48 protein-coding genes and 1 pseudogene (2 of these 49 running past the window's edge) are annotated in these 57671 nt (G+C 69.0%); 31 read left to right on the forward strand and 18 right to left on the reverse strand.

Features of this window, described 5'->3' with window-relative positions; all coding sequences use genetic code 11:
- The 3 genes from WT24_RS24925 to WT24_RS24935 all read left to right on the forward strand — a co-directional run.
- Positions 1-143 carry the 3' end of a LysE family translocator gene (locus tag WT24_RS24925; protein WP_060036149.1) on the forward strand. It extends 514 nt beyond the left edge of the window, so the window shows 143 of its 657 coding nt (coding positions 515-657); its start codon lies beyond the left edge, outside the window; it ends in the stop codon at positions 141-143.
- A 240-nt stretch (positions 144-383) separates the two neighbouring features.
- Positions 384-815, forward strand: a complete 432-nt coding sequence (locus WT24_RS24930) for a YqaA family protein (RefSeq protein WP_060036150.1) — start codon at positions 384-386, stop codon at positions 813-815.
- A gap of 147 nt (positions 816-962) precedes the next feature.
- Positions 963-2945, forward strand: coding sequence for a methyl-accepting chemotaxis protein (locus WT24_RS24935; protein ID WP_060036151.1), 1983 nt, complete (start codon positions 963-965; stop codon positions 2943-2945).
- A 40-nt stretch (positions 2946-2985) separates the two neighbouring features.
- Here the strand turns inward: WT24_RS24935 and WT24_RS24940 are convergent, their stop codons facing one another.
- Positions 2986-4638, reverse strand: a complete 1653-nt coding sequence (locus tag WT24_RS24940; protein WP_060036152.1) for an acyl-CoA synthetase — start codon at positions 4636-4638, stop codon at positions 2986-2988.
- A gap of 168 nt (positions 4639-4806) precedes the next feature.
- Between WT24_RS24940 and WT24_RS24945 the strand changes: the two genes are divergently transcribed.
- From WT24_RS24945 to WT24_RS24975, 7 genes are all read left to right on the forward strand, one after another.
- Complete coding sequence (locus WT24_RS24945) at positions 4807-5550, forward strand: Crp/Fnr family transcriptional regulator (RefSeq protein WP_060036153.1); 744 nt, start codon at positions 4807-4809, stop codon at positions 5548-5550.
- A 185-nt stretch (positions 5551-5735) separates the two neighbouring features.
- On the forward strand, positions 5736-8984 hold the full coding sequence (locus tag WT24_RS24950; RefSeq protein ID WP_060036154.1) for an efflux RND transporter permease subunit: 3249 nt from the start codon (positions 5736-5738) through the stop codon (positions 8982-8984).
- Positions 8985-9020: 36 nt separating this feature from the next.
- Positions 9021-10253, forward strand: coding sequence for an efflux RND transporter periplasmic adaptor subunit (locus tag WT24_RS24955; RefSeq protein WP_060036155.1), 1233 nt, complete (start codon positions 9021-9023; stop codon positions 10251-10253).
- Positions 10254-10258: 5 nt separating this feature from the next.
- Positions 10259-11770 carry an efflux transporter outer membrane subunit gene (locus WT24_RS24960; RefSeq protein WP_059505485.1) on the forward strand — a complete coding sequence of 504 codons (1512 nt, stop codon included), beginning with the start codon at positions 10259-10261 and terminating at the stop codon, positions 11768-11770.
- A 33-nt stretch (positions 11771-11803) separates the two neighbouring features.
- Positions 11804-12499 (forward strand): heavy metal response regulator transcription factor, encoded by a 696-nt coding sequence (locus tag WT24_RS24965; RefSeq protein WP_059831532.1) that lies wholly within the window; start codon positions 11804-11806, stop codon positions 12497-12499.
- Complete coding sequence (locus tag WT24_RS24970) at positions 12496-13998, forward strand: heavy metal sensor histidine kinase (RefSeq protein ID WP_060036156.1); 1503 nt, start codon at positions 12496-12498, stop codon at positions 13996-13998. The genes WT24_RS24965 and WT24_RS24970 overlap by 4 nt, the downstream gene beginning before the upstream one ends.
- 99 nt (positions 13999-14097) lie before the next feature.
- Positions 14098-14685 (forward strand): LysE family translocator, encoded by a 588-nt coding sequence (locus WT24_RS24975; protein WP_059505116.1) that lies wholly within the window; start codon positions 14098-14100, stop codon positions 14683-14685.
- A 16-nt stretch (positions 14686-14701) separates the two neighbouring features.
- Here the strand turns inward: WT24_RS24975 and WT24_RS24980 are convergent, their stop codons facing one another.
- Positions 14702-15547 (reverse strand): AraC family transcriptional regulator, encoded by an 846-nt coding sequence (locus WT24_RS24980; protein ID WP_059789432.1) that lies wholly within the window; start codon positions 15545-15547, stop codon positions 14702-14704.
- Positions 15548-15909: 362 nt separating this feature from the next.
- On the opposite strand from WT24_RS24980, the gene WT24_RS24985 reads away from it, so the two are divergent.
- Entirely contained in the window at positions 15910-16704 is a 795-nt protein-coding gene (locus tag WT24_RS24985; RefSeq protein ID WP_060036157.1) for an SDR family NAD(P)-dependent oxidoreductase, read from the forward strand.
- Positions 16705-16749: 45 nt separating this feature from the next.
- Here the strand turns inward: WT24_RS24985 and WT24_RS24990 are convergent, their stop codons facing one another.
- From WT24_RS24990 to WT24_RS25010, 5 genes are all read right to left on the reverse strand, one after another.
- On the reverse strand, positions 16750-17124 hold the full coding sequence (locus WT24_RS24990) for a hypothetical protein (RefSeq protein WP_060036158.1): 375 nt from the start codon (positions 17122-17124) through the stop codon (positions 16750-16752).
- A 220-nt stretch (positions 17125-17344) separates the two neighbouring features.
- Positions 17345-18415, reverse strand: coding sequence for an AI-2E family transporter (locus tag WT24_RS24995; RefSeq protein WP_059505111.1), 1071 nt, complete (start codon positions 18413-18415; stop codon positions 17345-17347).
- A 136-nt stretch (positions 18416-18551) separates the two neighbouring features.
- Positions 18552-19661, reverse strand: a complete 1110-nt coding sequence (locus WT24_RS25000; protein ID WP_059505109.1) for an NADH:flavin oxidoreductase/NADH oxidase — start codon at positions 19659-19661, stop codon at positions 18552-18554.
- A gap of 142 nt (positions 19662-19803) precedes the next feature.
- Positions 19804-20490, reverse strand: coding sequence for a type 1 glutamine amidotransferase domain-containing protein (locus WT24_RS25005; protein ID WP_059505107.1), 687 nt, complete (start codon positions 20488-20490; stop codon positions 19804-19806).
- 351 nt (positions 20491-20841) lie between these two features.
- Positions 20842-21861 carry a substrate-binding domain-containing protein gene (locus WT24_RS25010; protein WP_060036159.1) on the reverse strand — a complete coding sequence of 340 codons (1020 nt, stop codon included), beginning with the start codon at positions 21859-21861 and terminating at the stop codon, positions 20842-20844.
- Between the two features lie 196 nt (positions 21862-22057).
- Between WT24_RS25010 and WT24_RS25015 the strand changes: the two genes are divergently transcribed.
- Together WT24_RS25015 and WT24_RS25020 are read left to right on the forward strand one after the other, a co-directional pair.
- Entirely contained in the window at positions 22058-23641 is a 1584-nt protein-coding gene (locus WT24_RS25015) for a glycoside hydrolase family 68 protein (RefSeq protein WP_060036160.1), read from the forward strand.
- 192 nt (positions 23642-23833) lie between these two features.
- Positions 23834-25471: a glycoside hydrolase family 32 protein gene (locus tag WT24_RS25020; RefSeq protein ID WP_060036161.1), complete on the forward strand. Its 1638-nt coding sequence runs from the start codon at positions 23834-23836 to the stop codon at positions 25469-25471.
- 66 nt (positions 25472-25537) lie between these two features.
- On the opposite strand, the pseudogene WT24_RS25025 reads toward WT24_RS25020, so the two are convergent.
- Positions 25538-25789 (reverse strand): annotated as a pseudogene (locus WT24_RS25025) (SDR family oxidoreductase); the annotation flags it as partial.
- A gap of 129 nt (positions 25790-25918) precedes the next feature.
- Here WT24_RS25025 and WT24_RS25030 point away from each other — a divergent pair.
- The 3 genes from WT24_RS25030 to WT24_RS25040 all read left to right on the forward strand — a co-directional run bounded on the left by WT24_RS25030 (position 25919) and on the right by WT24_RS25040 (position 28367).
- A complete protein-coding gene (locus WT24_RS25030) occupies positions 25919-27403 on the forward strand; it encodes a PLP-dependent aminotransferase family protein (RefSeq protein WP_060036162.1) in 1485 nt (494 codons plus the stop codon).
- 96 nt (positions 27404-27499) lie between these two features.
- Positions 27500-27937: a carboxymuconolactone decarboxylase family protein gene (locus WT24_RS25035; protein ID WP_006479143.1), complete on the forward strand. Its 438-nt coding sequence runs from the start codon at positions 27500-27502 to the stop codon at positions 27935-27937.
- A 10-nt stretch (positions 27938-27947) separates the two neighbouring features.
- Positions 27948-28367, forward strand: a complete 420-nt coding sequence (locus WT24_RS25040; RefSeq protein WP_060036163.1) for a cupin domain-containing protein — start codon at positions 27948-27950, stop codon at positions 28365-28367.
- 103 nt (positions 28368-28470) lie between these two features.
- Here WT24_RS25040 and WT24_RS25045 read toward each other — a convergent pair whose 3' ends face one another.
- Positions 28471-29691, reverse strand: a complete 1221-nt coding sequence (locus WT24_RS25045; protein WP_059505096.1) for a porin — start codon at positions 29689-29691, stop codon at positions 28471-28473.
- A 480-nt stretch (positions 29692-30171) separates the two neighbouring features.
- Positions 30172-31239 carry a phytoene/squalene synthase family protein gene (locus WT24_RS25050; protein WP_060036164.1) on the reverse strand — a complete coding sequence of 356 codons (1068 nt, stop codon included), beginning with the start codon at positions 31237-31239 and terminating at the stop codon, positions 30172-30174.
- Positions 31240-31582: 343 nt separating this feature from the next.
- On the opposite strand from WT24_RS25050, the gene WT24_RS25055 reads away from it, so the two are divergent.
- On the forward strand, positions 31583-32728 hold the full coding sequence (locus WT24_RS25055; RefSeq protein WP_060036165.1) for a glycerophosphodiester phosphodiesterase: 1146 nt from the start codon (positions 31583-31585) through the stop codon (positions 32726-32728).
- A gap of 70 nt (positions 32729-32798) precedes the next feature.
- Here WT24_RS25055 and WT24_RS25060 read toward each other — a convergent pair whose 3' ends face one another.
- Positions 32799-34424 (reverse strand): rhodanese-related sulfurtransferase, encoded by a 1626-nt coding sequence (locus WT24_RS25060; RefSeq protein WP_060036166.1) that lies wholly within the window; start codon positions 34422-34424, stop codon positions 32799-32801.
- 105 nt (positions 34425-34529) lie between these two features.
- Complete coding sequence (locus tag WT24_RS25065) at positions 34530-35096, reverse strand: cysteine dioxygenase (protein WP_059789422.1); 567 nt, start codon at positions 35094-35096, stop codon at positions 34530-34532.
- Positions 35097-35113: 17 nt separating this feature from the next.
- Here WT24_RS25065 and WT24_RS25070 point away from each other — a divergent pair, with 17 nt between their 5' ends.
- On the forward strand, positions 35114-36088 hold the full coding sequence (locus WT24_RS25070) for a LysR family transcriptional regulator (RefSeq protein WP_179949391.1): 975 nt from the start codon (positions 35114-35116) through the stop codon (positions 36086-36088).
- A 61-nt stretch (positions 36089-36149) separates the two neighbouring features.
- On the opposite strand, the gene WT24_RS25075 is transcribed toward WT24_RS25070, so the two are convergent.
- Complete coding sequence (locus WT24_RS25075; RefSeq protein WP_060036168.1) at positions 36150-37490, reverse strand: acyl-CoA dehydrogenase family protein; 1341 nt, start codon at positions 37488-37490, stop codon at positions 36150-36152.
- Positions 37491-37736: 246 nt separating this feature from the next.
- Here WT24_RS25075 and WT24_RS25080 point away from each other — a divergent pair, with 246 nt between their 5' ends.
- The 8 genes from WT24_RS25080 (at position 37737) to WT24_RS25115 (ending at position 45831) form a co-directional block, all read left to right on the forward strand.
- On the forward strand, positions 37737-38822 hold the full coding sequence (locus tag WT24_RS25080; protein WP_060036169.1) for an LLM class flavin-dependent oxidoreductase: 1086 nt from the start codon (positions 37737-37739) through the stop codon (positions 38820-38822).
- Positions 38823-38841: 19 nt separating this feature from the next.
- On the forward strand, positions 38842-39681 hold the full coding sequence (locus tag WT24_RS25085; protein WP_060036170.1) for a class II aldolase/adducin family protein: 840 nt from the start codon (positions 38842-38844) through the stop codon (positions 39679-39681).
- A gap of 31 nt (positions 39682-39712) precedes the next feature.
- On the forward strand, positions 39713-40747 hold the full coding sequence (locus WT24_RS25090) for an ABC transporter substrate-binding protein (protein WP_060036171.1): 1035 nt from the start codon (positions 39713-39715) through the stop codon (positions 40745-40747).
- Between the two features lie 4 nt (positions 40748-40751).
- Positions 40752-41849: an ABC transporter permease gene (locus WT24_RS25095; RefSeq protein WP_060036172.1), complete on the forward strand. Its 1098-nt coding sequence runs from the start codon at positions 40752-40754 to the stop codon at positions 41847-41849.
- Positions 41843-42658 carry an ABC transporter ATP-binding protein gene (locus tag WT24_RS25100; protein ID WP_060036173.1) on the forward strand — a complete coding sequence of 272 codons (816 nt, stop codon included), beginning with the start codon at positions 41843-41845 and terminating at the stop codon, positions 42656-42658. Before WT24_RS25095 ends, WT24_RS25100 begins: the two co-directional genes overlap by 7 nt.
- Positions 42659-42708: 50 nt before the next feature.
- Positions 42709-43890 (forward strand): cytochrome c, encoded by a 1182-nt coding sequence (locus WT24_RS25105; RefSeq protein WP_060036174.1) that lies wholly within the window; start codon positions 42709-42711, stop codon positions 43888-43890.
- A 33-nt stretch (positions 43891-43923) separates the two neighbouring features.
- The gene (locus tag WT24_RS25110) at positions 43924-44877 is read left to right on the forward strand and encodes an ABC transporter substrate-binding protein (protein ID WP_060036175.1); all 954 of its coding nucleotides are present in this window, start codon (positions 43924-43926) and stop codon (positions 44875-44877) included.
- 87 nt (positions 44878-44964) lie between these two features.
- Entirely contained in the window at positions 44965-45831 is an 867-nt protein-coding gene (locus tag WT24_RS25115; RefSeq protein WP_060036176.1) for an MOSC domain-containing protein, read from the forward strand.
- Between the two features lie 81 nt (positions 45832-45912).
- Here the strand turns inward: WT24_RS25115 and WT24_RS25120 are convergent, their stop codons facing one another.
- The 3 genes from WT24_RS25120 to WT24_RS25130 form a co-directional block, all read right to left on the reverse strand.
- Entirely contained in the window at positions 45913-47334 is a 1422-nt protein-coding gene (locus WT24_RS25120) for a sensor histidine kinase (protein ID WP_059505479.1), read from the reverse strand.
- 187 nt (positions 47335-47521) lie between these two features.
- Complete coding sequence (locus tag WT24_RS25125) at positions 47522-48202, reverse strand: response regulator (protein WP_059505068.1); 681 nt, start codon at positions 48200-48202, stop codon at positions 47522-47524.
- A 130-nt stretch (positions 48203-48332) separates the two neighbouring features.
- The gene (locus tag WT24_RS25130) at positions 48333-49568 is read right to left on the reverse strand and encodes a multidrug effflux MFS transporter (RefSeq protein ID WP_060036177.1); all 1236 of its coding nucleotides are present in this window, start codon (positions 49566-49568) and stop codon (positions 48333-48335) included.
- 100 nt (positions 49569-49668) lie between these two features.
- Here WT24_RS25130 and WT24_RS25135 point away from each other — a divergent pair, with 100 nt between their 5' ends.
- The 4 genes from WT24_RS25135 to WT24_RS25150 all read left to right on the forward strand — a co-directional run bounded on the left by WT24_RS25135 (position 49669) and on the right by WT24_RS25150 (position 55368).
- Positions 49669-51150 (forward strand): PLP-dependent aminotransferase family protein, encoded by a 1482-nt coding sequence (locus WT24_RS25135; RefSeq protein WP_060036178.1) that lies wholly within the window; start codon positions 49669-49671, stop codon positions 51148-51150.
- Positions 51151-51334: 184 nt separating this feature from the next.
- Positions 51335-52435, forward strand: coding sequence for an ABC transporter substrate-binding protein (locus WT24_RS25140; protein WP_060036179.1), 1101 nt, complete (start codon positions 51335-51337; stop codon positions 52433-52435).
- Positions 52436-52535: 100 nt separating this feature from the next.
- The gene (locus WT24_RS25145; protein WP_059789412.1) at positions 52536-54308 is read left to right on the forward strand and encodes an iron ABC transporter permease; all 1773 of its coding nucleotides are present in this window, start codon (positions 52536-52538) and stop codon (positions 54306-54308) included.
- Positions 54301-55368, forward strand: a complete 1068-nt coding sequence (locus WT24_RS25150) for an ABC transporter ATP-binding protein (protein ID WP_059505058.1) — start codon at positions 54301-54303, stop codon at positions 55366-55368. The genes WT24_RS25145 and WT24_RS25150 overlap by 8 nt, the downstream gene beginning before the upstream one ends.
- A 37-nt stretch (positions 55369-55405) precedes the next feature.
- Here the strand turns inward: WT24_RS25150 and WT24_RS34995 are convergent, their stop codons facing one another.
- Entirely contained in the window at positions 55406-55645 is a 240-nt protein-coding gene (locus tag WT24_RS34995; RefSeq protein ID WP_179949390.1) for a hypothetical protein, read from the reverse strand.
- On the opposite strand from WT24_RS34995, the gene WT24_RS25155 reads away from it, so the two are divergent.
- Positions 55527-56618 carry a porin gene (locus tag WT24_RS25155; protein WP_059505056.1) on the forward strand — a complete coding sequence of 364 codons (1092 nt, stop codon included), beginning with the start codon at positions 55527-55529 and terminating at the stop codon, positions 56616-56618. The two genes, WT24_RS34995 and WT24_RS25155, sit on opposite strands and share 119 nt — an antisense overlap.
- A gap of 136 nt (positions 56619-56754) precedes the next feature.
- On the opposite strand, the gene WT24_RS25160 is transcribed toward WT24_RS25155, so the two are convergent.
- A protein-coding gene (locus WT24_RS25160) for a zinc-binding alcohol dehydrogenase family protein (RefSeq protein WP_060036180.1) crosses the window boundary here: on the reverse strand, positions 56755-57671 show its 3' portion. Its footprint extends 46 nt past the window's final position; only the last 917 of its 963 coding nucleotides appear in the window; the start codon falls outside the window, past its right edge; its stop codon occupies positions 56755-56757.

Below are 57671 nucleotides of genomic sequence, written 5' to 3' on the forward strand. Positions count from 1 at the left end.
TCGCAGGCGGCGTCGCGTCGATGGCGCTGTTCTCGCACCGGCTGAGCCGCGCGTTGCAGCGGCCGGCGCGCATGCGTGCGATAAACCGCGTGACGGGCGGGTTGCTCGTCGGGATGGGCGCGATCATGGTCGGCTGGAATTGAACGGCCGCGCGGACGGTCGAGCGCGTGAGCATGGCAGCGCGCCCGAACGGCTACGCCGTTGAAATCCGACATGGCGCTCTCGTCTCAACAGTTCGCCGGCACGCTCGACGACGAACCGGCCGACGAGTGACGATCTCGCGCTTGCCGTTCGGCACGACCGATGCCCGATGACGCCGCGAGCCGGCGATCCCGTGGCCGCGTGGCCCGGGCTCGCCGCCGCGCGGCCGGTACAATCGCGCGATGTCCGAATTGCTCACCTACGGCGGCCTGTTCGCCGTGTCGATGGTCGCCGCGACCCTGTTCCCGCTGCAATCCGAAGCCGTGCTCGCCGGCCTGCTGCTGGCCGGGCGCGAGCCCGTGTGGGCGCTGGTGCTCGTCGCGAGCGTCGGCAATGTCGCGGGGTCGGCGATCAACTGGGCGCTCGGCCGAGGGATCGAGCATTTTCGCGAGCGCCGCTGGTTGCCGGTCAAGCCGTCCGCGCTCGCGCGCGCCGAGCGCTGGTATGCGCGCTACGGCCGCTGGTCGCTGCTGCTCAGCTGGGCGCCGGTGATCGGCGATCCGCTGACGATGATCGCCGGCGTGCTGCGCGAGCCGCTGCCCACATTTCTCGCGATCGTGACGATCGCAAAAGTCGGCCGCTATCTGGCCGTCGCGTGGCTCGTGACGCACTGAAGCCGTCCGTCATCCGGTTCCGCAGGTCGAGCCGGCGCATGCCGTCGTCGTGCGCGCGCCGCTAAAGAATTCGCCGAAACTGCCGATCACCTTACAACAAGCGGTGACGCGTGCGTTCCGCCCCTCTCTCCCCACTCAGGATCCCGTATGAGATTGACCCAATTGGGCCGGGTGAGCGTCGGTACGCGTCTTGCCGCGCTGGCGTGCGCGCTCGTTGCACTGCTGTTCACCGTTTTCGCATGGGCGCTCGCCCATTTTGCCGGCCAGCAACTCGCCGACGAGGCGCACGCACGGATCGCCGACAAGGAGCAGTCGATCGGCGCGATGGTCGAGCTGTTCGACAAGGCGCTGTCGGCCGAAGCGACGCGCGCGATGACGCTGTTCGCGAGCTTCCTGCCGGCCGACTTCGCGCTCGATCCGGCACGCACCGTCGACATCGGCGGCGTCGCCGCGCCGACGCTGTCCGCCGGCGGCCAGCCGCTCGACCTCGACTATTCGATTCCCGACCAGTTTCTGAAGAAAAGCGGCGCGATCGCGACGATCTTCGCGCGCGACGGCGACGACTTCGTGCGCATCACGACGTCGCTGAAGAAGCAGGACGGCGCGCGCGCGGTCGGCACGAAGCTCGACCGCGCCGGCCCCGCGTACGCGCCGCTCGTCGCCGGGCGCAGCTACACCGGCCTCGCGAAGCTGTTCGGCCGGCCGTACATCACGCAGTACAGGCCGGTGACCAACGCGTCCGGCCGCGTGATCGGCGCGCTGTTCGTCGGCCTCGACATCGGCGCCGAGCTCAAGCTCGTCGAGGACGGCATCCGCTCGCTGAAAATCGGCGACAACGGCTACTACTTCGTGCTCGATGCATCGCAGGGCCCGTCGCGCGGCGCGTTCGTCGTGCATCCCGATGCGGCGGGCCAACCGGCCGACGGCACGCGCGCGCCCTACGCGCAGATGCTCGCGGCCGGCCAGGGCCGGCTCGCGTACACGTCGATCGACCCGGCCGCGCACGACCGCGGGCCGACCGCGAAAGTCGTGTCGTTCACGACGATTCCGCAGTGGCAATGGCTCGTCGGCGGCATCGCGCTCGACGACGAACTGCTCGCCACCATGCGCGCCACCCGCAATCGCTTCCTGATGATCGGCGCCGTGCTCGTCGCGGCATTCGCGACGCTGTTCGTCATCGTCGTGCGACGCGTCGTGAGCCGGCCGCTGGAAGCCGCCGCACGCGCGTCCGAACGCTATGCGGCGGGCGACCTCAGCGTGCGTATCCGCGACGGCGCGAACGCGCACGACGGCGCGGGCAACGACGAGATCGGCCGGCTCGTGCAGGCCGTCGACGGGATCGGCGACGGCCTCGCGCGAATCGTCGCGCAGGTGCGCAACAGCGCGGCCGACATCGCGCACGGCACGGTCGGCATCGCGGCCGGCAGCGGCGACATCGCCGCGCGAATCGCGACGCAGGCGAGCAGCGTCGAACAGACGGCCGCGAGCATGGAGCAGATCACCGCCGCCGTGCAGCAGAGCGCCGAGCATGCGGCGCAAGCCAACGCGCTGGTCGCGGACGCATCGGCCGCCGCGACGAACGGCGACGCCGCGGTGCAGCGCGTGGTCGCGACGATGGACGACATCGGCCGCGCGACGCGCCGGATCGCCGAGATCACCGGCGCGATCGAAGGCATCGCGTTCCAGACCAACATCCTCGCGCTGAACGCGGCCGTCGAGGCCGCCCGCGCGGGCGAACACGGCAAGGGCTTCGCAGTGGTCGCGGCCGAGGTGCGCGCGCTCGCGCAACGCAGCGCGGCCGCGGTCAAGGAGATCGACACGCTGAGCACCGAATCGTCGACGACGGTCGAACAGGGTTACCGGATCGCGGACGCCGCGCGCGGCACGATGCGCGACATCGTCGCGCGGGTCGACCAGGTCCGCACGCTGATCGGCGAGATCAGCGCCGCGTCGCGCGAGCAATCGACCGGCATCGAGCAGGTGAATCTGGCCGTCACCCAGATCGGCGACGCGACGCAGCAGAATGCAAGGCTGATCTCGGATGCCGAGCGCGCGGCCGTCGCGTTGCGCGACCAGGCCGCGCAACTGTCGGAAGCGGTGAGCGTGTTCCGGCTGGAGCGCGGCGCGTAATCTCGCGATCGTCGACGCGCGGCGGCGGAAAGCCCGCCGCCTACTTCTTGTCGCCGGCCAGATCGATCGCCTTGTCCGAGCCGACCGCATGGCGCAACTGGAACTTCTGGATCTTGCCGGTCGACGTCTTCGGCAGCTCGCCGAAGCGCACGGCCTTCGGCACCTTGAAGCCCGCGAGCAGTTGCCGGCAGTGCGCGACGATCTCCTCCTCGGTCGCGCTCGCGCCTTCGCGCAGCTCGACGAACGCGCACGGCACCTCGCCCCATTTCGGGTCGGGCATTGCGACGACGGCCGCCACGGCGACGGCCGGATGGCGGTACAGCGCGTCCTCGACCTCGATGCTCGAGATGTTCTCGCCGCCCGAGATGATGATGTCCTTCTTGCGATCCTTGATCCGGATATAGCCATCCGGCATCAGCACCGCGAGATCGCCGGTATGGAACCAGCCGCCGTGAAACGCCTCGTCGGTAGCCTTCGGGTTCTTCAGATAGCCCTTCATGCAGATGTTGCCGCGGAACATGATCTCGCCGAGCGTTTCGCCATCGGCCGGCACCGGCGTCATCGTGTCGGGATCGAGCACCGTCGCGCCCGCTTCGAGGTGATAGCGCACGCCCTGGCGCGCATTGAGCCGCGCGCGTTCCTCGTCGGATGCTGCGTCCCAGTGCGACTGCTTCGCGCAGACGGTCGCCGGGCCGTAGACCTCGGTCAGCCCGTACACGTGCAGCAGGTCGAAGCCGATCTCCTTCATCTTCGCGATCACGGCCGGCGCGGGCGCCGCGCCCGCGACCATCGCGTGCACCGTATGCTCGATCCCGTCGCGGAGCTCAGCCGGCGCGTTCGCGATCGCGCTCTGCACGATCGGCGCGCCGCAGTAATGCGTGACGCGCTCGCGGCGGATCAGGTCGAACACCGTCTTCGCGTCGAACTTGCGCAGGCACACGTTCACGCCCGCGCGCGCCGCGACGGCCCACGGGAAACACCAGCCGTTGCAGTGGAACATCGGCAGCGTCCACAGATACACCGCGTGCTTCGGCATGTCCCATTCGAGGATGTTGCTGATCGCCGCGAGATACGCGCCGCGATGGTGGTAGACGACGCCCTTCGGGTCGCCCGTCGTGCCCGACGTGTAGTTCAGCGCGATCGCCTCCCATTCGTCGGCGGGCGGCGTCCATGCGTAGCCGGGGTCGCCGCCGGCCACGAACGCCTCGTAGTCGGTCGCACCCGCGAAACGGTCGGGATCCGCCGGCATCGCGTCGGCCACGCTGACGATCTTCAGGCCCGGCACCTCGAGCGCCGCGCGATGCGCGACCTCCGCATATTCGGTGTCGACGATCAGCACCTTCGCCTCGCCGTGACGCAGCATGAACAGCACCGACGACACGTCGAGCCGCGTATTGATCGTGTTCAGCACGGCGCCGGCCATCGGCACGCCGAAGTGCGCCTCGACCATCGCCGGGATGTTCGGCAGCAGCGCCGCGACCGTGTCGCCGCGTGCGACGCCGGCCTGCGCGAGCGCGCTCGCCAGTTGCCTGGCCCGCGTATGGGTTTCGCCCCACGTGCGCCGCACGTCGCCGTGCACGATCGCCGTGCGCTCGCCGTAGACCTCGGCCGCACGGACCAGGAAATCGATCGGCGTGAGCGGGACGTAGTTGGCGTCGCGGCGGCCGAGCCCGGCCTCGAACATCTGCGTCATGATCCTGTCTCCCGTGTTCTGTCGACCGGGGCGCATGCACCCCGGCGCGTTTTGATGTGGTTCAATTGCCGACAGCCTAACGGGCGCTATTGTGAGCCGTCTGTCGTCGAAACGACAGAGTGCCGCTCGAGCGCTGCGCGTTATCCCTATCCTCGCAAACCCGCACCCATGCACGACCACCCCGACGCGGCCGCCGACCCGGCCGACACGCTTCCCGAACCGGGCCCGCTGCCGCCGCTGGCGACGCTGTTCGGCCAGTGCGCATGGTTCCGCACGCTGGCGCCCGAGCACCAGGCCCTCGTGCTGGCCCAGTCGCACGTCGAGCAGTGCGAAGCCGGCGACGTGATCGCGCACCGGCTCGCGCCGTCCGAATACTGGATCGGCGTCCATCGGGGGCTGCTGAAGCTCGCGATCTTCAACGCGTCGGGACGCGGCTGCACGTTTTCCGGCGTGCCGTCGGGCGGCTGGTTCGGCGAAGGCAGCGTGATCAAGCGCGAGCGGCGCAAGTACGAGGTCGTCGCGATCCAGCGCTCGACCGTGCTGTTCGTGCCGGTCGACACGTTCCATGCACTGCTCGACACGAGCCTGCCGTTCACGCGCTTCGTGATTCATCAGTTGAACAACCGGATGGGCGAATTCATTGCGTCGATCCAGAACAGCCGGCTGCTCGATGTCGACGCACGGGTCGCGCAGGCGCTCGCGCAGCTCTTCAACCCCGCGCTGTACCCGGATACCGGCCCGTCGCTGTCGATCTCGCAGGAGGAACTGGGGATGCTCGTCGGCGTGTCGCGCCAGCGGATCAACCAGGCGCTGCAGCAACTCGAGAAGCTCGGCGCGTTGCGGCTCGCGTACAACCAGATCGACGTCGTCGATCTCGACGCGCTGGCGCGCTTCGGCATGGAGCAGCTGTGAGCGCCGCCCGATGCGCGAAACCGCCGCCATCGCGCCGCGGCATTTCGTCCGCGGAATCGGCCGACGGCCGGCGCGCCCCAACCTGACAATTCAGCCAGTTTCGCGACAGTAACCCGTGCCGGGCCGACGCCTATCATTCGGGTTCCCTTCACCGCCGCCCGATCACCGCCTGTTCCGCCGCCTCCATGTGGATCGTCAATCTCGCGCTCAGGCGCCCCTACACGTTCATCGTCATGGCCATCATGATCGTGCTGGCCACCCCGCTTGCGCTGATGCGCACACCGGTCGACGTGCTGCCCGCGATCAACATCCCGGTGATCAGCGTGATCTGGAATTACACCGGCTTCTCCGCGACGGAGATGACGAACCGCATCACGTCCGTACATGAACGGATCCTGACGACGACCGTCAACAACATCCAGCACGTCGAATCGACGTCGCTGCCCGGCATCGCGGTCGTGAAGGTGTTCCTGCAACCGGGTGCGAACGTGCAGACGGCGATCGCGCAGACGGTCTCGTCCGCGCAGGCGATCGTGCGGCAGATGCCCCAGGGCGCGACGCCGCCGCTCGTGATCACCTATTCCGCGTCGAGCATTCCGGTGATCCAGCTCGGGCTGTCGAGCAAGACGCTCAGCGAACAGTCGCTCGCCGACATCGCGCTCAACTTCCTGCGCCCGCAACTGATCACTGTGCCGGGCGTGCAGATTCCGTTCCCGTACGGCGGGCGCACACGCGTGGTCGCGATCGACCTCGATCCGCAGGCGCTGCTCGCGAAGGGCCTCACGCCCGCCGACATCGTCAACGCGGTCAACGCGCAGAATCTCGTGCTGCCGACCGGCACCGCGAAGATGGGCCAGACCGAGTACCGGATCGACACGAACGCGTCGGCCGATACGATCGCCGACATCAACGACCTGCCGGTCCAGACCGTCAACGGCGCGACGACCTACTTGCGCGAGGTGGCGTCGGTACGCGACGGCTTCGCGCCGCAGACCAACGTCGTGCGCCAGAACGGCCAGCGCGGCGTGCTCATCTCGATCCTGAAAAGCGGCGACGCATCGACGCTCAAGGTCGTGTCGGACCTGAAGGCGCTGCTGCCGAAGGTGATCCCGACGCTGCCCGAGGGGCTCGCGATCACGCCGCTGTTCGACCAGTCGGTGTTCGTCGACGCGGCCGTCCAGGGCGTGATCCACGAGGCGCTGATCGCCGCCGTGCTGACCGCGATGATGATCCTGCTGTTCCTCGGCAACTGGCGCAGCACGCTGATCATCGCGATCTCGATCCCGCTGTCGATCTTCACGTCGCTGATCGCGCTGTCCGCGCTCGGCGAGACCATCAACATCATGACGCTCGGCGGGCTCGCGCTCGCGGTCGGCATTCTCGTCGACGATGCAACCGTCACGATCGAGAACATCGAGCGGCATCTGCATCTCGGTACGCGCCGGGCCGCCCCTAGCGTGCCGGGCAGCCCCCTCGGGGGGCAGCGACCGGAGGGAGCGTGGGGGTCGTCGTTCGGCACCAACCTTCACGACGCGATCCTCGAGGGCGCCGGCGAGATCGCGGTGCCCGCGCTCGTGTCGACGCTGTGCATCTGCATCGTGTTCGTGCCGATGTTCTTCCTGACCGGCGTCGCGCGCTTCCTGTTCGTGCCGCTCGCCGAAGCCGTGGTGTTCGCGATGCTGGCGTCGTACGTGCTGTCGCGCACGCTGGTGCCGACGCTCGCGATGCTGCTGTTCCGCCCGCAGCAGGCGAGCACCGGCTCCGGCCATTCCACGTCGCGCTTCGCACGCATTCATCACGCGTTCAACGCAGCGTTCGAACGGCTGCGCGCGTGGTACATCGTGCTGCTCAGCATCCTGCTCGTGCGCCGCCGCTTTTACGCGCTGTGCTTCCTCGGCTTCTGCGTGGCGTCGACGGGCCTCGTGTTCGTGCTCGGCCGCGACTTCTTCCCGAACGCCGATTCCGGCAACATCCGTCTGCACCTGCGCGCGCCGACCGGCTACCGGATCGAGGAAACCGCGCGCCTCGCCGATCAGGTCGAGCGCGTGATCCGCGCCACCGTGCCGCCCGACGAGCTCGGCGCGATCGTCGACAATCTCGGACTACCGGTGAGCGGCATCAACCTGTCGTACAGCAACGCCGGCACGATCGGCACGCTCGACGGCGAGCTGCTGATCGCGCTGAAGCCCGGCCACCGCGCGACCGGCCACTACGTGCAGACGCTGCGCACGCTGCTGCCGCAACGCTTCCCGGGCGTCGAGTTCTTCTTCCAGCCGTCGGACATCATCACGCAGATCCTCAACTTCGGGCAGCCGGCGGCGATCGACGTGCAAGTACTCGGCAACGATCTCGCGAGTAACATGACCATTGCGAGCAGCCTGATGAAAAAGATCAGGCAAATCCCCGGCGCCGTCGACGTGCACGTGCTGCAACGCAACGACGAGCCGACCCTGCTGGCCGACATGGACCGTACGCGCATGCAGCAGCTCAATCTCTCCGCCCAGAACGTCGCGCAGAACATGCTGATCTCGCTGTCGGGGAGTTCGCAGACCACGCCGTCCTTCTGGATCAACCCGCGCACCGGCGTCCAGTACCCGCTGCAGATCCAGACCCCGCAATACAACCTCTCGTCGGTCGACGACCTGCTCGGCACGCCGATCTCGGCCAGCGGCCGCACGGGCATGCCGCTGCAACTGCTCGGCAATCTGGTGCAGGTGCGCAGTGCCGCGAACCCGGCCGTGATCACGCACTTCAACATCCGCCCGGCGATCGACGTGTACGTGAGCGTCGAGGGCCGCGATCTCGGCGCGGTCGCGGGCGAGATCGACCGCATCGTCGCGGACGCGCGCGCGACGCTGCCGCGCGGCACCAGCCTCGCGATGCGCGGCCAGATCGAGACGATGCGCACGTCGTATCTCGGCCTCGGCGCAGGCGTCGCGATGGCGATCGTGCTCGTCTACCTGCTGATCGTCGTCAATTTCCAGTCGTGGCTCGACCCGCTGATCATCGTCAGCGCGATGCCGGCCGCGCTCGCCGGCATCGCATGGATGCTGTTCGTCACGGGCACGCACCTGAGCGTGCCCGCGTTGACGGGCGCGATCATGACGGTCGGCGTCGCGACCGCGAACAGCATTCTCGTCGTGTCGTTCGCGCGGCAACGCCTCGCGGACGGCGCGCCGCCGCTCACGGCCGCGCTGGAGGCGGGCGCGACACGGATCCGGCCGGTGCTGATGACGGCGCTCGCGATGATCATCGGGATGGTGCCGATGGCGCTCGGCCTCGGCGAAGGCGCCGAGCAGAACGCGCCGCTCGGCCGCGCGGTGATCGGCGGGCTGCTGTTCGCGACCGTTTCGACCTTGCTGTTCGTGCCGCTCGTGTTCGGCGGCGTGCATACGCGGCTGGCCCGGCGGCGCGCGCGCCAGGCCGGACACTGACTTTCGCCCCATTACCCGGTTGAATTGGTTGAATTCATGGAAGAGAAACATCACAGCGCCGTCGGCATTCAAGTGGACGAACACGGCATGCACCTGCCGGCGCGCGCGTCGGTGTCGCGACGCGCGCGCATCGTCGCGATCGTGATCGGCGTGCTGCTGGCCGCCGGCGCCGCGCGCACGCTCATCGTCAACGGTCTGAACCGCAACCGGCTCGACGCGGTCGCCGCGCAGAACACGCGCCAGTACGTGAGCGTCGCGCATCCGGTCGACGCGGCCACCGGCGGCAAGCTGACGCTGCCCGGCACGCTGCGCGGCTTCGTCGAGGCGCCGATCTATGCGCGCGCGAGCGGCTACGTGCTGCGCTGGCATGCCGACATCGGCGCGCACGTGAAGCAGGGGCAAACGCTCGCCGAACTCGACACACCGGAACTGAACCAGGAACTGGCGCAGGCCACCGCGCAACGCCAGCAGGCGCAAGCCGCGCTCGCGCTCGCGAAGACGTCGTTCGACCGCGCGCAGCAGTTGCGCCAGCGCGATGCCGTGTCGCAACAGGAGCTCGACGACCGGCAAGGCGCGTTCAACCAGGGCGCCGCGAACCTCGCCGCGGCCGATGCGAACATGCGCCGCCTCACCGAGCTGAAGGGCTTCCAGCGGATCGTCGCGCCGATCGACGGGATCGTCACGCAGCGCAACGTCGACGTCGGCGATCTCGTCAATTCCGGCAACGCGGGCCGCTCGCTGTTTTCGGTCGTGCAGGCCGACCGGCTGCGGCTGTACGTACAGGTGCCGCAGGCGTATGCGCAGCAGGTGAAGGTCGGCCAGCACGTGAGCGTCGCGCAGGCCGAGCTGCCTGGGCGAACGTTCGACGGCACGATCACGCGCACGTCCGAGGCGATCGATGTCGCGACGCGCTCGCTGCAGATCGAGATCACGCTGCCGAACCCGGACGGGCGGCTGCTGCCCGGCGCGTACGTGCAGGCGACGCTGCCGATGACGCCGGTCGGCCGCCTGCAGGTGCCGGCCAATACGCTGTTGTTCCGCGCCGAAGGCCCGACGGTCGCGACCGTCGATGCGAACGGCCATGTGCATCTGAAAGCCGTGACCATCGCGCGCACGATCGGGCAGACGCTCGAAGTCGACGGCCCGCTGACACCGAGCGACCGCCTCGTCGAAAACCCGAGCGACGCGCTCGCGAACGGCGACACGGTCGTCGTGCAGGCGGCGCCGGCCGAGAAGCCGGCATCCGCGGTTGGCGGAGCGAAGTCGTGAGCGCGATGCGCGCGCGCCTGTGCCCGGCCGCGATCGGCGCCGTCGCGATCATCGCGGCGGCCGCCCTCGCCGGCTGCACGGTCGGCCCGGATTACCGGCGCCCGGCCGTCGACACGCCGGCCGCGTGGCGACTCGACCCGGCCGACGCGTACTGGCACCCGGCCGCACCGGCCCGCGCGCCGCTCGATCCGGCCTGGTGGACCGCGTTCGGCGACGCGCAGCTCGACGCGCTGGAAACCGATGCGCTGCGCAACAACCAGAACCTGAAGGCGGTGGCCGCGCGCTACGACCAGGCGAAGGCGACGCTCGCATCGGTCGCGTCCGCGCAATATCCGGCCGTCGGCCTGAACGCGAGCGGCCAGCGCTTCAAGATCTCCGCCGACCGGCCGCAGACCAACTACGCGACGAAGAGCATGTCGACCGTGCAGAACGAGATCCAGGTCGGCGCGGCGGTCAGCTACGAACTCGACCTGTTCGGCCGCGTGCGACGCGGCGTCGAAGCCGCGCAGGCCAGCTCCGAGCAGGCGCGCGACGATTTCGCGAACGCGCGTCTCGTGCTGAGTGCCGATCTCGCGTCGAGCTATTTCGCGCTGCGCGAACTCGACACCGAGATCGACGTCGTCAAGCGCTCGATCGAGTTGCAGCAGAAGGCGCTCGACTACGTGAGCGCGCGCCACGACCTCGGCGCGGTGTCGGGCCTCGATCTGTTGCAGCAGCGCGCGCAGCTCGACGCGACGCGCACGCAGGCACAGCTGCTGATCCAGCAGCGCGCGCAGGTCGAAACCGCGATCGCGACGCTGGTCGGCACGCCGGCCCCCGCCTTCTCGCTGCCGCCGCGCGTGGTACCGATCAACGCGCCCGCGCTGCCGACCGGCATGCCGAGCGACCTGCTGCAACGGCGCCCCGATGTCGCGTCGGCCGAGCGCGCGATGGCCGCCGCGAACGCGCAGATCGGCGTCGCGCGCGCCGCGTATTTCCCGCGCATCGCGCTGTCGCCGGACATCGGCTGGGACGCGACGCGCTTCGCGGGCCTGTTCACCGTGCCGGCGCTGCTGTGGTCGGTCGGCGGGTCGCTCAGCCAGCCGCTGTTCGAAGGCGGCAAGCTGAAGGCAGGCGTCGATTTCGCGCAGGCCGGCTACGTGGCCGCGCAGGCCAGCTACCGGCAGACCGTGCTCACCGCGTTCCAGGAGGTGCAAAATGCGGTCACCGGCCTGTCGGTGCTGGCGCAGGCGGCGCAGCAGGCATCCGCGGCCGTCGACGACGCGCGCAAGCTCGTCTCGCTCGCGCAGGACCGTTACGCGGGCGGCCTGACGCCGTTCATCGACGTGCTGACGGCCCAGCAGCAATTGCTGACGAGCGAGCGCCAGGCCGTGCAGATCCAGGGCCAGCGCGCGGCGCTCGTCGTGTTTCTCGCGAAGGCGCTCGGCGGCGGCTGGGACGGCGGTGCGGCGAACGACCCCGCACCGTCCGACGTCGCGTCGGCGGCCCCGCAGCGCAGCGCGGGCGTCGGCCCTTGACCCGCCCTTAACCCGGTTACGCGGACAACGAACATGAAAGTACTGATCGTCGAAGACGAACCGAAAGTCGTCGAATACCTGAAGAGCGGCCTGACCGAGGAAGGCTGGGTCGTCGACACCGCGCTCGACGGCGAGGACGGCGCGTGGAAGGCCGTCGAATTCGATTACGACGTGGTCGTGCTCGACGTGATGCTGCCGAAGCTCGACGGCTTCGGCGTGCTGCGTGCGTTGCGCGCGCAGAAGCAGACGCCCGTGATCATGCTGACCGCGCGCGATCGCGTCGACGACCGCGTGCGGGGCTTGCGCGGCGGCGCCGACGACTACCTGACCAAGCCCTTCTCGTTTCTCGAACTGATCGAACGGCTGCGTGCGCTGACGCGCCGCGCGCGCGTGCAGGAATCGACGCTGATCTCGATCGGCGACCTGCGCGTCGACCTGATCGGCCGCCGCGCGACCCGCGACGGCGCGCGGCTCGATCTGACCGCTCAGGAATTCCAGTTGCTCGGCGTGCTCGCGCGGCGCAGCGGCGAGGTGCTGTCGAAAACGACCATCGCCGAACTCGTGTGGGACGTGAACTTCGACAGCAACGCGAACGTCGTCGAGACGGCGATCAAGCGCCTGCGCGCGAAACTCGACGGCCCGTTCGCGGACAAGCTGCTGCACACGATCCGCGGCATGGGCTACGTACTCGAGGCGCGCGAGGAAGGCGACGCGGAGAAGCACGCATGAAACGCTCGATCGCCCTGCGCCTGTCGGCGATGTTCGGCATCGTGTCGCTACTCGTGTTCACGCTGGTCGGCTGCGGGCTGTTCGTGATGATGGAGCGCCAACTGCTCGCCGAGCTGCGCGCGACGATCGACACGCGCGCGAAGGTCGCGCAGATGATCGTGTCGCACGCGACCACGGCCGCGCGCGGCCGCCTGATGCAGGAAAAGCTCGCCGACCTCGAACCGCCCGACGGATCGACACGCTATCAGGTCGACAGCCCCGATGCCGATTTCCGCTTCGGCCATCCGGTCGACGGTGTGCCCGACGGCAAACCGTTCGGCGCGTTCCAACAGTACGCCCTCAACAACAGCAGCTACAACGTGATGACGAAGACCGTCGCGATCGCGGGCAGCGGCGAGCGTCCGGACGTGAAGCTGATCGTCGCGTCGTCGTGCGAGCGCACCCAGCGGATGCTGCGCCGTTTCGTGTGGACGCTGGCCGCGCTGATCGCGACGGCCACCGTCATCACGCTGATGCTGAGCCGCGCGGTCGCGCGCTTCGGGCTCGCGCCGCTCGACCGGCTGTCGCAGGACGCCGCAAGCGTGAGCGCGACGAACCGCCGCCAGCGGCTGCACACCGACGCGCTGCCGACCGAGCTGCGCGATCTCGCGACGTCGTTCAACGGCGCGCTCGAACGCATCCAGCAAACCTACGCGCGGCTCGAAGCGTTCAACGCGGACGTCGCGCACGAGCTGCGCACGCCGATCAGCATCCTGATCGGCCAGACCCAGGTCGCGCTGACGAGCCGCGACCGCTCGGTCGAGCGGATGCGCCAGACGCTGCAGTCGAACCTCGAGGAATTCGAGCGGCTGCGCGTGATCATCAACGATATGCTGTTCCTGTCGCGCAGCGACCGCGGCGAACGCGCGACCGACCTGAAGGACGTGTCGCTCGCCGACGAGGTGCGGCGCATGCTCGACTTCCTCGAAATCCCGCTCGACGAGGCGCAATTGCGCGCCGAACTGCACGGCGACGCGCGCGCGGCCGTCGATCCGTCGCTGTTCCGCCGCGCGATGACGAACCTGCTGATCAACGCGATCCAGCATTCGGCGCCCGGCGCGACGCTGAACGTGACGATCGCGCGCCGCGACACGCTCGTCGAGATGGCCGTGTCGAACCCCGGCGAGCCGATCGACCCGGTGCGGCGCTCGCACGTGTTCGAGCGCTTCTACCGGCTCGAGGAAGCGCGCGCGAACAGCAAGGAAAACCACGGGCTCGGGCTGTCGATCGTCAAGGCCGTGGCCGAGATGCACGGCGGCAGCGTGTTCGTCTCGTGCTCGGGCGGCGTCAACACGTTCGGCTTCTCGGTGTCGACGCAACCCTGGTCGGGCGGGCCGCTGCGTCCGGCCGACGCCGTCGGCCCGACCGGTTCCACCGGTCCCGCCGATTCGGCCGATTCGGCCGATTCGGCCGATCCGCACGGCCCGCGGCCGGCGCACGCGCCGCGCGCGTTGCACTGACGGCGGCCGCGCGCCGCCGAGGGCAGTTTTCTTCAATACGGGCCGACGCGGCGCCCGTAGTCTCGATGCGACTTTCGACATTTCGCATGGAGACACCTGATGAGCATCCTGGTTTCGATGGCCGCGTTCGCGCTCGCCTCGTCGATCACCCCCGGTCCCGTCAACATCGTCGCGCTCAGCGCGGGCGCACGCCACGGCCTCGGCGCGAGCCTGCGCTACGCGGCCGGCGCGACGCTCGGCTTCGTCGCGCTGTTCCTGCTGATCGGCCTCGGCCTGCACGCGGCGCTCGCGCGCTGGCCGATGCTCACGACGGCCACGCAGTGGTCGGGCATCGCGTTCCTGCTGTACATGGCGCTGCGGCTCGCGCTCGACGACGGCCGGCTGTCGGCCGATCCGGACGTGGCCGGCCCGTCGGCCGCGGCAGGCGCGGCGATGCAGTGGCTCAATCCGAAGGCATGGCTCGCGTGCGTGGCCGCGATGGGTGCGTATGCGGCCGACGGCGATCGCGCGCAGATCTGGCAATTCGCCGCGCTGTATCTGGTGATCTGCTTCGCATCGATCGCATGCTGGGGCTATGCGGGCGCGTCGCTGCGGCACCGGCTCGCGAACGCGCGACGCATGCGTACGTTCAACCGGCTGATGGCGCTGCTGCTCGCGGGCAGTGCGCTGTTTCTGCTCGACGTGTAGCTGGCCGCGGCGGCATTCAGCGCATGGCGCCGCGGTACTGCCCGGGCGTCGCGGCCGCGATCCGCCGGAATGCGCGCTGGAAATGCGCCTGGTCCGCAAAGCCGGCGTCGAGCGCGACTTCGGCGATCGGCCGGCCGCGGCGCAGTTGGGTGCGGCCGTACTGCACGCGTCGGTCAATCAGGAACGCGTGCGGTGTCATCCCGTAACGCGCATTGAACGCGCGGATCAGGTACGACGGCGACAGGTCGGCCGCCGCGCAGATCGCATCGAGCGTGACGGCCTCGCGGCAATGGCCGGCGATGTAGTCGGCCGCGCGCGCGAGCTTCGCGTTGTCGTCGCCCGGCCGCGGATCGGGCGGTTCGCGATCGAGCGCGCCGTGCAGCGCCGTGAAGAATTCGACCGCCGCACTCTCCTTGCCGAGCGCGTCGATGCCGGGCGACACGAGCGTGCGGTAGAAGCCGCCAAATTGCGCGAACAGATCGCCGCGCTCAGTCAACTTCGGCGAAAAACCCTGAAAATCGCGATTCGGATTGCGACCCAGCGAGTGCTGCAGCCGCGCGAGCCACGGCACGTCGACATAGACCATCCGGTACGCCCACGCGTCGGGGCCGTACGGGTTGCATGCGTGCACCTGCTCGGGATCGATGATCACGAGCACGCCGCGCCCGACGTGTGCGTGCGTCGCGCCGTTCACGTACGTGCTCGTGCCGCCGACGATCGCGCCCACCGAAAACGTGTCGTGCGTGTGCTTCGCGTAGCAGATCGCGCGCCCGTCGTCGACGGTGCGCGCCTCGATGAACGGCAGCGCGGTATCGCGCCAGAACGGCGACGGTACGGCGGATCGGTTGGCAATGCGGCTCACGCGGCGGGTTCCCGGGTCGGACGACGAACGCTCACCGTACAAGACTGTGCAGCGCCGCGCAACCGCCCCGTCGGCTTCGACGTTCGGCGCGATTGCACGCGCGAAAACGATCGTGGGCGCCATCCTGCCCCGCCGAAGCTTCGACACAAGATGCGGAGCATGTCGCGCTTACGCGGTAACGGCCTCCGCCCCCGCTTGCAGGCATGCCGCCTGCTCGGGCGCTCGAGCCGAGAGGATCGGCTTCGCATCGACGCCGCGGACACGCTCGCGAGATGGCCGATCGACCGGAATTTGCCTAAGCTTTGAATTCCGTCCGCCGCGGCACGCGCGGCGGTTCCCGTTCACTCTTCCCCATCACGCTCATGCAGATCGATCTGAAAGGCAAGACCGCGGTCGTCACCGCCTCCACCGCCGGCATCGGATTCGCGATCGCCGAAGGGCTCGCGCGCGCCGGCGCGCACGTCGTCGTCAACGGCCGCAGCGATGCGTCGGTGCAGTCCGCGCTCGAGCAACTGCGCGACGCCGTGCCCGGCGCAAGCTTCGACGGCGTCGCCGCCGACCTGTCCGACGCGGCCGGCGTCGCGCGCGTCACACAGCACACGCCGGATGCCGACATTCTCGTCAACAATGCGGGCATCTACGGCCTGAAGGCGTTCTTCGACATCGACGACGCCGAATGGGAGCATTATTTCCAGATCAACGTGATGTCCGGCGTGCGGCTCGCGCGGCATTACCTGAAAGGAATGATCGAACGCAATGCCGGGCGCATCGTGTTCATTTCGTCGGAATCGGGCCTGAACATCCCCGTCGACATGATTCATTACGGGTTCACGAAAACCGCGCAGTTGTCGATCGCTCGCGGCCTCGCGAAGCTCGCGGCCGGGACCCGCGTGACCGTCAATTCGGTGCTGCCGGGGCCGACGATGTCGGAAGGCGTGCGCACGATGCTGAAGGCGCAGGCCGACGAAACGGGCCGCAGCATCGACGACGTTGCAGTGGAATTCGTGCGCAGCGAGCGCGCGAGTTCGATCATCCAGCGGCCGGCGACGACGGAGGAAGTCGCGAACCTGGTCGTGTACGTCTGCTCGCCGCAGGCCTCGGCGACAACCGGCGCGGCGTTGCGTGTCGACGGCGGCGTGGTCGACACGATAGCCTGACGGCAGCATCATGCGCTCGCCCTCGCGCGGCGCGCGGCCGCCGCACTATCGCGACGCGCTCTTGCCCGCCTGCAGCGCGCCCTTGCGATCGGCATCCATGCAGGTATCGAAGCCGTACTGCGTGACGACACCGGCTTTGTCGAACACGACGAAGTACGGCCGGTGATCGTTGCCGTGCTCGATGAAGTAGTTGTAGCAGACGCCGCTGCCGTTACGGACCATCCAGACGCTGCGCGGGTTGCCGGCGGCGCGGACGACGTCGGCGCGCGTCGCGCCGTGCCGCGCAGCGGCCCGTGCAAGCGGCGTGCGCGAATACGAGAACGGCAACCACGAGTCGAACCACGCACAGCCATGCAACATCAGGCAGCCGGCGGCCAGGGACAGCGTCGCTGCGGGACGGGACATCGAAATCAATCGCATGCTCGGGAAATCTGCTGCGCCATACCGGCGTGATCGAAAGCCCCATGCTACTCGACCTTTGGGTCCGGATCGAAAAGAAATGTAGAGATCTTTATCCGAATCCCTGCGCTTGCGCGCCTGCGCGACGGCCGGATCGTCATCGATCGTCGCAGACGATGCACGCGTGCGCGCATCCGCTCCGCTGCACCGGCGCAACGGCCCCGTGCAACGGCATGCGCGCTCAAGCGATCCATTCGGCCCACAGCATCGTCAGCACCGTCATCAGCGCAGGCCCGACGAACAGCCCGATCAGGCCGAACGTCTCGGCGCCGCCGAGGATGCCGAACAGCACGAGCAGGAACGGTAGCCGCGTCGACCCGCCGATCAGCACCGGCCGCACGAAATGCTCGGCGACGAACACGACGACGAACCCGAGCGCCGCCACCACGACGGCCCACATGGTTGCCCCCTGCACGAACAGCCAGAGCGCCGCGCCGCAGAACACGACCGGCGCGCAGAACGGCAGCATCGCGGCGACCGCCGTGACGAGCCCGAGCAGCGCCGCGTGCGGCACGCCGGCGAGCGCATAGGCGACGCCGAGCAACGCGCCCTCGCCGAGCCCGACGACGACGAGCCCGGTCACCGTGCCGTACACGGCCGCAACCATGCGTTCGATCAGTTCCGCGCCGTTGCGCCCGAACGCACGCCGCGCGCCCTGCAGCAGCGCGCCCGACAGCTTGTGGCCGGCGCGCAGGATCACGAACAGCGTGACGAGCATGAAACCGAATTCGAGCAGCACATGCGCGAGCTTCGTGCCGAATTGCCGGCCGAACGCGATGAATTTCTCGCCGTTGACGCCGTGCATCGCGGTGGCCGCATGCAGCGGATGGCCGAGATTGGCCTGCCACCATTCGGTGATCTGCGCGGCGCCGTACGGCAACCGGCCGACCACGTCAGGCAGCGGAATGCCGTTGTCCTGGATCGTGCGCAGCCACTCGCGCAGGTCGTGCGCCTGCGCGATCGCCTGGGTCGTCGCGACGGCCACCGGCAGCACGACGAGCAGCGAAATCGCCGCCGTGATGACGGTCGCGATCAACGTCGGCCGATCGCGAAACAGCCGATGCGATTCGAAGCGTTTCAGCAGCGGCCACATCGCGATGGCGATCACGCAGGCCCATGCGATGGCGGGAATGAAGTCGCGGATCACCCACAGCGCGAGCACCAGCAGCGCCGCATACAGCGCGACGCGGGCGATCTGCTGGGCGCGCGGCCGCGCGGCGGAATCGTGAGACGACGGGACATGTGCGCCCATGGCACCTCTGTCGAAATGAAAAAATGGCGGCTCGCCCAGGCAACCGGCCTGGACGAACCGCCATTCTATCCATCGGCGCCGGATCGGCGGCCCGCGCGATGCGCGGGCCACCCGGCGCTACGTCGACGCACCCCGCTCAGGCTGCCTTGTCGGCGATCCGGTAGCGCTCGAGCCAGTGCGCGTACGGCGCGGGCAGCGTCCATGACGGACGCTCGACGCCGAGCTGCTTGGCCGCGTAGTACGGCCAATGCGGGTCGGCCAGGTGCGCGCGGCCGACCATCACGAGATCGAGCTGCGCTTGCTCGATCACGCGGTTCGCCAGTTGCGGCGTGTCGATTCCCCACGCGGACGATACCGGCAGCCCGGCCTCGCGGCGCACGCGTTCGGCGATCGGTGCGAGAAACGCCGGGCCCCATGGAATCTGCGCGGCAGGCGTCGAGAAGCCGATCGACACGCTCAGCATGTCGAGCCCTTCCCGCTTCATCCGCTGCGTGAGCGCGATCGACTCGGCGAGCGTCTCTTCGTCGCGGCCGTCGTATTCGATCACGCCCAGGCGTGCGGTCAGCGGCAGATGCTCGGGCCAGACCTTGCGAACCGCCGCAAGCGTGTCGACGAGAAAGCGGCCGCGGTTTTCGGCCGAACCGCCGTATTCGTCGGTGCGCTGGTTCGAATGCACCGAGAAAAAGCTCTGGCCGAGATAGCCGTGCGCGAAGTGCAACTCGAGCCATTCGAAACCGAGGTCGCGCGCACGCTGTGCCGCGGCGACGAAGTCGGCCTGCACGCGGGCGATGTCGTCGTGCGTCATTTCGCGCGGCACCTTCGGCAGGTGCGCACCGAACGGCACCGCCGACGGCGCGATGGTCTGCCAGCCGCGCGGATCGCCGTCGGCGATATGGTCGTCGCCTTCCCACGGGCGGTTCGCGCTCGCCTTGCGTCCCGCATGCGCGATCTGGATGCCGGGCACCGCGCCGGCCGCCTTGATCGCCGCGACCGACGGTGCGAACGCGTCGGCCTGCGCGTCGTTCCACAACCCTGCGCAGCCCGGCGTGATGCGCCCTTCCGGCGACACGGCCGTCGCCTCCGCGATCACGAGGCCCGCGCCGCCGCGCGCGATGCCGGCCAGATGCACGTGATGCCAGTCGTTGACGACGCCGTCCTCGGCGACGTACTGGCACATCGGCGGCACCGCGATGCGATTGCGCAGCGTGACATCCTTGAGTTTGAACGGTTCGAACAGGGCAGACATCCACGACTCCTTTGCTTGGTTCTACGAAAACGGCTGGGAATGCGCGGTGCGGAGCGCACGGCGCGACGATACGGGCCGTCGGCGGGCCGGCTGCGCCCGACGACGGCAAGGAAGCGGCGCCGGCCCGGCCGGCGCCATGCGGTTAGCGGTGGCCGAGCTTCGCGAGCAGCGCCTCGGCCGCGGGCGCCGACGACGCGGGGTTCTGCCCGGTGATCAGCAGCCCGTCGGTGACGACATGCGGCGCCCAGTCGGCGCTGCGCTCGAATTCCGCGCCGTTGGTCTTCAGCATGTCCTCGACGAGGAACGGCACGACTTCGGTCAGTTCGACGGCCGCTTCCTCGCTGTTGGTGAAACCTGTCGCGCGCTTGCCGCGCACGACCGACTCGCCGGTCTGCGGGTTCTTCACGTGGCGCAGGACGCCCGGCGCGTGGCAGACCGCCGCGACCGGCTTGCCGGCCGCGAGCATGCGCTCGATCAGGCCGATCGAATGCAGATCCTCGGCGAGATCCCACAGCGGGCCGTGGCCGCCCGGGTAGAACACGGCGTCGTAGTCGTCCGCCGACACCTCGGCCAGCTTGCGCGTCGACGCGAGTTCGGCCTTGGCCGCCGCATCGGCGTCGAAGCGGCGCGTCGCGTCGGTCTGGGCGGCCGGATCGCTGCTCTTCGGGTCGAGCGGCGGCTGGCCGCCCTTCGGCGACGCCAGCGTCAGCTCGATGCCCGCATCCTTGAACGTGTAGTACGGCGCGGCCAGTTCCTCGAGCCAGAAGCCGGTTTTCTTGCCGGTGTCGCCAAGCGCGTCGTGCGAGGTCAGGACAACCAGAATCTTCATGATCGGACACTCCTTCGAAAATGAACGGGGAACGGGGCCGCACGTCGGCACGGCACGCCTGTCGGTTAGTCAGCCAGCAAGCGGCAACGTGCGATCCATTCATCCGCATGCGATACGCGCCTATTAGACCAGTCGTCTAGAAGCAGCCGAAATAAAACGACGGCGTCCCGCTGCATGAACCTGCCAGGAACGTCGCCGCATTCACGAGGACGGATGATATCCCCGGATTAGACCGGTCGTCTAGAAGAACGCGTATTCGCCCCTGCCATCGTCATGGCTTTTGCGACGGGGCGCGCCGTTCGGCATCTCCATCGCTGCCCGGCGCCCTGCCGCGGCGCCGGCCACCGCCGGCTATCCGCGCAACGGACCGTCCGTATCGCCCCCTTCGATTGCCGGCGCTTCGAGCCGCTGATCGCACACGCCGTCGTCCAGCAGCCGCAGCATCAGTTCCGCCAGCGTGCGCCCCGATGCATGCCCGGTCGGCTGCACGACCGCCGTGACGCGATACGGATGCGCGATATCCGACGGCACGCCGTCATAGACGATCAGCGACATGTCCGCGCCCAGACGCAACCCGCTGTCGACGAGCGCGCGAAACGCGCCGCCGCCCGCGATGTTGTTGTCGACCAGCAGCGCGGTCGGCGGCTCGGCGTGCGCGAGCAACGCCCGCGCCGCCTGCAGCCCGCCCTCGTGCGTAAACGGGCACTCGACGAGCAGCGCCGGCTGCGTGTCGATGCCGGCTTCGCGCAATGCCGACAGATAACCGGCGCGCCGCTGCGCGGCGAAATTCAGCGTCAGCGGCGCGCTGATCATCGCGATGCGCCGATGCCCGAAGCCGATCAGCCGGCGCACCGCGTCGCGCGCGCCCGCCTCGTTGTCGAAGTCGAACCACGCATACGGGCCGGCGGCCTGCGTGCGGCCGTACGCGACATACGGAAACGCGCTCGCCCGCAGGTACGCGATACGCGGATCGTCCACCAGCGTGCGCGCGACGATCAACCCGTCGACGAGCTTGCCGTCGACGATGCGCCGATAGGTGTCCAGTTCCGCGTTCGGTCGCGCGGACGCGATGATGAAATCGAGATTGCGCTCGGCGAGCCGCTCTGTGATGCCCGCGACGACTTCGCCGAACCGCGGATCGCCGAGATCGCCGGCGCCGAACGGATAGACGATCCCGATCATGTCCGCCCGGCCGGTCGCCAGCCGGCGCGCGGTCGGATCGGCCACGTAACCCATTTCACGCGCGGCCTTCGCCACGCGCTCGCGCGTCGCCTCGCTGACGTCGTCGTAGCCGTTCAACGCACGGCTGACCGTCGTCCGCGACAGACCGAGCGCGTCCGACAGCGCCTTCAGATTCACCTTCACCGTCATTCCTCGCAGTCGCCGATCCGCCCGGCCGCCCGAACACCTGGACGCACCGACCGGGTAATTATTTCCATTTGGTAACGATTACCGTCAAATAAATATCTTTTGCGTTCCAAACCGGTTTGAAATAGCATCCAAACCGGTTTGGACATCGATACCCACTCAGCCGTTCACTTTCACCTACCCAGGAAACAACGACGAGATGACATACTTTCCCCTTTTCCGCCCGGCCGCGGCCAAACGTTTGCTGCTCGCTGGCGGCGCACTCGCCGCCTTCGCGTCCGTCGCGCACGCGCAGTCCGGCGGCACGGGCACGCCGATGCCCACGCCCCATACGCAGCAGGCCTACGATCCCGAAGGCAATTTCACGATGCGCTGGACGCGGGCGGACATCCGCCAGATCGTCGCGCAATCGCATACCGCCGGCGCCGACAAGAATTCGCTGCCGCAAGCGCTGACGATGCCGGACATCCCGCAGGATTTCCCGCTGATCAATTCGAACGTGTGGGTGTGGGACACGTGGCCGCTGGCCGACCTGCGCGCGAACCAGCTCAGCTACAAGGGCTGGGAGGTGATCTTCTCGCTCACCGCCGATCCGCACGCCGGCTATACGTTCGACGACCGTCACGTCCACGCCCGCATCGGCTTCTTCTATCGCCGCGCCGGCATCCCCGCGTCGCAACGCCCGGCGAACGGCGGCTGGACCTGGGGCGGCCACCTGTTCCCGGACGGCGCGAGCGCCAAGGTGTTCGGCACCGCGCCGATGACCAACAACGCCGAATGGTCGGGCTCCGCGCGCCTCACGCACGGTGACAACGTCAGCCTCTACTACACCGCGACGTCGTTCAACCGCTCGGCCCCCGGCGGCGCCGACATCACGCCGCCGCAAGCGATCATCACGCGCGCCGACGGCCACATCCACGCCGACGACAAGCACGTGTGGTTCACCGGCTTCGACGATCACAAGGCGCTGCTGGAACCGGACGGCAACTACTACCAGACCGGCCAGCAGAACACCTACTTCTCGTTCCGCGATCCGTTCGTGTTCACCGATCCCGCTCATCCGGGCAAGACCTACATGGTGTTCGAAGGCAACACCGGCGGCCCGCGCGGCGCACGCACCTGCACCGAGGCCGATCTCGGCTACGCGCCGAACGATCCGAACCGGGAAGATCTCAACGCGGTGATGAATTCGGGCGCAGTGTATCAAAAGGCCAACGTCGGCCTTGCGGTCGCGACGAATCCGCAGCTGACCCAATGGAAGTTCCTGCCGCCGATCCTGTCGGCGAACTGCGTCGACGACCAGACCGAGCGTCCGCAGATCTATCTGAAGGACGGCAAGTACTACCTGTTCACGATCAGCCACCGCACGACGATGGCGGCCGGCGTCGACGGCCCGGACGGCGTATACGGCTTCGTCGGCAACGGCATCCGCAGCGACTTCCTGCCGCTGAACGGCGGCAGCGGCCTCGTGCTCGGCAACCCGACCGACTTCTCCGCACCGGCCGGCGCACCGTATTCGCAGGACCCGAACCAGAACCCGCGCGAATTCCAGTCGTATTCGCACTACGTGATGCCGGGCGGGCTCGTCGAGTCGTTCATCGATGCGATCGGCCCGCGCCGCGGCGGCACGCTCGCGCCGACGGTGAAGGTCAACATCAACGGCACGTCGACGGCGGTCGACCGCACGTATGGGCGCGGCGGCCTGGGCGGCTACGGCGACATCCCGGCGAACCTGCCGGCGACGGGGGCCGGCCACGACGACGGCCCGGGCACCCGCCCGTAACGGCGGCAATCAGGATAACCAACGATAACGATCGTCTCTGAAGGCACGAGGTTCGGGAGGCGCGTATCGCGCGTGTCGCGTGTGCGCCTCCTCTTTTTATTTCGACTTTTCTTTCGACCATCGCGCATGCCGCCGTTGCAGCCGGCCTGCGCCCTCCTTTCCCGCTTCGCCCGACGAAGCGCCCGGCCCCGCATGAAATCGACGTCTTTCCGCTGTTCCGTCCGCCTCGTCCGGCTGCTGCTCGTCTGCATGGCCTGCACGCAGGCCGCCGCCGCGCCATGCCACACGCCGGCCGAAAACGGCACGCCGCAATGGCGGCCTGCCCTCCACTACACGCCGCAGCGCAACTGGATGAACGACCCGAACGGGCTCGTCTACGAGAACGGCCGCTATCACCTGTTCTATCAGTACAACCCGCTCGGCAACGACTGGGGCAACATGTCGTGGGGCCACGCGATCAGCACCGATCTCGTCCACTGGCGCGAGCAGCCGGTCGCGATGCGCGCGAACGCCACCGAGGAAATCTTCTCCGGCTCGATCGTCGCCGATACCCTGAACACGTCCGGCCTCGGCAAACCGGGCCACACGCCGCTCGTCGCGCTCTATACGAGCGTCTACAAGCCCGGCTCGGGCCACGCACCCGGCATACAGGCCCAGTCGCTCGCGTACAGCCTCGATCGGGGCACGACCTGGCAACCGTATGCGCACAACCCGGTGCTGACGCTCGACCCGGAATCGAAGCAATTTCGCGACCCGAAAGTGTCGTGGTATGCGCCGGGCGGCTACTGGTTGATGACGACGGTCGTCGCCGATGCGCAGGTCGTGAAGCTCTATCGTTCCGACGACCTGATCCACTGGTCGTTCCTGAGCGATTTCACGCTGCCGGACGTGCCGCACGCGGGCGCGCTGTGGGAAATGCCCGATCTCGTCCCGCTGCCGCTCGACGGCGATCCCCGCCGCATCAAGTGGGTGATGATCGTCAACGTGAATCCGTGGTCGATCGCCGGCGGTTCCGGCGCGATGTATTTCGTCGGCGACTTCGACGGCCGCACGTTCGTGCCCGACCGCGTCGCGCCGGGCGGCTCGGATCCCGCGCAATTCCGCTGGGTCGATCACGGCGCCGATTTTTATGCGGCCGGCACGTTCTCCGGCGCGCCCGGCGCCCGACCGGTCGCGATCGCATGGATGAGCAACTGGGATTACGCGGCAAAGGCGCCGACCGCCCCATGGCGCGGCGCGACCACGCTGCCGCGCGAACTGTCGCTGAAGACGATCGACGGCGAGCCGAGACTCGTCGTCGCGCCCGCCGCCGCCTTCGACGCATGGGCCGACGGCCGGCCCGCCGTGCATGAAGGCGACGTCACGGTCGACTCCGCTACCCGGGTGCTGTCGGCCGCCACGCGCGGCGTCGTCCAGCGCATCACGGTGACGATCTCGCCGCAGCGTGCCGCGCGTGCGGGGCTGATCGTCCGGCGCTCGGGCGACGGCTCGATCGGCACCCGGATCGTGTACGACACCGCGAAACGCACGCTGACGCTCGACCGCTCGCAATCCGGCGAAGCGAATTTCGCCGGCACGTTCAGCCGCGAGCACATCGTCGATCTGCCGCTCGAACACGGGCAGTTGCGGCTCGAAATCGTCGTCGATCGCGGGTCGGTCGAGGTCTTCGCGAACGGCGGCCGCGTGGCGCTGACGGACCTGATCTTTCCGCCGCTCGATGCGGATCGCGTGGCCGTGTTTGCCGAGCAAGGCCGCGCGACGTTCGCGGGGTTGACGGTGACGCAACTGGAAACCGGTGACGCCGCGCGCGGCGCGTGTGCATCCCGCTAGCGCATGTGACGGGGGCCGCTCGCCCGGCACCGTATCGGCCGGTTGCGGTCCCGCCCGCGTCGCCCCTCAGAGCAAGCCCATCCCGCCCGACGCGATGATTTCCGCGCCGACGATGAACGCGGATTCCGGCGCGCTCAGGTGCAGCACCGTCGACGCGATTTCGTCCGGCGTGCCGAACCGGCCGATCGGCACGAGGCCCTTGATCTTGTCGGCCGTCTCGTCGAGCGTCGCCGCATCGAGCCCGAGCTTGCCGTACAGCGGCGTCTGCACCGGCCCCGGGCTGACCACGTTCACGCGCACGCCATGCGGCAGCAGTTTCCCGTCGCGGGAATGCGCGGCCCGGCCGTCGTCGCGCGAAGCCGCTCGCCCCCTTTAACCGCCGCTGACGCGGGCGACTTCCGGTATGCTGATTCACGCGAAACGACTCGAATCGAGGTAACCACTGCGATGGACATCGCGATCCGCATCGAAGGCCGTCACGACCTGACGGGGCAAATCTTCCGGCAACTGCGCACCGCGATCGTCGACGGGCGTCTCGAAGGCGGCGCGCGGCTGCCGTCGACGCGCGACCTCGCGAAACAGCTCGGCGTGTCGCGCAAGACGACGCTCGACGCATTCGAGCGCCTCGTCGCCGAGGGCTACCTGACCACCCGCGCCGGCGACGGCACGTTCGTCGCCGACGGCCTGGCGCGCGTGCCGCACGCCGCGGCGACGTCGGCGCCGTCGATCGTCGACGAGACGCCGCGCATCGACGCGGTCGATGCGCGTGCGCTGTGGAACGACCTGCCCGATGCGCTCGCGATGCCCGCGCCGCAGGATTCGCCCGGCTTCGACTTTCGCGGCGGCGTGACCGACAAGACGCTGTTCCCGTTCGACGCATGGCGGCGCTGCCTGCATCACGCGCTGCGCCAGCAGGCGCGCGGCCCCGGCCAGTATCACGACCCGGCCGGCGACCCGCAGTTGCGCGGCGCGATCGCGCGCTACGTCGCATTCAGCCGTGCGGTCGCCTGCAGTTGGGACGACGTGCTCGTCACGCAGGGCGCGCAACAGGCGCTCGACCTGCTCGCGCGCGTCGTCGTGCGGCCGGGCGACGTCGTCGCGGTCGAGGATCCCGGCTATCCGCCGGCGCGCGCCGCGTTCGCGTCGCTCGGCGCGACGGTGATCGGCGTGCCGGTCGATGCGCAGGGCCTCGTCACGGAGCGGCTGCCGGACGACGCGCGGCTCGTCTACGTGACGCCGTCGCACCAGTTCCCGCTCGGCATGCCGATGACGCTCGATCGCCGCGTCGCGCTGCTCGAATGGGCGCAGCGCCGCCGCGCGGTGATCATCGAGGACGACTACGACGGCGAATTCCGCTTCGAAGGGCGGCCGGTCGAATCGCTGAAGAGCCTCGACCGCACGGGCCTTGTCGCGTACGTCGGCACGTTCTCGAAGACGATCTTTCCGGAGTTGCGGATCGGCTACGCGATTCCGCCGCGCGCGCTGCGCGGCGCGCTCGCCAAGGCCAAGCAGATCGTCGACTGGCACACGTGCACGCTGACGCAGGCGGCGCTCGCGCGCTTCATGCTCGAAGGCGATTTCGCACGGCACCTGAAACGCGTGCAGAAGCACTACGACGCGCGTCGCAAGATGCTGATCGCACACCTGCGCGGCGGACTCGCGCCGTGGTTCGACGCGATCGTGCCGACCGCCGGCATCCACCTCGCCGCGCACCTGAAGCCGGGGCTCGACGAAGCGTCGCTGGTCCGCGCGGCGCGGACGCAGGACCTCGGGCTGTACGGAATCTCGGCGTTCCACGTGGGCGTGCCGGTGCGCCCGGGGCTGCTGTTCGGCTACGGCGGAATCGACGCGCCGCGCATCGACACGGCGCTCGCGAAGCTGGCCGGTTTGCTGGACGCCGGCCTCGCGGGCGGGCCGCCACCGGTTACCTGAATTTTCAAGAAATTGGCTATTCAGGCAGGCCAGTACGCGTCTTAAAGTAGGTCCTGTCGCGCCACCCCGGCGCTACCCAACCGGAAAGGACCTGCCATGCAACCGCGCCTGAACTTCTATGCCGCCAGCCCGAATGCCATCAAGGTGATGCGCAACGCCGAGGAATTCCTTGCGAAAAGCTCGATCGAGAAACCGCTCGCCGAGCTCGTCCGCCTGCGCGCGTCGCAGATCAACGGCTGCGCGTTCTGCGTCGACATGCATACGACCGACGCGCGCAAGGGCGGCGAAACCGATCGCCGTCTCGCGACCGTCGTCACGTGGCGCGAAACGCCGTTCTTCACCGAGCGCGAACGCGCGGCGCTGGAATGGACCGAGGCGCTGACGCTCGTGGCCAGCAACCATGTGCCCGACGCCGTCTGGGAAGCCGTGAAGCCGCACTTCACCGACGAGGAGCTGTTCGACCTGTCGATGCTGATCGCGACGATCAACTCGTGGAACCGCTTCGCGATCGCGTTCCGCAAGATGCCCGAGTAAGGAGGCGACGATGATCCGTTCCCCGCTCCATTGCGTCGCGCTGTGCGCCGGGCTCGTGCTCGCCGCGGCACTGCCAACCGCCGCCCGCGCGCACGACGCCGACGACGGCGTGCACGCAGTCATGCAGCAGGCCGTGCCCGAAGCGCCCGGCAAGCGCGTCGTCGTCGCGACGGTCGACTATGCGCCCGGCCAGGCTTCCGAAGCGCATCGGCATCTCGGCTCGGTGTTCGCCGTCGTGTCGAAAGGCGAAGTGCTGTCGCAGGTGAACGGCGGCCCGCTGCAACGCTATCGCGCCGGCGAAGGCTGGTACGAGCCGCCCGGCTCGCGACATCAGGTGTCGCGCAATGCGAGCGCGACCGAGCCCGCGCAACTCGTCGTGTTCGGGCTGACGGGCGAGCATCAGCCGCTGAAGTCGCCGATCGATCAGTGATCCTGCGGATCGGGCGACGCTCGCGACGTAAACGAAAAAACCGGCTCGAAAGCCGGTTTTTTCATCCCGCATGCCGTGAGCGGCGCTCGCGCGCCGCGCGGCATCAGAAGCGGTGGATCAGGCCGACACCGACGCCGATCTGGTTCTGCTTCGAACCTGCGCCCACGCCGTCACCGATCGACGTGGTCGCCGAGATGATTGCGTTGCCCTTGGTGTTCAGCGTGTTGCCGCTCGCGTGCTGGTAAGCCTCAACCGCGTACAGGCCCGTGCGCTTCGACAGGCTGTAGTACTGCGACAGCGTGACCTGGTGGTACTTGGCCGCGCTGGTGATGCCGTTCGACTGCGTGGCGGCCGTGTACGAGTAGCCTGCCGCGAAGTCCCACTGAGCTGCTGCCTTCCAGTGCAGCACGGCGCCAGCCGTGTTGAAGATGGCCTTGTTCCGGAAGAACGAACCCGTGCCCGGCGTGTACTGGACGTTCGAGTACGACGCCGAAATGTCCCATGCCGGCGTGAACTGATAGCCCGCCGTCACGGCGATCCGCTGCTGCGACTGCGCGGTCGCGTAGCCGTTGTTGATCGACGAAACTGCCGGCTGGTTGCCGTCGCCCGTTGCCGTCAGGCCGTTCTGGACCGTCGAATTCGCGCCCCACACGCCGCCGCCGAGCGTCGAGTTGTTGACCTTCTGGTAGCCGACCGCAATGCCTGCCGGGCCGTTCAGGTACTGGATCGCCGCGCTCCACGTCGAGCCGCGGTTCGTCGCGCCTGCAACGCCGCCGAACGAGTACGAACCGCCGACCGTGAAGCCGTAGAACTTCGGCGACATGTAGACGAGCGAGTTGTTCGCGCGGTAGCTGGTATCCAGCGAGTCGATATCGCCCGGGTGCGCGCCGTAGTAACCGGTCAGCCAGGTCGTCGGGCTGTACGGCGACAGCAGCGTGTAGTACGCGGTGTACTGGCGGCCGGCCGTCAGCGTACCGTACGTGGTGTTGGTCAGACCAACCCATGCCTGACGCGTGAAGATGCCGTTGGTCCACTGCGACGAGCCGTTAGCCGTGTTGACGCCGGCTTCCAACTGGAAAATCGCCTTCGTGCCGCCGCCGAGATCTTCGCTGCCCTTCAGGCCGAAGCGGCTGCCTGCCCACACGCCGGTGGACATCTGCACCTTCGAGTGACCACCCGAGGTTGCACCGACTGCCGACGAGTTGTTCTGCCAAGCCAGACCGTTGTCGACGATACCGTACAGGGTCACGCTGCTCTGGGCGTGGGCGGCGGTAGCGGCTGCGAGACCGACTGCCGTCATGGCGAAAGCGACGCGCTTTTTCATTGATTCTCCGTCCTCAAAGAATGATTTCTTTTCTGGTGTGGTTTTATGACTGACACATGTGCGAGTACATGCCGACGCGATTCTGACGGATTACCAATTGTTTCCCAACATGTGCAGTCGGTCATCGTATGATCGACGCAACGCGCGGGTTCACCAAACGGTTACATGACAGCCCGAAACACTTGTGCGGCGGGCGTTTCCGGCATTTGCCGGTGAAAACCCTAGCTTTACATTTTTACGGGTGCCACGCGACCGTCCGATGTCGTCAGACGCCTTCGGCAATGAAACGTCTTACAAATGCGCGATCGAAGCTGACGCCGCGATTCACGCCGCCGCGCAGGATCGCCGACGTTCATGACAGCCGCATTTCGAAACACGAAATCATGAAAACGTTTTTGTCGGCGTGCCGGTGACGGCACGAGAACGGCCCGTCGAATGCGGGCCGGGAGGGGATGCCGGCGCCTGCCGCGCCGGCGATCTTCAGTGCTGCGTCGCGGGGTGCGCGAGCCGCGCGCTCACGGCATCGACGAGCGCGTTCAGGCGCGCGCGGATCGCCGAGTTCGAACCGACCAACGCAAGCGACGCCGCCATGATCCGGTAGATGCGCTTTCTCGGCACCTTGGCCGGCTTCGCCGGGTCGAGCCACGCAGCGTGGCCGGCCAGCAGTTCGAGCGTTTCGAGGCCGATCATGATCGGCCACAGGCAGGCGAGCCGCAGCCGCACGAAACGGCGTGGGATCGCGAGCGTATACAGGCATGCGTCGCGATACTGGTCGAGCGCGACGCGCAGCAGGTCGACCAGCACGCCGCGCGCGCGCGCCGAAGCCTCCGGCTGCATCAGGTCGGCCACGACGAGCCCGTGCGCGCGCAGCACGTCGTCGGGCAGGTAGCAGCGGCCGATGCGCAGATCCTTCGCGCAGTCGCGCAGGATGTTGGTCATCTGCAGCGCCTTGCCGAAACGGATGCCCTTCTCGCGCATGTCCGGCAGATCCCAGCCGCGCGCGGCGCGCGTGTGCGCGTCCGTCATGTCGGTCCAGAACTCGCCGACGCAGCCCGCGACGAGGTACGTGTAGCGATCGAGCGCATCGCGCGTCGGCAGCGATGCGACCTGCCCCGACTGCTCGTCCGGAAACGTGCGCAGGTCGAATTCCATCCCCGCGGTGAGCGTCGCGACGACCTTGCGGATCGACGCGCGATCGGCCTCCGGCTGCGCGCGCAGCAGCGCGAGCATCGGCTCCATCGAGCCGAGCAGCAGGTGTTCGTGCGAATCGGCCTGCATCCGCGTCACGTCCTCGAGCGAACGCGACAGCGCCGCGCCGTCGCCGAGCCGCTCGACGTCGTCGCGCAGGTCGGTCAGCAGCGCCGCACGGCGGTCGGGCGCGACGAGCGCCGTGTCGGCGATCGTGTCGGCCGCGCGCGCAAGCAAATACGCGAGGCCGACCGGGTCGCGCATGCCGTCGGGCAGCACGCGCAGCGTCAGGTAGAAGGAGCGGGAAACGTTCTTCAGCAGCTCGCCGAGGAGATAGGCGGGATCGGTATGGGTCGTCATGGGTCGGGAAAAATCGGCCGGCGCGGGCCCCGGACGCACACGGGCGCCGGGCGCCCGCGCCGGCCCGCGAGTCGCCGCATCGCCGCGCCCGGCGGCGGCGGCCCCGGTGCGGCGATGCAAAATTCCCGCAAGTTTAGTGCATCCGGCGCGCGGGCAGCCTGCGACGGGCGGATGCCGCGCGGGCACGCTCGCCGCCCTCAAAAACAAACGGAAAGGCACAAGTAATACATATGTAATCATTCGGTGCGACGATCGCGCTCCGTTCGATCCCGTTCAGCCCGGCGCGCTGCCAGGCCGCCGGCGCGAGCGCCCTTTTCCGACTCCGTTTCGAAGGTTCATCGACATGCTCCTCAAGCGCCCGACCTCCCTGCGCTACGTCCCGTTCGCCTGTGCCGCCGCGTTCCTGCTCGCCGCGTGCGGCGGCGACGACGATCTGACGCGCGATCCCACGCAGCCGATTTCCGCGAAGGTCCAGGTGGTCGGCCATCGCGGCGCGAGCGCGCTGCGCCCCGAACACACGCTCGCGTCGTACCGCAAGGCGATCGAGGACGGCGCGGACATCATCGAGCCCGACCTCGTGGCGACGCGCGACGGCGTGCTGGTCGCGCGCCACGAGAACGAGATCTCGGGCACGACGAACGTGTCGACGCTGCCGCAGTTCGCGAGCCGCAAGGCGACCAAGACGATCGACGGCGTGCAGTTGACCGGCTGGTTCACCGAGGATTTCACGCTCGCCGAGCTGAAGACGCTGCGGGCGCGCGAGCGCATTCCGCAGGTGCGCCCCGCCAACACCGCGTACAACGACCAGTTCGAGATCCCGACCTTCGACGAGATCGTCGCGCTCGCGAAACAGATGTCCGCACAGACCGGCCGCACGATCCACCTGTATCCGGAAACCAAGCATCCGACCTACTTCCAGTCGATCGACTTGCCGCTCGAGGACCGCCTCGTCGACGCACTGCTGAAGGATCCGTACACGTCGCGCACGGCGACCGTCTATATCCAGTCGTTCGAAGTCGCGAACCTGAAGATGATCCGCAACCGGATCAAGTCGAGCCAGCCGAACTGGAAGCTCGTGCAGTTGATGGACGAAGCCGGTCAGCGCCCGTACGACTTCGTGAAGGCGAACGACAAGCGCACCTACGGCGACCTGTCGACGCGCGACGGCATGCGCGAAATCGCGACCTATGCGAACGGCGTCGGGCCGTACAAGACGTCGATCATCGCGGTCGCCGCGGACGGCACGCTGCAGCAGCCGACGCCGTACGTGCGCTACGCGCACGAGGCCGGCCTCGTCGTGCATCCGTACACGTTCCGCCCGGAGAACAACTTCCTGCCCGCGTCGCTGAAGGACGGCGGCACGCCGGCCACGCGCAACACGGCCGGCTCGGTGCGCGAGATCCAGGCGTACCTGCGCGCGGGCATCGACGGCTTCTTCACCGACGATCCGGCCGTCGGCCGCACGGCCGTCGATACGTTCGCGCGCTGATACGAAGCGCCCACCCGCATCGCGACCGGGCGCCGCGCACGACGCGCCGCGCCCGGTTGCGCCGCGTCGCTCAGATCACGTTGAAGTGGTGCGTGCCGTCCCGCTTCAACTGGTCGACCAGCCCGTATTCCCAGTCGAGATACGCCTGCATCGCCGCCGCCGCGTTGTCGGTGCCTTCGTACGGGCGCCGGTAGCGGTCGACGCGCGGCGACGCGAGATGGGTCTCGCCGCTCTCCAGCGGCAGCCCGGCGTCGATCCATGCGGCCGTGCCGCCGGTCAGCACCCGGATGTCGGCCGACGCCGGCAGCAGCGCGCGGGCGTCGTGCGCCGCGAACCGCGCCAGCAGACTCGATCCGCACGTGAACACGTAACGCTTCGCGGGCGGAATCGCCGCCAGCGCGTCGCGCAACTGCGCGCGCACGGCGAACCACGCGCCCGGAATATGACGCTTCACGTAGTTCGCGCTGGCCGTCACGTCGACGATCGCGAGTTCGCCCGGCGCGGCCTCCTTCAGCCAGCCCGCGAGCGTCGCGGGCGACACGTCGGTCGCGGGCGGCGGCGCCGGCACGTCGCGCGGCGGCTGGCCGCGCTCGACGAATGCCGCGGCGCCGGCCGGTTCGACGACGCGCACGTTCCAGCCCATCTGCGCGAGCCACGACGCGGTCATGTCCGCGCGCACGCCGTCGTCGTCGGCCAGCACGATCCGCGCGCCGCGCACGGCCGCGTGATGATCGGTCTCCTGCACGAGCTGGCCGCCCGGCGTGCTCAGGAAGCCCGGCAGGTGGCCGGCTTCGTATTCCTCCGGCGTGCGCACGTCGAAGCGGTACAGCGTGCGGCCCGGTTCGTCGAGCGCCGCGACGTCGGCCAGCGCGATGCGCGGCACGCCGGCGCGCTCGGCCACCGCGCGGGCGGCCCGACGCGCTTCGGCGCGCTGCGTCGCGTCGATCTCGTCCGGAAAACGGCGCGCCGCACCGTGCTCGAGCGTCTGGCCGGCCAGCGTCCAGCCGATCGTGCCGTTGCGCAGCGCGGCGACCGGATTCGGTAGCCCCGCGTTGACGAGCGACTGCGTGCCGATGATGCTGCGCGTGCGGCCCGCGCAGTTGACGATCACCTGCGTCCGCGGGTCGGGCGCGAGCGCGCGCACGCGCAGCACGAGTTCCGCGCCCGGCACGCTCGTCGACGTCGGGATGTTCATCGTCTGGTACTCGTCGAAGCGGCGCGCGTCGACGATCACGACATCGGCTTTCGCGTCGATCAGCGCCTGCACCTCCTGCGCGGACAGCGACGGCGTATGACGCTCGGCCTCGACCCATTCGCCGAACGACTTGCTCGGCACGTTCACGTCGATGAACAGTTCGCCGCCCGCCGCGACCCAGCCCGCGAGGCCGCCGTCGAGCAGCCGCACGTCGGTGTAGCCGAGCCGCGCGAGCGTCGCGGCCGCGCGCGGCGCGAGATCCTCGCCGCCGGCTTCGCCGAACACGACGATCGGCGTGTCGCGGCGGGGAATCCGCGTCCACGCGTCGAGTTCGAGCTTCGACAACGGAAAGTTGGCAGCCCACAGCGGATGGCCCTGTGCGTACGGATCTTCCTCGCGTACGTCGATCAGCGCGATCTCGTCGCGGGCCAGCAGGCGCGCGCGTACGTCCTGGTACGACGCGACGGGAAAGCGGAAGGTGGAATCGGCGGATGGCGTCACGATGTCTCTGTGTCGAATACGTTGAAGTCAGTGAAGAAAGCGGAACGGATCGAGCCTGGCCCTGCCGGCGCGCACCCGCACCGGGCCGCGCGAGCGGGCTTCGCGTCAGGCATTCGAATAGCCCGACACGAACGGCTTCACGGTACCGTCGTCCAGGTACACCGCGCGCTCGACCTTGCCGATGTTCGCGCCGTACACGTGGATGCTGATCGATACGCGGTCGGCGAACGCGTTGGTCACGCGATGTACGTCGCCGATGCGCGGCGACACGGCCTCGACCTCGCCCGGCCGGAGCCGCACGGCGTCGCCCGCGGGCACCGGCTTGCCGGCCGCGTCGAACCGGTACGGCTGCGAGAACTCGCCGCCGCGCAGCATCCCGATCAGCCCCCACACCGTGTGGTCGTGGATCGGCGTCGTCTGGCCGGGCCCCCACACGAAGCTGACGATCGAGAAGCGCTCGTCCGGGTCGAGATGCAGCAAGTACTGCCGGTAGCGCTCGGGATCGGGCTGCGCGAACGCGTCGGGCAACCAGTCGTCGTGTTCGACGAGCGCGGCGAGCAGCGCGCCGCCCTCGTCGAGTATGCGCGCCTCGTCCGCGCCGGACGCGAGCAGCGCATCCAGACCCTCGACGAACGGACGCAGCGGCGTCTGCTGCAACGAAAGCGTACTCATCGGCCGTCTCCTCGAATATGATGCCGAATATGATGGATCGTCATGATGCACCGGAAAGACCATGCAGAACAAACATGAAAATTAGCGATATCGACGCTTTTGCAGCGGTCGTCCGCTGCCAGACCCTGAGCCAGGCCGCGGCCGAGCTCGGGATGACGCAGCCCGCGATCACGCGGCGCGTCCAGAATCTCGAGGAAGCGCTCGGCGTGACGCTGCTCGACCGCAACACGAAGCCGCCGCGCCCGACCGACATCGGCCGGCAGGTGTTCGAGCAATGTCGCGCGATCCTGCGCGAGGTCGACGCGCTGCGCGAACTGACGGCAGGCGAGCAGCCGCCCGCAGGCGAATTCCGGATCGGGCTCACGCAAGGGCTGGGCGAGCTGATGCTGCCGGCGCTCATCGCGGACCTCGCCGCGCAGTGGCCCGCACTCGCGACGCACGTCACGACCGCATGGGGCGGCCAGCTCGTCGAACGCATCGCGCGCCGCGAACTCGATGCGGCGCTGGTCTTCCTCGCGCGCGAAATGGTGCTGCCGGCGCAGGCCGAAGGCGTTCGGTTGCTGGCGACGCGGCTCGTCGCGGTCGGCCGCAAGGGCGACTGGCCGCGCCGCAGCTATCGGCTCGCCGATTGCCACGCGCGCGGCTGGGTGCTCAATCCGGACGGCTGCGGCTTTCGTGCGGGCTTGCGGCGTGCGCTCGACGCGCAAGGCCTGCCGATGCCGGTCACGCTCGATGCGTACGGCCGCGATCTGCAACTGCAAAGCGTTGCAAACGGCGTCGGCCTCGGATTGATGCCGCTGCCGCTCGTCGAACGCAGCCCGTTGCGCGACGCGCTCGACATCGTGCCGCTCGCCGATTTCAAGCCGCAGATCGACCTGTGGCTGCTGCGCCGGCACGATGCGGCCCGCTTCGATGCGCCGCTCGCGGCCGTCGCCGCGCATGCGCGCACGGCATTCGCGCTGCCCGAGCAATCGCACGACAAGGCCGCGTGACGCGGCCGCGCGGCGCCCGCGTCGCGTCGCGCCGTCGCCCCGCGCGGCAACCCGCACCGGCTCACGCATCATGTCGGCCGCGTTCGCCCCCGTTGCGTGACGTGGCGTCCGCGTCCGCGTTCGCTCCCCCGCGCGTCGCCGCATCGAGCACCGCCCGCCCCGCCGCCACCGCGATCGCATCGTCCTGCGGCGTATGCACGCGACTGCACAGCACGTCGCGATAGTGGCGTTCGAGCGGATTGCCGCGGCTCAGCCCGTGATTGCCCGACAGCTTCAGCGCCTGCTCGACCGTCCGGATCGCCTGCTCGGTCACGGTGCGCTTGACGAGGCCGCTGGTCGTCGCCGAAGGCGCGTTGCCCGCATCGGTACGCGCGATGTGATCGTCGAGCAGCACGCGATTCGTGTGCAGCCAGCCCTCGATTTCGCCGACCGCTTCCTGTACGCGCGGCAGCGTCGCGAGCGGTGCGCCGAGCCCGCTCGGGGCGCGCGTCGTCGCGAATTCGACCAGCCAGTCGCGCGACGCGCGCGCCACCGCGTCGTACAGGCTGCCGAGCAGCGCGACCATCCACGCCTGCTGGTCCGCCTGCGCGTCGGCGTCCGCGTGGGTGGCAGCCGACACGGCCCATGCGTCCGGCGCGCGCACGTCGACCGCGTGATCGGCCGGCAGCGGCACGTCGTCGAATACGACTTCATGGCTTCCGGATGCGCGCAGGCCGAGGTGATTCCAGCTTTCGATCACGCGGATGCGATCGCCGTCGGTATCGCGGTCGCGCGGCACGAGAAACACGCCGACGCGCGGTGCCGGTTCGTCGGTGCGCGCCCACACGGCCAGCCAGCGCAGCGCCGGAATCCCGGTGCTGTAGAGCTTGTGGCCCGACAGCCGCCAGCCGTCGGCAACGCGGCGCGCAACGGTCGCCGGCAGCCCGCCGCGCGACGGCGAACCGAGCGCGGGCTCGACGCGCAACGCATTGATCAACGCACCGTGCTCGACCGCGCTGTCGAACACCGCGCGCCGCACCTGGGCCGGCCAGCGGTTGTCGGCGCGGCCGAGCGCGCGATGCTGCAGATACGTCATCGTCAGCACCAGCGCGGTCGCCGGATCGGCCCGCGCGACGGCGGCGACGATCCGGCTCGCCCGCGCAAGCGTCGCCCCGGCGCCGCCATGCTCGCGCGGCACGACCTGCGCGATCAGCCCGGCACGATGCAGCCGCGCGAAATTCTCGTGCGGAAAGCGGCCTTCGACGTCGTTGCGGGCCGCATCGGCGGCGAGTTCGGGGGTGAGGCGCTCGAGCAGCGCGGCAACGCGCGCGTCGCTCGTCTCGTCGGCGGCTTCGGCGGCGGCAAGCAGGACGTGCAGTGCAGGCTGCCGTGACGGCGAGGAAGCGGCAAGGCTGGCGGACATCGAAACGGATTCCCTGGGTAGTTCGAACACGGCGGCGTAAAACGACAGCGGCGGCAAAGCCTGCGCCAACGCGCGCCCCATCATTCGCGAGCCCACAGCGTATGCGCAACGCATGCGGCCCCAAACCATGCAAATCTGATATTCAAATCGGGATTGATTATTTCCATTCCGCATGATCCCGGCGTTAACCTGCGCTCCATTCCTGCCCGGCCGCGCGCCGGGAACGTCCCTGCACCGGAGACCCAGATGAGCGTCGAATTCATCGGCATGATCCAGAGCCAGAAGCAGTCGGAAATCCACCCGGCGTCCGGCCCGGCGGTCGATCCCGACTATGTGCGCGACTTTGCCCGCGCCCACGAAACGGCCGGCTTCGACCGGATTCTCGTGCCGCACCATTCGACCGGCCCGTCGGCGACGCTGACGATCGCGTTCGCGGCGGCCGCGACCGAGCGCATTCATTTCATGCTCGCGCATCGCCCGGGCTTCACCGCGCCGACGCTCGCCGCGCGGCAGATCGCGACGCTCGACCAGTTCAGCCGCGGCCGGCTCGCCGTGCACTTCATCTCCGGCGGCTCGGACAGCGAGCAGCAGCGCGACGGCGATTTCCTCGATCACGACGCGCGCTACGCACGCACCGACGAATACCTCGGCATCCTGCGGCGGATCTGGACGGAAACGCAGCCGTTCGATCACGACGGCGCGCATTACCGCTTCAAGCAGGGATTTTCGGAAGTGAAGCCGTTCCAGCAGCCGCACGTGCCGATCTATTTCGGCGGCGCGTCGGAAGCCGCGCTCGCGGTGGCCGGCAAGCACGCGGACGTCTATGCGCTGTGGGGCGAATCGCTCGACCAGGTGCGCGACCTGACGACGCGCGTGCGTGCCGAAGCCGCGAAGCACGGCCGCCAGGTGCGCTTCTCCGTGTCGTTCCGGCCGATCCTCGCGGCGACCGAGGACGAAGCGTGGGCGCGTGCGCACCGCATCCTCGACGAAACGCGCCGGCTGCGCGAAGCGGCCGGCCTCGGCGCCGGCGGCCCGCAGCAGAGCGAAGGCGCGCGCCGCCTGCTCGCCGCGGCCGAGCGCGGCTCGCGCGTCGACAAGCGGCTGTGGACCGAGATCGCGAAGCTTACCGGCGCGCGCTCGAATTCGACGGCGCTCGTCGGCACGCCCGAACAGGTCGCCGACGCGCTGCTCGACTACTACGACCTCGGCGTGACGACCTTCCTGATCCGCGGCTTCGATCCGCTGGACGATGCGATCGACTACGGCCGCGAACTGATTCCGCGCGTGCGCAGCGCCGTCGCCACCCGCGACGCGGCGCGCCGTGCCGCCTGAGACGGAGCGATACGCGATCATGTCCGCCGTCCTTTCCTCGCCCGAGCGCACCGCATCGGGCCTCGTGCTCGCCGACACCCCGCGCCAGCATTTCTGGTTCGATCCGCCCGCGCCGCGCATCGACGTGGCCGCCGAGCGCCGCCACCGGCAGGAGCGGCTCGCGGCCGCGTTCCGCCTGTTCGCGCGCTTCGGCTTCGCGTCGGGCCTCGCCGGCCACATCACCGCGCGCGATCCGGAGTTGCCCGATCATTTCTGGGTGAACCCGCTCGGCGTGCATTTCTCGCAGATCAAGGTGTCCGACCTGCTGCTCGTCAACGCGCGCGGCGAAACCGCGATCGGCAAGCGGCCGCTGAACAAGGCCGCATTCGCGATCCATGCGGCGATCCACGAAGCCCATCCGCACGTCGTCGCCGCCGCGCACACGCACTCGACGTACGGCAAGGCGTGGTCGACGCTCGGCCGCCCGCTCGATCCGCTCACGCAGGACGCCTGCGTGTTCTACGAAGACCACGCGCTGTTCGACGACTTCACGGGGATGGTCGTCGACACCAGCGAAGGCGCACGGATCGCCGATGCACTCGCGAAGCCGGACGGCACCACGCACAAGGGCGTGATCCTGAAGAACCACGGCATCCTGACGGCCGGCCCGACGGTCGAGGCCGCCGCATGGTGGTACATCGCGCTCGACAACGCCGCGCACACGCAGTTGCTGGCTGAAGCGGCCGGCACGCCGCAGCCGATCGATCACGAAACCGCGCGCCACACGCACGGCCAGATCGGTGGCCCCGACGGCGCGCTGCATGCGTTCGACAGCCTGTTCGCACGCGTCGTCGCCGACGAACCCGACCTGCTCGACTGACCCGTTCTCGCGCCACACCGGAGACCAGACCATGACCGAAACCACCGCACCCATACCCGCCGACGCGCACGACGACCAACGCCGCCGGCTGCTGCGCGCGGCCGGCGCCGCCGCGCTCGCCGTGCCGGCGATCACGCTCGGCCGCAAGGCCTGGTCCGCGCCGCCGCTGAAGAAACTCACGTTCGCGTGGAACCAGAACGCGTTCTGCCTGACGCCGATCGTCGTCGCGCAGGAGCGCGGCTTCTTCGAGAAAAACGGGCTGAAAGTCGAGCTGATCAACTACAGCGGCTCGACCGACCAGTTGCTCGAATCGATCGCAACCGGCAAGGCCGATGCGGCGGTCGGGATGATCCACCGCTGGCTGAAGCCGCTCGAAGCCGGCTTCGACGTGAAGATCATCGGCAGCTCGCACGGCGGCTGCGTGCGGCTGCTCGGCGCGAAGGCGGCCGGCGTCACGACGTTGCAGGCGCTCAAGGGCAAGACGGTCGGCGTCAGCGATCTCGCCGCGCCCGGCAAGCACTTCTTCTCGATCCTGCTCGCGAAGAACGGCATCGATCCCGAACGCGACGTCACGTGGCGGCAGTATCCGGCCGACCTGCTCGGCGTCGCGGTCGACAAGGGCGAAATCCATGCGATCGCCGACGGCGACCCGAATCTCTACCTGCTCGAAAAGCGCAGCAACGGCGCGTATACCGAACTCGCGACCAACCTGTCCGGCGAATACGCGCGCAAGGTGTGCTGCGTGATCGGCGCGCGCGGCGACCTCGTACGCAACGACCGGCCGTCGGCCGCCGCGCTCGCGCGCTCGATCGTGCAGGCCACCGAATACACGCACGACAACCCGAACGAGGCCGCGAAGGTGTTCGCGAAGTATTCGCCGAAGATCAGCCCCGAGGATCTGCGCAAGCTGTACGCGACGCTCACCTACACGCATCACCCGACCAACGTCGACCTGCAGCAGGAAATCGCGTTCTATGCGGACGATTTCCGCCGCATCAGCGTATTGAAGAAGAGCACGGACCCGCAGCGCTTCGCGCAGCAGGTCTATGCCAACGTACTGGGGTAGCGCGATGTCGACGATCGAACATGCTTCCGCCGCATCGGCATCGGCCGGCGGCGCCGCCCACGCCGACGCTACCGCGCGCGCGGCCTGCACGGCCTGCACGGCCTGCGACGCCGCGCTGACCGCCGACGCCCGGCGCGAACGCATCTGGCCGACCGGGATCGCCGCCGCGCTCGCGTGGACCGCGCTCGGCGCGCTCACGCAACTGTGGCCGAACCGGATCGTCGGCTTCAGCGACTGGGCGTACACCGACACGTTCGGCACGGCCGCGTGGACGATCGCCGCGCTGCTGCTCGCCGCCGCGACGCTCGGTCATCTCGTGGCCGCGACCCGCACGCGGCTCGCGCGGGTGCGACCGGCCGGCCCGTGGCTCGTCGCACTGCCGCTCGTGCTCGCCGCGTGGGAAATCGTCACCGCGAAAACCGGCTGGCTGCCGACGCCGTTCTTCGCGCCGCCGCAGGCACTGATCGAGGTCTACGTCGACGACTGGCCGCGCCTCGCCGGCAGCGCCGGTAACACGCTGAAGCTGCTCGCGCTCGGCTTCGCGTACGGCGTCACGGTAGGTTTCGCGGTGGGCGTGTCGATCGGCTGGTCGCGCCGGATCGGCTACTGGGTGCATCCGGTGCTGCGCGTGCTCGGCCCGGTGCCGGCCACCGCGCTGCTGCCGCTCACGTTCTACTTCTTTCCGTCGAGCTATTCGGCCGCCGCGTTCCTGATCGCGCTGTCGACGGGCTTCCCGGTCGCCGTCCTCACGTGGTCGGGCGTCGCGAGCGTCAACCGTCAGTACTACGACGTTGCGCGCACGCTCGGTGCGAACGCGCGCTTCCTCGTGCTGCGCGTCGCGATTCCGGCCGCGCTGCCGCACGTGTTCGTCGGCATTTTCATGGGGCTGAGCGCGTCGTTCACGGTGCTGGTCGTCGCCGAGATGATGGGCGTCAAGTCGGGGCTCGGCTGGTACCTGAGCTGGGCGCAGGGCTGGGCGTCGTACGTGAACATGTATGCGGCGCTGCTCGTGATGGCGCTGCTGTTTTCCGGGTTGATCGCGCTGCTGTTCGCGGTGCGCGACCGTGTGCTCGCGTGGCAGAAAGGAACCGTCAAATGGTAAGCGCCGCCGTACTCGAACCGTCCGCGGCCGCCGCGCCCGCCGTCACGACGCCGCGCGGCGCGCGCATCGACATCCGCCGCGTGAGCCATGCGTTCGACGGCCCCGGCGGCGCGCTGCCGGTGCTCGACGACGTGTCGCTGTCGGTCGCGGCCGGCGAATTCGTCGCCCTGCTCGGCCCGAGCGGCTGCGGGAAATCGACGCTGCTGCGCCTCGTCGCCGGGCTCGACGCCGCGCGGCAAGGCACGATCGCGCAGGACGGCGTGCCGATCGAGCGCCCCGATCCGTCGCGTATCGTCGTGTTCCAGGACCCGACGCTGTACCCGTGGCGGCGCGTGCGCGCGAACGTCGCGCTCGGCCTCGAAGCGCGCGGCGTGGCGCGCACCGCGCAGCATCGCGTCGACGATGCGCTCGCGCGCGTCGGGCTGCAGGACTTCGCGAACGTGTTTCCGCATCAGTTGTCGGGCGGGATGGCGCAGCGCGTCGCGCTCGCGCGCGCGCTCGTCAACGATCCGCGCCTGCTGATTCTCGACGAACCGCTCGGCAAGCTCGATTCGCTGACGCGGCTCACGATGCAGGCCGAGCTGACCGCCCTGTGGCGACGCGACGGCTTCTCCGCGCTGCTCGTCACGCACGACGTGGAAGAAGCGCTGTTCCTCGCGCAGCGCGTAATCGTGTTCGGGCCACGCCCGGCACGGATCGTCGCCGAACTGCGCGTCGACCTGCCCTACCCGCGCCATCGCGGCGACCCGCGCCTCGCCGAATTGCGCCACGACGCGCTGCGGCATCTCGGGCTCGATGCGAGCTGGTAGATGCCCGGCGCCGTTCGACGTTTGGCTGCGGCACGCCGCGGACGCGCGCGATGAACGCGCCGCCGTTCGCCGACTGGGCCATTGCGTTCCTGCAATTGCTGTATCGCGCGCAAATCGCGTTGGCGCGCGTGCTGCACGCGATCGGCCTGACCGGCGACGCCGATGGCCAGGCGGCGTGGCCGTGGGCACACCGCATCGCGCTCGAAACGCTGCGCATCGACGCGGGGCTCACGCGGCAGCTCGCGTTCGCCGGCGGCGCGACGGCGTTGGCCGTCGTGCTCGCCTGCCTCGCGCTGGCTGCGCGCAAGCGGCGTGTCGCGACGGCCATCGCCGCGCTGGCCGTCGCATGGTTCGCGCCGTGGCCGCCCGCTTCGCTGTGGCTCGCGCCTGCCGTGCCGACGAGTTTCCAGCGCGATCCCGCGCCGTTTTCGGTCGCGACCGTGATGCGCGGCGCCCACCTGTATACGCAACATTGCGCGGCCTGCCACGGCGCGGACGGACGTGGCGAAGGGCCGCTCGCGGCCACGCTCGCGCACTGGCCGCCGACCTTCGCCGGCGCGCTGCTCGCGCGTCGGCTCGACGGCGAACTGTTCTGGCGCGTACGCCACGGCACGCAGGACGCGCACGGCGCGTCGACGATGCCCGGCTTCGCGGCCACGCTCGGTCCACAGGACACATGGGCCGTGCTCGCCTACCTGAAAGCGCTGGCAGCCGGTAGCGGCGCGCGGGCGGAAGGCGCGTGGCCGGTGCCCGTCCCGCTGCCGGCACTCGACGTACGGTGCGGCGACGCCGCGCCTCAGGCGCTCGAACGCTGGCGCGACGGCCAGCGCGTGCGCGTCGTCGCGCTCGCAGCAGGCGCGACGCCACCGCCGGAAGACGCGCGCTGGCAGACCTTGCTCGTCGCCGAACCCGGCGCGTCCGTGCCGTCGTCGGTCGACTCGCGTGCGAACTGCGTCGCGACGACAACCGATGCGTGGCTCGCGTTCGCGACGATTGCCGGCGTCCCGCCCGATGCGCTCGGCGGCACGCAACTGCTTGCCGATCGACGCGGCTGGCTGCGGGCGCGTGCGTTGCCCGGCAGCGCCGGCTGGTCGGATGCCGACCTGCTGTGCCGCTCGGATGCGGTGGCCCGACCGGCCGCGCGCGCCACGGGCGGCGACGCACTGACCGCGCTGCTGCTGCGCGTCGACGCGGAACCCGTGCGCGACGTACAGGCCGGGCTTGCGCATTGAACTCACGAATCCTTCCTTCGACAGAAATTCACGATGAATCCGACTCGACGCCACTTCCTCGCCCAGGCGAGCGCCCTTGCCACGATCGCCGCCGCGCCGGCCACCCTGCGCGCGCAATCGGGCGCCCGCCCGCTGCTGCGCGCCGGCGACCAGAAAGGCGGGCTGCGTGCGCTGCTCGAAGCGGCCGGCGAATTGAACGGCCTCGCGTACGACATCGCATGGACCGAATTCCCCGCGGCCGCGCCGCTCGCCGAAGCGCTGAACGCGGCCGCCGTCGACTGCGGGCCGATCGGCGACGCGCCGGTGATCTTCGCGCTCGCATCGGGCGCCCGCATCAAGGTGATCGGCGCGAACCGCTCCGATCCGTACGGCACGGCCGTGCTCGTGCGCCCCGACGCCGCGCTCAAGGGCGCTGCCGACCTGAAGGGCAAGCGGATCGGCACCACGCGCGGCTCGATCGGCCATTTCGTGACGCTGAAGGCGCTCGATGCGGCCGGCCTGCCGCCGGATGCCGTGTCGTTCCGCTTCCTGCCGCCGGCCGACACGATGCTTGCGCTCGCAACCGGTTCGATCGACGCGTGGGCGACCTGGGAGCCCTATACCGCGCTCGCCGAAACGAGCCGCCGCGCGCGTGTGCTGGTCAACGGCCGCGGGCTGTGGTCGGGCCTCAGCTATGTCGCGGCGACCGAAGCGGCGATCGCGTCGAAACGCGACGTGCTGCGCGATTTTCTGCAGCGTGTCGTGCGTGCGCAAGCGTGGTCGTACCGGCATGCGGACGCGTATTCGGCGGCGCTTGCGCGCATCATCGGCATTCCGCCGGCCGCCGCGAAGCTGCAGTTCGAGCGGCGCGGCACGCGCTGGCTGCCGATCGACGCAGCGGTGATCGCCGAACAGCAGCGCACGGCCGACTTCTACCTGAAGGCCGGGCTGCTGCGCCAGCCGCTCGACGTGCGCACGACCTTCGATGCAGGCTTCCCGCTCGCCTGACGGGCGCGTGGCGGCGCGCAGCCGTCAAACGGCTCCGGCACGATCTGGCACAATCGCGATTCGATCACCCCGCCTTCAGCCAGCGTCATGCCAGCCATCGCCGAACTCTTCGTCTACCCGATCAAATCCTGTGCCGGCGTCGCGCTGACGCGCGCGCAACTGTTCGAAACGGGCCTCGCCTACGATCGCCACTGGCTGATCACCGATCCGCACGGGCAAATGCTCACGCAACGCACGCACCCGCGCCTCGCGCTGATCCGCCCGACACTCGACGACGATGCGCTCGTGCTGAACGCGCCGGGCATGCCGGCACTGCGCACGCCGCTCGATGGCGACGCGACGCCCGCCACGCCGAAGATGGCCGCGACCGTGTGGCGCGACACCGTCGACGCGATCGACACGGGCACCGAAACGGCCGCATGGCTCACCGAATTCCTCGGCGTGCCGACGAAGCTCGCGCGCTTCGCCGCCGACGCCCGACGCGATTGCGACCGCAAGTGGACCGGCGAGATTGATACGCATACGCAGTTCGCGGACGCTTATCCGCTGCTGGTGATCGGCCAGTCGTCGCTCGACGACCTGAACGCGCGGCTTGCCGCCAAAGGCGCGCCGGCGATCCCGATGAACCGCTTCCGGCCGAACGTCGTCGTGTCGGATCTCGATGCGTACGAAGAGGATTTCGTCGAGCACCTCGACACCGGCGGCGACACGCCGGTGCGGCTGCGGCTCGTGAAGCTGTGCACGCGCTGCCCGATGCCGACGATCGACCAGGCCACCGGCGCGCCCAATCCCGAATGGCCGCACGAGCCGACCGACACGATGCAGACCTATCGCGCGAACCCGAACTACGGCGGTGCGCTGACGTTCGGCATCAATGCGATCGTCGTCGAGGGTGCGGGCGCGTGGCTCGAAATCGGCCAGCCGGTCGAAGCGGAGATCGGCTTCGGCGACTGAGCCGGATCGCCAGGACCTGTTCCGGCCAATAACGGGCTTGCGCCGGCCCGTTCCCTGCGCGTGCCGTATCGTCGCGCGCCGTCACGCCGCGCGCGGCATCGCATCGCTCGTCGCCGCCGGCAGCCGGATCGTCACGACGAGCCCGCCGCCGCCCGCATCGGCGAGCGTCACGCTGCCCTGATGCACGCGCGCGATTTCCCGCACGATCGACAGCCCGAGCCCCGTCCCTTCGACCGTCTGCGTCTTGCTGCCGCGATGGAAGCGCTCGAACACCGCGTCGCGCTCGTCGGCCGGAATACCCGGCCCGTTGTCGATCACGTCGAGCCGCGCGTCGCCCCCGTCGCGCGAGACGCGCACCGTGATCACCGCATGGTCGCCCGCATAGCGGATCGCGTTGTCGATCAGGTTGCCGATCATCTCGCCGAGCAGGTCGGCCTGCCCGTTCACGTCGACATCGGCCTCGTGCTCGAAGCCGAGATCGATGTCGCGCGCGCGTGCGACGGGCGACCAGTCGAGCGTCACGCTGCGTGCGAGCCGGTGCAGCGGGACCGGCTTGTGCGCGACCGCATGACCGCTGTCCGAATCGAGCCGCGACAGCGACAGCAATTGCTGGACGATCTTCGCGGCCTGCCGCACCGCGCCGTTCGCGCGACGCAGGTGCACGTTCGCGCGCGGCTGTTCGTCGGGCCGCAACGCAAGCTCGACGCCCGCCTGCACGGCCGCGAGCGGCGTCTTCAGTTGATGGGCCGCATCGGCGAAGAAGCGGCGCCGCGCCACCTGCATCCGCTGCGTGCGGCCGATGTACTGGTTGATCGAATCGACGAGCGGCGCGAGTTCGCTCGGCATCGCGCCCGTGTCGAGCGGCGTCGTGTCGTCCTCGCTGCGCGCGGCAACCGTGGCCGACAGCCGGTTCAGCGGCCGCAGCCCGCGCCCGACGCCGAGCCACACGATCCCGAGCGCCAGCACGACGAGCAGCCCTTCCTGCAGCAGCGACCCGATCAGGATCTCGCGCGCGAGCGCCTGACGCGCCTCGATCGTCTCGCCAACCATCACCCACACGATGCGCGACTGCGCGGTCGGCACGTCGTGCACCGGGATGCGCAGCGCGGCCATCCGCAACTGTTCGCCGCGATACACGACGTCGTAGTAGCGCGTGACGAACGGCGCGCCGTCGCCCGCATCGCGCCCCTGCGGCAGCGGCAGGTCCGGATAGCCGGTGACCGTGCGGCCGTCGCCCTCGCGGATCAGGTAGTAGATCTTGCCGCCGTCGCTCGATTCGAGCATCTCGAGCGCGAGATACGGCAGGTCGACCTCGATCTCGCCGTCGTTGAGCCGCACGCCTTCGCGGATCGACTTCAGCGACGACGACAGCGTCCGGTCGAACGCGACGTGCGCGGCGCTCATCGCGCGCTGGTACGTGAGCCACGAGTCGAGCGCGAGCAGGCCGAGCAGCGGCAGCAGCAGCCACAGCGCGACCTGCGCGCGCAGGTTCGGGCGGGTCATCGTACCTCCCGCCGGGCCGCTCCGAGCGGCGTGGCGGCGCATTCGCGGCGCATCGCCGAGCGCAAGGCTGTCGATGCGGAGTTGGCGCCTCTGGCGCTTACTCCGGTCCCATGCAAAACCGTCGATCCGGAGTCGCGCTTCAGCGCGTACCTCCGTCCCATGCGAAACACGCGAGCAGGCGCGCAGTTCATTCGGTCCTCTGCGCCTTCGCTTCGAGCAGATAGCCGAGCCCGCGCAGCGTGACGATCGCCACGCCGCTGTTCTCCAGCTTTTTCCTCAGCCGGTACACGTAGATCTCGATCGCGTCCGCGTTGACCGATTCGTCGAGCCCGAAGATCTTCTCCGACAGCGTGTCCTTGTTGATCGCGCGGCCGTTGCGCAGGATCAGCACCTCGAGCACCGAGCGCTCGCGCGGCGTGAGCGACAGCGGCTCGCCCGCGAGATGAAAGCCGCGGTCGATACTGTCGTACGAAAGCGGCCCGCATTCGACGCGCGAATGCTCGTGGCCGAGGCTGCGCCGGATCAGCGCGCGAGCGCGCGCTTCCAGTTCGGTCAGCTCGAACGGCTTCGCGAGATAGTCGTCGGCGCCGAGATCGAGCCCCTTCACGCGATCCTCGACCGAGCCGTGCGCGGTGAGGATCAGCACCGGCACCGGGTTGCGGCGCGCACGCAGCCGCCGCAGCACCTCCAGCCCGTCGAGCTTCGGCAGGCCGAGATCGAGGATCACCAGCGCGTAATCCTGCGTGCGCAGTACGTGGTCCGCCGCCTCGCCGTCGGCCATGTGATCGACCGCGAAGCGCGCGGCGCTCAGCGCGTCGTTCAGCGACTGGGCCAGGTTCGGGTTGTCTTCGACGAGCAGCACACGCATGGGGATTCCGGTAAGGTCAGCGACAGCCCGCTACATTACATGATCCTTTCCGTCTCCACGCCTCGCGCAAACACGGGTTGCGCGATGCCGCGAACCCGCCGCCTGCGGTGCCGGCGGCCCCGTTCCGCGATCAGCGCTCGGCGGCGGGCCGGTTGCGCGCCGCGATGCGCGCATCGCCAGTCGCGCCGCGCTCGCGCAAACCGGCCACCACCGCGACGAACGCGACGCTCGCGCCGCCCGTGACGACGATCATCGGATGCGCGGTGCCGTCCGACAGCCACGCCAGCACGCCGCCGCACGCGGCGGTGATCGCCATCTGGATAAAGAAGAACAGCCCCGACGCCGTGCCGGCGATCTTCGTGTACGGCTGCATCACCGCGAACTGGCAGGCCGGAATCGCGATCCCGACCGCGATCATCACGACGAACATCGGCGCGACGAGGGCCGTCACCGAAGCCGGGGCAATCGCGCCGCCGATCCACAGCCCGGCCGCGCCGGCCAGATTGACGGCCGCCGCCGCCGCGACGACCGAATCCGCTGTCCGGCGCGCGCCGGCCCGCGCGAACGCACTCGATCCGATCAGGTAGCCGAGCACGGTCACGCCGAAGATCGCCGCATAGACCGGCCCGGACACGCCGATTTGCCGCTGGAACAGCGTCGACGATTCCGCGATGAACGGATAGTACGTGCAGTAAGCAAAGCCGATGGCGAGCGAATAGCGCAGGAACCGCCGCTCGCGCAGCAGGCCGGCATAGGTCCGCAGCAGTCCGGCGCCGGCTGGCGGCCGCGCAGCGCGCTCGCGGGTCTCGGGCAGATAGCGCAGCACCATCGCGGTCGCGATCAGCCCGGCCGCCGCCAGCCAGCCGAACACGCCGCGCCAGCCGAGCCACTCGGCGATCGCGCTGCCGGCCAGCGGCGCGACCACCGGCGACAGCGCCATGCCGGCCGAAAGATGGCCGAGCATCGTGGCCTGCGTCGCGGCCGGAAAGCGCTCGCGCACGATCACGCGGCCAATCACGGTGCCGCTGCAGCCGCCCAGCGCCTGGAACACGCGCGCGACGATCAGCGTCGAGATGCTGGTCGCCCCTGCGCAGGCGACGCTCGCGACGACGTACACGCACAGGCCGCCGAGCAGCACCGGGCGGCGGCCATAGCGGTCGGACAGCGGCCCCGACACCAGCATCGACAACGCATATCCGGCCATGTAGAGAGTCAGCGTGAGCTGCAACTGCGCATCGGTGCCGTGCAGCGCGTCCGCCATCGCGGGCAGCGACGGCAGGTACGCATCGATCGTGACGCGCGGCAGACACACGACGAGCATCAACAGGAACAGCCAGCCCCATCGGGGTAATGAACGCGTCTTCATGCGGTAAGTCCGTTTCGGTCGGATGGGTGGGTCGACAGCAATCTAAGGCGAAAGTGATATAAGCTGAAGGACCATTAAATCGACCATCGACTGGACCACTATGCCGCGAGGCAAAGCCGCGATTCCGCTGGATCTGCCACGCCCGACCGGGCTGTTGGGCGGCAGCCCGCAGTCGAAGCAGGCATGCATCGCCGACACGATTCGCGACGCAATCCTGAAGCGCCTGCTGCCCGGCGACGGCCCGCTGCCATCGAGCCGGACGCTGGCCGCGCGCTGGGATGTCGCGCGCGGCACCGTCGAAGCGGCGTACGACATCCTGTGCGCCGAGGGCTACATCGCCCGCACGCGGGGATCCGGAACGCGCGTGTGCGCGGTCGTGCCGGACAGCTATCTGCGCGCGGCCGCGCAATCGGGCGACGGCGGTCCGCGTGCGGTCCCGCTCGCCATGCCGGCCGCCGCGGCCGAGCCCGAGCCCGAGCAGGGCGTGCGTCCCGGTGTCCCGTTCGTCGCGCGGCTCGCCGACCCCGGCCTGCTGCCGATGCAGCACTGGAAGAAGGCGCTCGGCGCCAGCCTGCTTGCCGCGACCGCGGACGATCTCGGCGCGACGCCGGCACAGGGCGTCGAAAGCCTGCGCATCGAAATCGCCGCGTACCTGCGGGAATACCGCGGCATCCCGTGCGAGGCCGGCGACATCGTCATCACGACCGGCATCCGCCATTCGATCGACCTCGTCGCACGCACGCTGCTCGCGCCCGGCACGACGGTGCTGATGGAAGATCCCGGCTATGCGTCGGCGTGGCAGATCTTCACGATCGCGGGCGCGACCGTGATCGACGTGCCGGTCGATCGGGAAGGCATCGACACCGCATCGCTGGATCGCTATCCCGATGCGCGCGCCGCGTACGTGACACCGGCCCATCAGGCGCCGCTCGGCGTCACGATGTCGGTATCGCGCCGGCTCGAACTGCTCGACTGGGCGCAGCGCAACCGCGCGTGGGTCATCGAGGACGACTACGACGGAGAATTCAGCTACCAGACCGCCCCGCTCCCTGCGCTGAAAGCGCTCGACGCGTGCGATCGCGTGATCTACTGCGGGTCGTTCAACAAGACGCTGTTCTCCGGGTTGCGCATCGGCTTCATGGTCGTGCCGGCGGAACTGCGGCCGGCGCTGTCCGCCGTGTGGCATGCGACCGCCCGCTCGGTCGGCGCGGCGCCGCAACTCGCGCTGGCCCGTTTCATCGGCCACGGCGATTTCGCGAAGCACCTGCGCGCCGCCCGCCACGCGTACCGCCAGCGGCGCGACATCGTGCTCGACCAGTTGGCGAAGCATGCCGGCGGCCGGTACACGGTGTCCGGCGAGCACGCCGGCTTTCATTTCGTGCTGTGGCTGCCGCCTGGCATGGACGAAGCAGCCTGTGTCGCGCAAGCCCGCGCGGCCGGTGTCGCGTTGCAGCCGATCCGCGGCTTCTGTCGAAGCGCCCGGTGCGAAGCGGGCGTCGTCGTCGGATATGCCGCGCTGACGGCCGCGCACGCGCGGCATGGCGGCCGCCTCCTCGGACAACTGCTGGCCACGCCCGCGTAGCCCGCACGCCTCTCCCTTTCAAGCGTTGCCGCGCGCCGCAAACCCGCGGCGGCGGCCGCTTCGACCTCGGGAAATCCATGACATGAACGGCGCGATTGTGAACGGAAATGAAAGCGGGCTGAAAGTGCCGCGCAATTACCATCCGCTGCACTCGAACAACACATAAGCGTAACTGGAGGAAGACATGCCGTTTGCACCGAAGCACCTCGCCGCCGCGCTGGCGGTCGTTCTGGGCACTGCCGCCGGCAGCGCCGTCGCGCAGGTTCCGGCCGGCTACCCGGGGAACTACCAGGGCGTGATCGACGCCGCGAAGAAGGAAGGCAAGCTGATCGTCTACTCGACGACCGACACGGGCCTCGTGCGTCCGCTGATCAAGGACTTCGAAAGCCTGTACGGCGTGAAGGTCGAGTACAACGACATGAACAGCACCGAGCTGTACAACCGCTACATCAGCGAGAACGCGGCGAGCAGCACGAGCGCCGACGTGCTGTGGAGCTCGGCGATGGACCTGCAGGTCAAGCTCGTCAACGACGGCCTGATGGCGTCCTACGATTCGCCGGAAAGCCCGAACGTGCCGCAATGGGCGCAGTACCAGAAGCAGGCGTACGGCACGACGTTCGAGCCGCTCGCGATCGTCTACAACAAGCGCCTGATTCCCGAGAACGAAGTACCGACGACGCGCGCCGACCTGATCAAGCTCCTCACCACGCAAGCGGACAAGTTCAAGGGCAAGGTCACGACCTACGACATCGAGAAATCGGGCGTCGGCTTCAACTACCTGACGCAGGACGCCCACGTTAACGAGAAGGTCACGTGGGAACTCGTGAAGGCGATCGGTGCGACCGGCCCGAAGCTGCAGTCGAGCACGGGCGCGATGATGGAGCGCATCTCGTCGGGCGAGAACCTGATCGGCTACAACATCATCGGTTCGTATGCGTATGCCAAGGCGAAGAAGGACAAGTCGATCGGCTACGTGTTTCCGAAGGACTACACGCAGGTCGTGAGCCGCCTCGCCACCGTATCGAAGAAGGCGAAGAACCCGAACGCCGCGAAGCTGTGGGTCGACTACCTGCTGTCGAAGCGCGGCCAGACGCTGATCGCGAACCAGGCGAACCTGTACGCGATCCGCGCGGACGTGACCGGCGAAACGTCGGCCGCGAGCCTCATGAAGGAACTCGGCGATTCGCTGAAGCCGATCCAGATCGGCACCGGCCTGCTCGTCTATCTCGATCAGTCGAAGCGCCTCGCGTTCCTGAAGCAATGGCAGCAGGCGATCAAGCGCTGAGCCGCTGACCTCGGGCCGCCCGCCGCACGTCGCGCGGGCGCCTCCTTCCCCTTACCGACTTCCTTGAGGCGGCCATCCGGATGGCCGCAGGGGCGAACTCATGCTTTCAACCAGCACACGCGGCACGGCACCGGCCGTTCCGCCCGCCACCGGCCCGCGCGACGCGATTCCCGCGCTGCCGGTCAGCAGCCTGCAGCCGCTCGCCGGCATGCTGCGCTGGATCGTCGTCGCGGTACTGACCGTCGCGGTCGCGCTGCCGCTCGGCTTCATCCTGTTCCAGAGCCTGCTGTCCGCGCCGTTCTTCGACGCGAACAAAACGCTCGGCGTCGAAGGCTTCCGTTTCATCTTCAGCGATCCCGACTTCTGGTCGGCCGTGAAGAACTCGTTCGTCATCGCCGGCGGGATGCTGTTCATCTCGATCCCGCTCGGCGGCATCCTCGCGTTCCTGATGGTGCGCACCGACCTGCCCGGCCGCCGCTGGCTCGAACCGCTGCTGCTCACGCCGGTGTTCGTGTCGCCGATGGTGCTCGCGTTCGGCTACGTGGTCGCGGCCGGCCCGGTCGGCTTCTACTCGGTGTGGTTCAAGGAGTTGTTCGGGGTGCAGAACGTGCCCTGGAACGTCTATTCGATCTTCGCGATCACGGTGATCGTCGGCCTCACGCACGTGCCCCACGTGTACCTGTATTCGTCGGCCGCGCTGCGCAACCTCGGCTCGGACGTCGAGGAAGCCGCGCGCGTGACGGGCGCCCGCCCGTTCCGCGTCGCGCTCGACGTGAGCCTGCCGATGACGATGCCCGCGCTGCTGTTCGCCGGCGTGCTGGTGTTCTTCCTCGGCTTCGAGGTGTTCGGGCTGCCGCTCGTGCTCGGCGACCCGGAAGGCCACCTCGTGCTCGCGACTTACCTGTACAAGCTGACCAACAAGCTCGGCGTGCCGTCGTATCACCTGATGGCCGCGGTCGCCGTGTGCATCGTCGCGATCACGTTCCCGCTCGTGCTGCTGCAGCGCCGCCTGCTGAAGACCGCGAACCGCTTCGTCACCGTGAAGGGCAAGGCCGGACGCGCGACGGTGCTGCCGCTCGGCGTATGGCGCTGGGTCGCGCTCGCGATCGTCGCGCTGTGGCTGTTGCTGACCGTGATCGTGCCGATCTCGGGCATCGTGCTGCGTGCGTTCGTGACCAACTGGGGCGAAGGCGTCGCGCTCGCCGAGGTGCTGACGCTGTCGAATTTCATCGAGCTGTTCGAGCAGGACAATCTGGTGCGCGCCATCGTCAACACGCTCGGCATCGGCGTGATCGGCGGCGCGCTCGCGATCGGCTTCTACTCGCTCGTCGCGTTCGCCGGCCACCGCCGCCCCGACTGGGCGACCAGGCTGCTCGACTATCTCGTGCTGCTGCCGCGCGCGGTGCCGGGCCTGCTCGCCGGCCTCGCGTTCCTGTGGATCTTCCTGTTCGTGCCCGGCCTGCGCGAGCTGAAGAACTCGATGTGGAGCATCTGGATCGCGTACACGGTCGTGTGGCTCGCGTACGGGATGCGGCTCATCCAGAGCGCGCTGCTGCAGGTTGGCCCCGAGCTCGAGGAAGCCGGCCGCAGCGTCGGCGCGACGCGCAGCCGCGTGTCGCTCGACGTGACGCTGCCGCTCGTGCGCTTCGGCCTGCTCGCCGCCTGGCTGCTGATCTTCATGATCTTCGAGCGCGAATACTCGACCGCCGTCTACCTGCTGTCGCCCGGCACCGAAGTGATCGGCGCGCTGCTCGTGTCGCTGTGGGCGACCGGCGCCGTCGACCAGGTCGCCGCGCTCTCTGTCATCAACATCGCGATGGTCGGCGCCGGTCTCGGCGTGGCCCTGCGCTTCGGAGTGAAACTTCATGGATAAGCTCATCGTCGACGATCTGCACCTCAGCTACGGCGCCAACCCGATCCTCAAGGGCGTGTCGTTCGAACTGAAGGCCGGCGAAGTCGTGTGCCTGCTCGGCGCGTCGGGCAGCGGCAAGACCACGCTGCTGCGCGCGGTGGCCGGGCTCGAACAGCCGTCCGACGGCCGCATCCAGCTCGACGATCGCGTGTTCTTCGACGGCGCGCAACGCGTCGACCTGCCGGTCGAACAACGCTCGCTCGGCCTCGTATTCCAGTCCTACGCGCTGTGGCCGCACCGCACCGTCGCCGACAACGTCGGGTACGGCCTCAAGCTGCGGCGTGTGGCGCCGGCCGAACAGAAGCGCCGCGTGCAGACCGCACTCGACCAGCTCGGCCTCGGTCATCTCGCGGAACGCTTTCCGCATCAACTGTCGGGCGGCCAGCAGCAGCGCGTCGCGATCGCCCGCGCGCTCGTCTACAACCCGCCGGTGATCCTGCTCGACGAGCCGCTGTCGAACCTCGACGCGAAGCTGCGCGAGGAAGCGCGTGCGTGGCTGCGCGAGCTGATCGTGTCGCTCGGGCTGTCGGCCCTGTGCGTGACGCACGACCAGACCGAAGCAATGGCGATGTCCGACCGCATCCTGCTGCTGCGCAACGGCCGCATCGAGCAGGAAGGCACGCCGGCCGAGCTGTACGGCGCGCCGCGCTCGCTGTACACCGCCGAATTCATGGGCAGCAACAACCGCATCGATGCGCGCGTCGCCGCGATCGACGGCGAATGCGTGACGCTCGCGGGCGACGGCTGGGAGCTGCGCGCCGTCGCCCGCGACACGCTCGCGCCGGGTCAGGACGCTCAGGCCGTGATCCGCCTCGAACGCGTGCAGGTCGCCGACGGCCCGGGCGCGAACCGCCTGCAGGCCGACCTCGTCACGTCGATGTATCTCGGCGACCGCTGGGAATACCTGTTCCATTGCGGCGAGATGCGCCTGCGTGCGTTCGGCCATGTGCCGCGCGCGGCCGGCAAGCACTGGATCGAATTCCCGACCAACGACTGCTGGGCGTTCGCGAAAGCGGGCTGACCCGATCGCGGCGGCCCGCGTGCCGCCGCGCATGCAGTCAGGCACGCATCCGTTGCGGCCTCGCATCGGCGAACCCGTCATGGCGTTCGCCGATGGCGCGCCGAATACCGGTTTTCCGTTTCACCCCACCCAGAACAAACCAAGGAGACACCGTCAAAATGAAGTCACGCGCAGAACGTTCGATTCGAACAGTAGTCCTCACCGGTTCGGCCGCGGCGGCCTGTATCGCCGCGCCGGCCGTGCACGCGCAGTCGTCGGTCACGATATACGGGATCATGGACGCCGGCATCGAATTCACCAACCACGCGGCGCCGGAAGGCGGCAATTCGGTCAAGCTCAAGTCGGGCAACAAGAACACATCGCGCTGGGGCTTGCGCGGCGTCGAGGATCTCGGCGGCGGGCTGAAGGCCGTGTTCCGCCTCGAAAGCGGGATCGATCTCGCGAACGGCGCGTTCGACGACGGCCCGGACTCGATCTTCGCGCGCCGCGCGACGGTCGGCCTGAAGAGCAAATGGGGCGAACTGACGCTCGGCCGCAACTACACCGTCACCTACGACTACATGCTGCCGTTCGACCCGATGGGCTACGCGCAGAACTACTCGTGGGCCTCGTCGTCGATGGCGACGGGCGGCCGCAAGGACGGCATGTTCACGCGCTCGTCGAACGCGGTGCGCTACGACGGCGAATTCAGCGGCTTCAAGTTCGGCGCGCTGTACGGCTTCGGCAACGTGCCGGGCAGCATGAAAACCAGCTCGAAATACGATTTCGCGGTCGGTTACGAGACCGGCCCGTTCGCGGCGGTCGTCACGTTCGACCGGCAGAACGGCGCGGCCGACAGCGTCACGCCGGTCGATACCGTCAACTACGTTCAGGGCATCCATGCGGGCCTGAGCTACGACTTCGGCAACCTGAAAACGATGGCCGGCTATCGAAATTATCGGCGCACGTATCACACGACGGCCGCAAACCAGTTGAGCGACATGTATTGGCTCGGTGGGTCGTACCAGTTCACGCCGACGTTCTCGCTGATCGCAGCCGTTTATCACCAGAACATCAAGGGCGGCAGCGACGCCGATCCGACGCTGGTGTCGATGCGCGCGAACTACGCGCTCTCGAAGCGGACGGTGCTGTACGCGGCCGGCGCGTTCGCGATCGCGAAACACGACCAGAAGGTCGGCGTGTCGCGCGATTTCGCGGGGTATGGAACCACGCAGGTCGGGGTCACGGCGGGGATTCAGCAGCGGTTCTGAGTCTGACTCTGCAGGCGCCGGCGGGCAGCAACCGCCCGCCGGCGTTCACACCATGCGCGGCGGCACAACGGCGAACGGCCCGATGCTGCCGCGCAACCCGACGCCCACGCCGGCCCGCCGCGTGACGATGCGCCGCTTACTCGCCCCGCATCGTGAACACCGGACGCACGAGGCTGCTCGTATCGCCCCAATGTTCGCCGACGTCCGACAGCGGCACCGTGCGCGTGTCGATCGCGAGGCCCGCCGGCCCGGCCGCTTCGAATACGCCGCGCACCGACGCCAGCAAGCGCGACAGCGACACGCTGCCGATCCCGCTACCCATCAGTTCGATCGCGGTCGCCCGCAGCACGGCGCCCGGCAGCAGCACGTCCGCGCCGCCGATCGAGCCGATCTGCACGAAACGCAGCCGGCGGCCATCGGGCGTCGCCTTCGCGCCGGCAACCAGCAGGGTCTGCGCGCTGGCCCCCCACAGATAATCGAGCACGACATCCACGCCCGCGCGGAAATGCGGCTCGAGCGCTCGCGCCAGATGCGCGTCGTCCTGCTGCAGCGACACCACGGCGTCCGCGCCGGCATTCAGCAACGCCTGCAACGCGGCCGCGTTGCGGCCGGTCGCGACGACCTTCGCCGCGCCGAGATGCTTCGCGATCCGCACCGCGAGCCGCCCCGACGTGCCCGTCGCGCCATTGACGAGCACCGTCTCGCCCGCGACGAGCCGCGCGCGTTCGGTCAGCGCCGCCCACGACGACATCCCCGGAATCGCGATCGCCGCGGCCGTGACGTCGTCGAGCGCGTCCGGCAGCGGCACGCACTGAGTATCGGGCACGATCGTGCGTTCAGCCATCGCGCCGAACGGCGCCGGGGCACCGAAGAAGTAGACGCGCCGACCGTCGTCGAGACGCCCGACGCCGTCGACACCGACGACGAACGGATAGCGGCGGTCCGACGAGTAATGCGTGCCGGCCGCGCGCCCCTGCGCGAGCCGGCTCAACGCCGACGCCGTCACGTCGATCAGACGGTGGCCCGGCATCGCGCCGGGAGCGTCGAATTCCG

Origin of the sequence: Burkholderia sp. MSMB1078WGS (genome assembly GCF_001528895.1) — a bacterium.
GTDB lineage: Bacteria > Pseudomonadota > Gammaproteobacteria > Burkholderiales > Burkholderiaceae > Burkholderia.

Coding starts and splice junctions, on each gene's coding strand:
- WT24_RS25080 (WP_060036169.1), top strand. CDS start 37,737: ATGAGCGTCGAATTCATCGGCATGATCCAGAGCCAGAAGCAGTCGGAA.
- WT24_RS24970 (WP_060036156.1), top strand. CDS start 12,496: ATGAAACGCTCGATCGCCCTGCGCCTGTCGGCGATGTTCGGCATCGTG.
- WT24_RS25045 (WP_059505096.1), bottom strand. CDS start 29,691: ATGAAAAAGCGCGTCGCTTTCGCCATGACGGCAGTCGGTCTCGCAGCC.
- WT24_RS24965 (WP_059831532.1), top strand. CDS start 11,804: ATGAAAGTACTGATCGTCGAAGACGAACCGAAAGTCGTCGAATACCTG.
- WT24_RS24940 (WP_060036152.1), bottom strand. CDS start 4,638: ATGACGCAGATGTTCGAGGCCGGGCTCGGCCGCCGCGACGCCAACTAC.
- WT24_RS25110 (WP_060036175.1), top strand. CDS start 43,924: ATGAATCCGACTCGACGCCACTTCCTCGCCCAGGCGAGCGCCCTTGCC.
- WT24_RS25065 (WP_059789422.1), bottom strand. CDS start 35,096: ATGAGTACGCTTTCGTTGCAGCAGACGCCGCTGCGTCCGTTCGTCGAG.
- WT24_RS24995 (WP_059505111.1), bottom strand. CDS start 18,415: ATGGGCGCACATGTCCCGTCGTCTCACGATTCCGCCGCGCGGCCGCGC.
- WT24_RS25055 (WP_060036165.1), top strand. CDS start 31,583: ATGCTCCTCAAGCGCCCGACCTCCCTGCGCTACGTCCCGTTCGCCTGT.
- WT24_RS25000 (WP_059505109.1), bottom strand. CDS start 19,661: ATGTCTGCCCTGTTCGAACCGTTCAAACTCAAGGATGTCACGCTGCGC.
- WT24_RS25140 (WP_060036179.1), top strand. CDS start 51,335: ATGCCGTTTGCACCGAAGCACCTCGCCGCCGCGCTGGCGGTCGTTCTG.
- WT24_RS25070 (WP_179949391.1), top strand. CDS start 35,114: ATGATGCCGAATATGATGGATCGTCATGATGCACCGGAAAGACCATGC.
- WT24_RS25030 (WP_060036162.1), top strand. CDS start 25,919: ATGGACATCGCGATCCGCATCGAAGGCCGTCACGACCTGACGGGGCAA.
- WT24_RS25040 (WP_060036163.1), top strand. CDS start 27,948: ATGATCCGTTCCCCGCTCCATTGCGTCGCGCTGTGCGCCGGGCTCGTG.
- WT24_RS24950 (WP_060036154.1), top strand. CDS start 5,736: ATGTGGATCGTCAATCTCGCGCTCAGGCGCCCCTACACGTTCATCGTC.
- WT24_RS24960 (WP_059505485.1), top strand. CDS start 10,259: ATGCGCGCGCGCCTGTGCCCGGCCGCGATCGGCGCCGTCGCGATCATC.
- WT24_RS25145 (WP_059789412.1), top strand. CDS start 52,536: ATGCTTTCAACCAGCACACGCGGCACGGCACCGGCCGTTCCGCCCGCC.
- WT24_RS25005 (WP_059505107.1), bottom strand. CDS start 20,490: ATGAAGATTCTGGTTGTCCTGACCTCGCACGACGCGCTTGGCGACACC.
- WT24_RS25020 (WP_060036161.1), top strand. CDS start 23,834: ATGAAATCGACGTCTTTCCGCTGTTCCGTCCGCCTCGTCCGGCTGCTG.
- WT24_RS34995 (WP_179949390.1), bottom strand. CDS start 55,645: ATGATCCCGTATATCGTGACCGACGACTGCGCGTGCACGGCCGGCGCG.
- WT24_RS25075 (WP_060036168.1), bottom strand. CDS start 37,490: ATGTCCGCCAGCCTTGCCGCTTCCTCGCCGTCACGGCAGCCTGCACTG.
- WT24_RS25085 (WP_060036170.1), top strand. CDS start 38,842: ATGTCCGCCGTCCTTTCCTCGCCCGAGCGCACCGCATCGGGCCTCGTG.
- WT24_RS25100 (WP_060036173.1), top strand. CDS start 41,843: ATGGTAAGCGCCGCCGTACTCGAACCGTCCGCGGCCGCCGCGCCCGCC.
- WT24_RS24930 (WP_060036150.1), top strand. CDS start 384: ATGTCCGAATTGCTCACCTACGGCGGCCTGTTCGCCGTGTCGATGGTC.
- WT24_RS25155 (WP_059505056.1), top strand. CDS start 55,527: ATGAAGTCACGCGCAGAACGTTCGATTCGAACAGTAGTCCTCACCGGT.
- WT24_RS25125 (WP_059505068.1), bottom strand. CDS start 48,202: ATGCGTGTGCTGCTCGTCGAAGACAACCCGAACCTGGCCCAGTCGCTG.
- WT24_RS25120 (WP_059505479.1), bottom strand. CDS start 47,334: ATGACCCGCCCGAACCTGCGCGCGCAGGTCGCGCTGTGGCTGCTGCTG.
- WT24_RS24935 (WP_060036151.1), top strand. CDS start 963: ATGAGATTGACCCAATTGGGCCGGGTGAGCGTCGGTACGCGTCTTGCC.
- WT24_RS25050 (WP_060036164.1), bottom strand. CDS start 31,239: ATGACGACCCATACCGATCCCGCCTATCTCCTCGGCGAGCTGCTGAAG.
- WT24_RS25130 (WP_060036177.1), bottom strand. CDS start 49,568: ATGAAGACGCGTTCATTACCCCGATGGGGCTGGCTGTTCCTGTTGATG.
- WT24_RS25150 (WP_059505058.1), top strand. CDS start 54,301: ATGGATAAGCTCATCGTCGACGATCTGCACCTCAGCTACGGCGCCAAC.
- WT24_RS24945 (WP_060036153.1), top strand. CDS start 4,807: ATGCACGACCACCCCGACGCGGCCGCCGACCCGGCCGACACGCTTCCC.
- WT24_RS24975 (WP_059505116.1), top strand. CDS start 14,098: ATGAGCATCCTGGTTTCGATGGCCGCGTTCGCGCTCGCCTCGTCGATC.
- WT24_RS25090 (WP_060036171.1), top strand. CDS start 39,713: ATGACCGAAACCACCGCACCCATACCCGCCGACGCGCACGACGACCAA.
- WT24_RS25105 (WP_060036174.1), top strand. CDS start 42,709: ATGAACGCGCCGCCGTTCGCCGACTGGGCCATTGCGTTCCTGCAATTG.
- WT24_RS25095 (WP_060036172.1), top strand. CDS start 40,752: ATGTCGACGATCGAACATGCTTCCGCCGCATCGGCATCGGCCGGCGGC.
- WT24_RS25115 (WP_060036176.1), top strand. CDS start 44,965: ATGCCAGCCATCGCCGAACTCTTCGTCTACCCGATCAAATCCTGTGCC.
- WT24_RS25135 (WP_060036178.1), top strand. CDS start 49,669: ATGCCGCGAGGCAAAGCCGCGATTCCGCTGGATCTGCCACGCCCGACC.
- WT24_RS25035 (WP_006479143.1), top strand. CDS start 27,500: ATGCAACCGCGCCTGAACTTCTATGCCGCCAGCCCGAATGCCATCAAG.
- WT24_RS24985 (WP_060036157.1), top strand. CDS start 15,910: ATGCAGATCGATCTGAAAGGCAAGACCGCGGTCGTCACCGCCTCCACC.
- WT24_RS25015 (WP_060036160.1), top strand. CDS start 22,058: ATGACATACTTTCCCCTTTTCCGCCCGGCCGCGGCCAAACGTTTGCTG.
- WT24_RS24990 (WP_060036158.1), bottom strand. CDS start 17,124: ATGCGATTGATTTCGATGTCCCGTCCCGCAGCGACGCTGTCCCTGGCC.
- WT24_RS24955 (WP_060036155.1), top strand. CDS start 9,021: ATGGAAGAGAAACATCACAGCGCCGTCGGCATTCAAGTGGACGAACAC.
- WT24_RS25010 (WP_060036159.1), bottom strand. CDS start 21,861: ATGACGGTGAAGGTGAATCTGAAGGCGCTGTCGGACGCGCTCGGTCTG.